The organism is Pseudogemmobacter bohemicus (assembly GCF_003290025.1).
Classification (GTDB): Bacteria; Pseudomonadota; Alphaproteobacteria; order Rhodobacterales; family Rhodobacteraceae; genus Pseudogemmobacter; species Pseudogemmobacter bohemicus.
On sequence record NZ_QNHG01000001.1, the window covers coordinates 1,128,656 to 1,185,768 of the forward strand.

Annotated in this window: 54 protein-coding genes and 1 pseudogene; 17 read left to right on the forward strand and 38 right to left on the reverse strand. The window is 63.2% G+C overall.

The window, feature by feature from the left end; all coding sequences use genetic code 11:
- Together DRF71_RS28445 and DRF71_RS05355 are read left to right on the forward strand one after the other, a co-directional pair.
- A partial coding sequence (locus DRF71_RS28445) for a hypothetical protein (protein WP_232831312.1) occupies positions 1-202 on the forward strand: 202 nt, incomplete at its 5' end.
- A 26-nt stretch (positions 203-228) separates the two neighbouring features.
- A complete protein-coding gene (locus DRF71_RS05355; RefSeq protein WP_232831313.1) occupies positions 229-852 on the forward strand; it encodes a TniQ family protein in 624 nt (207 codons plus the stop codon).
- Positions 853-1,689: 837 nt separating this feature from the next.
- On the opposite strand, the gene DRF71_RS05360 is transcribed toward DRF71_RS05355, so the two are convergent.
- Both DRF71_RS05360 and DRF71_RS05365 read right to left on the reverse strand, forming a co-directional pair.
- Positions 1,690-2,745: a lysine-2,3-aminomutase-like protein gene (locus DRF71_RS05360; protein WP_112309456.1), complete on the reverse strand. Its 1,056-nt coding sequence runs from the start codon at positions 2,743-2,745 to the stop codon at positions 1,690-1,692.
- Positions 2,746-2,790: 45 nt separating this feature from the next.
- Entirely contained in the window at positions 2,791-3,075 is a 285-nt protein-coding gene (locus tag DRF71_RS05365) for an usg protein (RefSeq protein WP_112309457.1), read from the reverse strand.
- A gap of 227 nt (positions 3,076-3,302) precedes the next feature.
- Between DRF71_RS05365 and gyrA the strand changes: the two genes are divergently transcribed.
- The 4 genes from gyrA to gluQRS are packed head-to-tail and all read left to right on the forward strand — an operon-like array spanning position 3,303 to position 9,280.
- Positions 3,303-6,017: a DNA gyrase subunit A gene (gene gyrA, locus DRF71_RS05370; protein ID WP_232831314.1), complete on the forward strand. Its 2,715-nt coding sequence runs from the start codon at positions 3,303-3,305 to the stop codon at positions 6,015-6,017.
- Positions 6,014-7,105 carry a glycosyltransferase family 61 protein gene (locus tag DRF71_RS05375; protein ID WP_112309459.1) on the forward strand — a complete coding sequence of 364 codons (1,092 nt, stop codon included), beginning with the start codon at positions 6,014-6,016 and terminating at the stop codon, positions 7,103-7,105. Before gyrA ends, DRF71_RS05375 begins: the two co-directional genes overlap by 4 nt.
- 10 nt (positions 7,106-7,115) lie before the next feature.
- Complete coding sequence (gene trmFO / locus DRF71_RS05380) at positions 7,116-8,447, forward strand: methylenetetrahydrofolate--tRNA-(uracil(54)-C(5))-methyltransferase (FADH(2)-oxidizing) TrmFO (protein ID WP_112309460.1); 1,332 nt, start codon at positions 7,116-7,118, stop codon at positions 8,445-8,447.
- Positions 8,435-9,280, forward strand: a complete 846-nt coding sequence (gene gluQRS / locus DRF71_RS05385; RefSeq protein ID WP_112309461.1) for a tRNA glutamyl-Q(34) synthetase GluQRS — start codon at positions 8,435-8,437, stop codon at positions 9,278-9,280. The genes trmFO and gluQRS overlap by 13 nt, the downstream gene beginning before the upstream one ends.
- A 36-nt stretch (positions 9,281-9,316) precedes the next feature.
- Here gluQRS and hisI read toward each other — a convergent pair whose 3' ends face one another.
- A complete protein-coding gene (gene hisI, locus DRF71_RS05390) occupies positions 9,317-9,676 on the reverse strand; it encodes a phosphoribosyl-AMP cyclohydrolase (protein WP_112310006.1) in 360 nt (119 codons plus the stop codon).
- A 79-nt stretch (positions 9,677-9,755) separates the two neighbouring features.
- On the opposite strand from hisI, the gene DRF71_RS05395 reads away from it, so the two are divergent.
- Positions 9,756-10,208, forward strand: coding sequence for an iron-sulfur cluster assembly scaffold protein (locus tag DRF71_RS05395; protein ID WP_112309462.1), 453 nt, complete (start codon positions 9,756-9,758; stop codon positions 10,206-10,208).
- Positions 10,209-10,382: 174 nt separating this feature from the next.
- Here the strand turns inward: DRF71_RS05395 and DRF71_RS28995 are convergent, their stop codons facing one another.
- The 5 genes from DRF71_RS28995 to sciP form a co-directional block, all read right to left on the reverse strand.
- Complete coding sequence (locus DRF71_RS28995; RefSeq protein WP_269814336.1) at positions 10,383-10,505, reverse strand: hypothetical protein; 123 nt, start codon at positions 10,503-10,505, stop codon at positions 10,383-10,385.
- 132 nt (positions 10,506-10,637) lie between these two features.
- Positions 10,638-12,728 (reverse strand): ATP-dependent DNA helicase RecG, encoded by a 2,091-nt coding sequence (gene recG / locus DRF71_RS05405; protein ID WP_112309464.1) that lies wholly within the window; start codon positions 12,726-12,728, stop codon positions 10,638-10,640.
- Complete coding sequence (ligA, locus tag DRF71_RS05410) at positions 12,725-15,025, reverse strand: NAD-dependent DNA ligase LigA (protein ID WP_112309465.1); 2,301 nt, start codon at positions 15,023-15,025, stop codon at positions 12,725-12,727. Before ligA ends, recG begins: the two co-directional genes overlap by 4 nt.
- A 147-nt stretch (positions 15,026-15,172) precedes the next feature.
- Positions 15,173-15,886 (reverse strand): response regulator transcription factor CtrA, encoded by a 714-nt coding sequence (gene ctrA / locus DRF71_RS05415; protein WP_112309466.1) that lies wholly within the window; start codon positions 15,884-15,886, stop codon positions 15,173-15,175.
- A gap of 112 nt (positions 15,887-15,998) precedes the next feature.
- Complete coding sequence (sciP, locus tag DRF71_RS05420) at positions 15,999-16,277, reverse strand: CtrA inhibitor SciP (RefSeq protein ID WP_112309467.1); 279 nt, start codon at positions 16,275-16,277, stop codon at positions 15,999-16,001.
- A gap of 138 nt (positions 16,278-16,415) precedes the next feature.
- Here sciP and mnmA point away from each other — a divergent pair, with 138 nt between their 5' ends.
- Entirely contained in the window at positions 16,416-17,555 is a 1,140-nt protein-coding gene (gene mnmA / locus DRF71_RS05425) for a tRNA 2-thiouridine(34) synthase MnmA (RefSeq protein ID WP_112309468.1), read from the forward strand.
- Positions 17,556-17,677: 122 nt separating this feature from the next.
- On the opposite strand, the gene lpxB is transcribed toward mnmA, so the two are convergent.
- The 14 genes from lpxB to pyrH form a co-directional block, all read right to left on the reverse strand.
- Complete coding sequence (gene lpxB, locus DRF71_RS05430) at positions 17,678-18,844, reverse strand: lipid-A-disaccharide synthase (protein WP_112309469.1); 1,167 nt, start codon at positions 18,842-18,844, stop codon at positions 17,678-17,680.
- Positions 18,841-19,662, reverse strand: a complete 822-nt coding sequence (locus tag DRF71_RS05435) for an LpxI family protein (RefSeq protein ID WP_112309470.1) — start codon at positions 19,660-19,662, stop codon at positions 18,841-18,843. The genes lpxB and DRF71_RS05435 overlap by 4 nt, the downstream gene beginning before the upstream one ends.
- Positions 19,659-20,465: an acyl-ACP--UDP-N-acetylglucosamine O-acyltransferase gene (gene lpxA / locus DRF71_RS05440; protein WP_112309471.1), complete on the reverse strand. Its 807-nt coding sequence runs from the start codon at positions 20,463-20,465 to the stop codon at positions 19,659-19,661. Before lpxA ends, DRF71_RS05435 begins: the two co-directional genes overlap by 4 nt.
- A 3-nt stretch (positions 20,466-20,468) precedes the next feature.
- A complete protein-coding gene (fabZ, locus tag DRF71_RS05445) occupies positions 20,469-20,942 on the reverse strand; it encodes a 3-hydroxyacyl-ACP dehydratase FabZ (protein ID WP_112310007.1) in 474 nt (157 codons plus the stop codon).
- Positions 20,943-21,090: 148 nt separating this feature from the next.
- Positions 21,091-21,726, reverse strand: a complete 636-nt coding sequence (locus DRF71_RS05450; protein WP_157970936.1) for an OmpH family outer membrane protein — start codon at positions 21,724-21,726, stop codon at positions 21,091-21,093.
- Positions 21,727-21,769: 43 nt separating this feature from the next.
- Positions 21,770-24,076 carry an outer membrane protein assembly factor BamA gene (gene bamA, locus DRF71_RS05455; RefSeq protein ID WP_232831372.1) on the reverse strand — a complete coding sequence of 769 codons (2,307 nt, stop codon included), beginning with the start codon at positions 24,074-24,076 and terminating at the stop codon, positions 21,770-21,772.
- A 572-nt stretch (positions 24,077-24,648) separates the two neighbouring features.
- A complete protein-coding gene (locus tag DRF71_RS27920) occupies positions 24,649-24,813 on the reverse strand; it encodes a hypothetical protein (RefSeq protein WP_198672072.1) in 165 nt (54 codons plus the stop codon).
- Positions 24,814-24,931: 118 nt separating this feature from the next.
- A complete protein-coding gene (gene rseP / locus DRF71_RS05460; RefSeq protein ID WP_112309474.1) occupies positions 24,932-26,263 on the reverse strand; it encodes an RIP metalloprotease RseP in 1,332 nt (443 codons plus the stop codon).
- Positions 26,264-26,286: 23 nt separating this feature from the next.
- Complete coding sequence (gene dxr, locus DRF71_RS05465; protein WP_112309475.1) at positions 26,287-27,480, reverse strand: 1-deoxy-D-xylulose-5-phosphate reductoisomerase; 1,194 nt, start codon at positions 27,478-27,480, stop codon at positions 26,287-26,289.
- A gap of 3 nt (positions 27,481-27,483) precedes the next feature.
- Complete coding sequence (locus tag DRF71_RS05470) at positions 27,484-28,317, reverse strand: phosphatidate cytidylyltransferase (protein ID WP_112309476.1); 834 nt, start codon at positions 28,315-28,317, stop codon at positions 27,484-27,486.
- On the reverse strand, positions 28,314-28,988 hold the full coding sequence (uppS, locus tag DRF71_RS05475) for a polyprenyl diphosphate synthase (RefSeq protein ID WP_232831373.1): 675 nt from the start codon (positions 28,986-28,988) through the stop codon (positions 28,314-28,316). The genes DRF71_RS05470 and uppS overlap by 4 nt, the downstream gene beginning before the upstream one ends.
- Before the next feature lie 164 nt (positions 28,989-29,152).
- Positions 29,153-29,722, reverse strand: coding sequence for a ribosome recycling factor (gene frr / locus DRF71_RS05480; RefSeq protein WP_112309477.1), 570 nt, complete (start codon positions 29,720-29,722; stop codon positions 29,153-29,155).
- 139 nt (positions 29,723-29,861) lie between these two features.
- Positions 29,862-30,491 (reverse strand): acyl carrier protein, encoded by a 630-nt coding sequence (locus DRF71_RS05485; RefSeq protein ID WP_112309478.1) that lies wholly within the window; start codon positions 30,489-30,491, stop codon positions 29,862-29,864.
- Between the two features lie 110 nt (positions 30,492-30,601).
- Complete coding sequence (gene pyrH, locus DRF71_RS05490; protein ID WP_112310009.1) at positions 30,602-31,360, reverse strand: UMP kinase; 759 nt, start codon at positions 31,358-31,360, stop codon at positions 30,602-30,604.
- A 169-nt stretch (positions 31,361-31,529) separates the two neighbouring features.
- Between pyrH and miaA the strand changes: the two genes are divergently transcribed.
- From miaA to DRF71_RS05520, 6 genes are all read left to right on the forward strand, one after another.
- Entirely contained in the window at positions 31,530-32,396 is an 867-nt protein-coding gene (gene miaA / locus DRF71_RS05495; protein WP_112309479.1) for a tRNA (adenosine(37)-N6)-dimethylallyltransferase MiaA, read from the forward strand.
- A gap of 193 nt (positions 32,397-32,589) precedes the next feature.
- Entirely contained in the window at positions 32,590-33,387 is a 798-nt protein-coding gene (locus DRF71_RS05500; RefSeq protein WP_112309480.1) for an AraC family transcriptional regulator, read from the forward strand.
- Positions 33,388-33,795: 408 nt separating this feature from the next.
- A complete protein-coding gene (locus DRF71_RS05505; RefSeq protein ID WP_112309481.1) occupies positions 33,796-35,439 on the forward strand; it encodes an ABC transporter substrate-binding protein in 1,644 nt (547 codons plus the stop codon).
- 107 nt (positions 35,440-35,546) lie between these two features.
- Complete coding sequence (locus tag DRF71_RS05510; RefSeq protein ID WP_112309482.1) at positions 35,547-36,632, forward strand: ABC transporter permease; 1,086 nt, start codon at positions 35,547-35,549, stop codon at positions 36,630-36,632.
- Between the two features lie 10 nt (positions 36,633-36,642).
- Positions 36,643-37,806, forward strand: coding sequence for an ABC transporter permease (locus DRF71_RS05515; protein WP_112309483.1), 1,164 nt, complete (start codon positions 36,643-36,645; stop codon positions 37,804-37,806).
- Positions 37,807-37,885: 79 nt separating this feature from the next.
- On the forward strand, positions 37,886-39,964 hold the full coding sequence (locus DRF71_RS05520; RefSeq protein WP_112309484.1) for a dipeptide ABC transporter ATP-binding protein: 2,079 nt from the start codon (positions 37,886-37,888) through the stop codon (positions 39,962-39,964).
- 11 nt (positions 39,965-39,975) lie between these two features.
- Here the strand turns inward: DRF71_RS05520 and DRF71_RS05525 are convergent, their stop codons facing one another.
- From DRF71_RS05525 to DRF71_RS05550, 6 genes are all read right to left on the reverse strand, one after another.
- Positions 39,976-40,290 carry an antifreeze protein gene (locus DRF71_RS05525; RefSeq protein WP_232831315.1) on the reverse strand — a complete coding sequence of 105 codons (315 nt, stop codon included), beginning with the start codon at positions 40,288-40,290 and terminating at the stop codon, positions 39,976-39,978.
- A gap of 181 nt (positions 40,291-40,471) precedes the next feature.
- The gene (locus DRF71_RS05530; protein ID WP_112309486.1) at positions 40,472-42,139 is read right to left on the reverse strand and encodes an amidohydrolase; all 1,668 of its coding nucleotides are present in this window, start codon (positions 42,137-42,139) and stop codon (positions 40,472-40,474) included.
- 69 nt (positions 42,140-42,208) lie between these two features.
- On the reverse strand, positions 42,209-43,234 hold the full coding sequence (locus tag DRF71_RS05535) for an ABC transporter substrate-binding protein (RefSeq protein WP_112309487.1): 1,026 nt from the start codon (positions 43,232-43,234) through the stop codon (positions 42,209-42,211).
- Between the two features lie 34 nt (positions 43,235-43,268).
- Complete coding sequence (locus DRF71_RS05540) at positions 43,269-44,072, reverse strand: ABC transporter permease (protein WP_112309488.1); 804 nt, start codon at positions 44,070-44,072, stop codon at positions 43,269-43,271.
- Complete coding sequence (locus DRF71_RS05545) at positions 44,065-44,979, reverse strand: ABC transporter permease (RefSeq protein ID WP_112309489.1); 915 nt, start codon at positions 44,977-44,979, stop codon at positions 44,065-44,067. Before DRF71_RS05545 ends, DRF71_RS05540 begins: the two co-directional genes overlap by 8 nt.
- Positions 44,980-44,983: 4 nt before the next feature.
- On the reverse strand, positions 44,984-46,051 hold the full coding sequence (locus tag DRF71_RS05550) for an ABC transporter ATP-binding protein (RefSeq protein ID WP_112310010.1): 1,068 nt from the start codon (positions 46,049-46,051) through the stop codon (positions 44,984-44,986).
- Positions 46,052-46,465: 414 nt separating this feature from the next.
- Between DRF71_RS05550 and DRF71_RS05555 the strand changes: the two genes are divergently transcribed.
- A complete protein-coding gene (locus DRF71_RS05555; protein ID WP_112309490.1) occupies positions 46,466-47,509 on the forward strand; it encodes a cytochrome-c peroxidase in 1,044 nt (347 codons plus the stop codon).
- A gap of 7 nt (positions 47,510-47,516) precedes the next feature.
- Here DRF71_RS05555 and DRF71_RS05560 read toward each other — a convergent pair whose 3' ends face one another.
- From DRF71_RS05560 to DRF71_RS05590, 7 genes and pseudogenes are all read right to left on the reverse strand, one after another.
- Positions 47,517-48,575 (reverse strand): AbrB family transcriptional regulator, encoded by a 1,059-nt coding sequence (locus tag DRF71_RS05560; RefSeq protein WP_232831316.1) that lies wholly within the window; start codon positions 48,573-48,575, stop codon positions 47,517-47,519.
- A gap of 269 nt (positions 48,576-48,844) precedes the next feature.
- Complete coding sequence (locus tag DRF71_RS05565) at positions 48,845-49,465, reverse strand: thioredoxin domain-containing protein (protein WP_157970937.1); 621 nt, start codon at positions 49,463-49,465, stop codon at positions 48,845-48,847.
- Between the two features lie 7 nt (positions 49,466-49,472).
- Positions 49,473-50,333 carry a L,D-transpeptidase gene (locus tag DRF71_RS05570; protein ID WP_112309493.1) on the reverse strand — a complete coding sequence of 287 codons (861 nt, stop codon included), beginning with the start codon at positions 50,331-50,333 and terminating at the stop codon, positions 49,473-49,475.
- Positions 50,334-50,651: 318 nt separating this feature from the next.
- Complete coding sequence (locus DRF71_RS05575; RefSeq protein ID WP_112309494.1) at positions 50,652-50,840, reverse strand: hypothetical protein; 189 nt, start codon at positions 50,838-50,840, stop codon at positions 50,652-50,654.
- Positions 50,841-50,903: 63 nt separating this feature from the next.
- Positions 50,904-51,116 (reverse strand): hypothetical protein, encoded by a 213-nt coding sequence (locus DRF71_RS05580; RefSeq protein WP_112309495.1) that lies wholly within the window; start codon positions 51,114-51,116, stop codon positions 50,904-50,906.
- The gene (locus tag DRF71_RS05585; RefSeq protein WP_112310011.1) at positions 51,113-51,736 is read right to left on the reverse strand and encodes an RBBP9/YdeN family alpha/beta hydrolase; all 624 of its coding nucleotides are present in this window, start codon (positions 51,734-51,736) and stop codon (positions 51,113-51,115) included. Before DRF71_RS05585 ends, DRF71_RS05580 begins: the two co-directional genes overlap by 4 nt.
- 324 nt (positions 51,737-52,060) lie before the next feature.
- Positions 52,061-52,474, reverse strand: a pseudogene (locus tag DRF71_RS05590) (MerR family transcriptional regulator); the annotation flags it as partial.
- Positions 52,475-52,632: 158 nt separating this feature from the next.
- On the opposite strand from DRF71_RS05590, the gene DRF71_RS05595 reads away from it, so the two are divergent.
- Positions 52,633-53,016 (forward strand): antitoxin Xre/MbcA/ParS toxin-binding domain-containing protein, encoded by a 384-nt coding sequence (locus tag DRF71_RS05595; protein WP_112309497.1) that lies wholly within the window; start codon positions 52,633-52,635, stop codon positions 53,014-53,016.
- Complete coding sequence (locus DRF71_RS05600; protein WP_112309498.1) at positions 52,976-53,743, forward strand: RES family NAD+ phosphorylase; 768 nt, start codon at positions 52,976-52,978, stop codon at positions 53,741-53,743. Before DRF71_RS05595 ends, DRF71_RS05600 begins: the two co-directional genes overlap by 41 nt.
- Here the strand turns inward: DRF71_RS05600 and msrA are convergent, their stop codons facing one another.
- From msrA to DRF71_RS05615, 3 genes are all read right to left on the reverse strand, one after another.
- A complete protein-coding gene (msrA, locus tag DRF71_RS05605) occupies positions 53,744-54,265 on the reverse strand; it encodes a peptide-methionine (S)-S-oxide reductase MsrA (RefSeq protein ID WP_112309499.1) in 522 nt (173 codons plus the stop codon).
- 13 nt (positions 54,266-54,278) lie between these two features.
- Positions 54,279-55,445 carry a M20 aminoacylase family protein gene (locus DRF71_RS05610; RefSeq protein WP_112310012.1) on the reverse strand — a complete coding sequence of 389 codons (1,167 nt, stop codon included), beginning with the start codon at positions 55,443-55,445 and terminating at the stop codon, positions 54,279-54,281.
- A 107-nt stretch (positions 55,446-55,552) separates the two neighbouring features.
- On the reverse strand, positions 55,553-56,896 hold the full coding sequence (locus DRF71_RS05615) for an NAD(P)/FAD-dependent oxidoreductase (protein ID WP_112309500.1): 1,344 nt from the start codon (positions 56,894-56,896) through the stop codon (positions 55,553-55,555).
- Positions 56,897-57,113 lie beyond the last annotated feature (217 nt).

Sequence of the window (57,113 nt, forward strand, 5' to 3'; positions counted from 1 at the left end):
CGGCTTTTCTGGTGGCGTCTCGTCCACCTTCTTCCCGGCCTATTTTTCAGGCCTTCTGCACGGGTTCTCTCGTATGAGGAATATCCGTGGCTATGGCACGGCCCGGGTATCGCCTGAGAAATCAGACGCTGCCCGGTATCTGTCAGAGCCGGTGTCTGACTATTGGCAGGCGCTTCACCGCGTCTGGGGAAAGAGGCCCTGATCAACGCCATTCATTCGGATGAGGACTTGCGCTATTGCCCCGCCTGCCTGCGCGAGGACGCTGAAGCCGCGGCCCTCACCGGGCAACGCGCCGCGTTCCATCTTCGGGAGCGGCTGGCCTGGCGGTTCAGGGCGGTGCGGCTTTGCCCCAATTATGGAATCCCCCTCGAGCGCATTGACCGACCCGACGAAGACGAGCTGGTTGGGGCGCTTCCGGAGCAGCTCATTGCCGCCGGTGATGGCCCGGGTGCTGGCGCGCAGCCCAACGGTATCGAGGCCTACATCGCCGGTCGGCTGACGCGAGCAACCGGACCGCAATGGCTTGATGACCAGCCACTCGGTCAGGCCATCCGGTCGGCGGAACTTCTCGGCACCGCCCTGGCATTCGAGCCGCATGATGCTTTCGAAGACCTGACCGGCACGGAACGCGAGACCGCCACGCAATGCGGATGGGGGTTTGTCTCGCAGGCGGATCAGGAGCTGCGCCAGGCTCTCAGAATCCTGGAAGCGCGGGCGGCCGCCCCGCGAGGCCCGGACAAATGGCCGGAGCGTCGCGTGTTCGGCAACCTTCTCCGCGAAGCTCAGGACTCTACCTTGAAGGTGCCACTTTGGGATGTCCTCCACGATCACATTGCGGAAATGGTCGGCTGATCCCCCTGCTCGTTCGCAGCTGAGGTCTACCTCCGTTCCTCGTTCAATCAGAAAGGCCGCCCTTTGGGCGGCCTTTTTCTATGTCTGCGGCATTTTCTGCCGGTTCGGACAAATTTTTCGATGGTCATTATGTATGTGCAGAATGGTCATTTCGGAAAATCGCCATGGATCCTGGAGTTTTGAATCCCATATGAATTAATGGGTTAAGGATGCGGGTGTGACAGCCGATGGACGTTATTTCGGTGGTTTCACAAAAGTGGATGAAAATCCACTCAGATACTGACCATTTTGCCACTATTTTTGACCATTGCACACACGTATAATGATCATCCGATTTTCGATCACATTTATTTGTTTTAAAACAATATTTTACGTATCATTTTGCAGAGCCCGCGCTCGACCGCAGGTGTCCACCTGCAGATCATCTCCCTGGTGTTGACGGCCACACAAACCTCCGCAAATGATCATGCCATATTCTGGTCAGGTCGTTGTTCGCGGCGCCTTGCCAGCAACTAAATCGCCCTGTCTCAGTGAGGACAATGTTCCTCCTGACAAGGCCTGCAGAGGTGACCGATATGAATACACACGAAATGGCCATTCGTCGGCATTGGCGCTGAGGCACACGCACGTATGTCGTCACGCCCGGCGGACACTTCAAAGAGAGAAAGTGAACAATGTTCACACATAGTTCTGTAAAAACTCCCGTGGCGTGCGCCTGCTCCGCATGAACCGCCTCATCTCACCCGGCACGCCCGGGACCGTCCCCATGCGGGGAATATGCCCGGGAAAGGGAAGATCCGACTTCATGCCGGGCAGCGCAAGAAAGCCTCGGCTGGGTCAGAGATCCTGGTAGCGGTGTTTGCGCCCCTGCGGGTCGGTGACCGTCCAGATGCCCTGCCCTTCCTCCTGCAGATAGCCCGGCCCGACCGGTACTTTGCCATGACCGCCGGGGATATCGAGCACATAGGTCGGCAGCGCCGTGCCGGAGATGCGGCCGCGCAGTGCTGCCATGATCTGTTGCCCCTCGGCCAGAGGCAGGCGAAAATGGCTGGTGCCTTTCGCGAGATCCGGGTGATGCAGGTAATAGGGCTTTACCCGGTTGCGGATCAGCGCGCGAAACAGGGTCTCAAGCGTGTCCGGATCGGCATTGATCCCCTTGAGCAGCACCGTCTGCGACAGGAGCGGCACGCCGGCGCGGGCAAGGCGCGACAGCGCGGCACCGGCGGCCTGGGTCAGCTCATCGGCGTGGTTGGTGTGCAGGACCAGCCAGACCACCGGACGGATCTGCAGCGCCGCCAGCAGATCATCGGTGATCTTTTCCGGCGCCACCACGGGAATGCGGGTATGGAAGCGGATCACCTCGACCGAGGGGATCGCGGCGAGCCGCGCCAGCATATCCCTCAGCCGGCGGGTCGAGAGCGTCAGCGGGTCGCCGCCGGTCAGGATCACCTCCCAGATCTGCGGATGGTCGCGCAGGTAATCCAGCACCCGGACGAATTCAGCCTCGGCCAGCTGACCGGTCTCCCCCACCGCCTCGCGACGGAAGCAGAAACGGCAATAGACCTCGCAAGTCTGGGTCGTGTGCAGGATCACCCGGTCGGGATAGCGATGAGTTAGCCCCGGCACCGGGCGGTGGACATCATCGCCGATCGGGTCGACAAGCTCTTCTGGCAGGATGTTCAGCTCGCGCGGATCGGGCAGGAACTGCGCCTGCACAGCGGCCACCGGCACCTGCCGCATCGCGGGGCTCATCCGGATGCGAAATTCGGCGGCGACCTCTTCCAGCTCGGCCCGCTGCGATGCCGGGCTCAGACCCTCGCGGATCAGCCCGTCAACAGTGGTCAGCGCGCCCGGAGGATGCAGCCTGCCCGGAGGAGGAAACTGGTCGTTCATGGCGCGCGGGATAGCCGCCCCGGCGCGTTTCGGCAAGCGCGGGCGTCAATGCAGCCGCAGTTCGGTCGTCACTTTGCGCCACTCCGCCGGGCCGATCAGCTTGCGATGGGTGAAGCGCACCGAATGCAGAGGCCCCTCGATATTCTGCTGCCAGTATTCGATGAAGCGAAACAGCTCGGGGTAATCCGGGGCAAGATCATAGGTTTGCCAGATGAAGGTGTTGAGAACCGAGCGGTAATCCGGCATCCGGTAGAAGATCTCGGCGGTGGTCAGCCCATAGCCTTTCAGCATGAGGCTGGTTTCGCTTTCGCGTGGCGTCTCTGTCTGCATCACTGCCTCCGTCAGGTCTCCCTTCCGGATAGCATGACAGAGGTGAATATTAGGTCAATGAAATCAATGCCCTGTCACTCACCCTGCCCCAGTGATGACAGCGCCCAGCCCCTGCCCTTGCACCCGCCATTGCACCCAACGGCTTGTATGGTGTAACTTCCGGCCAACTAAATGCGGGCCAGGGGATGTGCCCCTGCAAAACCCGGCCGAGACAAAGAAGGCGTACCGTGTCAGACACTCCGGAAGATATTGAAAACGCAGGTGAAAACCCTGATAAGCCGGTCTATCACGGCCCGCAGGTCGATATCACCCAGGAGATGCGGACCGCTTATCTCGACTATGCGATGTCGGTCATTGTCAGCCGCGCGATCCCCGATCTGCGTGACGGGCTGAAGCCGGTGCATCGCCGCGTGATTTATTCGATGCATGTCGAAAACAACACGCATGACAAGCCTTACCGCAAATCCTCGCGGCCCGTGGGCTATGCCATGGCGAATTTCCATCCGCATGGCGACAGCTCGATCTATGAGGCGCTGGTCAGGATGGCGCAGCCCTTCTCGATGTCGCTCAGGATTTTGCAGGGCCAGGGGAATTTCGGCTCGATGGATGGCGACCCGCCGGCGGCGATGCGCTATACTGAGGTCCGGATGGACAAGCCTGCGGCCTATCTGCTGGCGGATATCGACAAGGATACGGTCGATTTCCAGGACAATTACGACGGCAAGGACCGTGAGCCGACCGTTCTGCCGGCGCGCTACCCGAATATGCTGGTCAACGGCACCGAGGGCATCGCGGTCGGCATGGCAACGAGAATCCCGCCGCATAACCTGGGCGAGGTGATCGACGCCACTCTGGCCATGATCGAAAACCCGGATATCTCCATGGAAACGCTCATGGAAATGGTTCCGGCACCGGACTTTCCGACCGGCGGTCTGATTCTTGGCCGCTCGGGGGCGAGGAAGGCCTATCTCGACGGGCGCGGCTCGGTGATCATCCGGGCGAAAACCCATGTCGAAGAGCTGCGCAAGGACCGCTGGGCGATCATCGTCGATGAGATACCCTATCAGGTGAACAAGGCCGCGATGATCGAAAAGATCGCCGAGGCGGTGCGTGACAAGCGGATCGAGGGGATTTCCTCGATTGCCGACGAGTCGGACCGGGTCGGCGTGCGCGTGGTGATCGAGCTGAAACGCGATGCCACCCCGGATGTGGTGCTGAACCAGCTCTGGCGCTTCTCGCCGATGCAGGTCTCGTTCGGCTGCAATATGCTGGCGCTGGTCGGCGGCAAACCCGAGACGCTGACGCTCAGGGATTTCCTCAGCCATTTCCTTGTCTTCCGTGAGGAAGTTGTCGCGCGCCGCACGGCCTATGAACTGCGCAGGGCGCGCGAACGCAGCCATATCCTTTGCGGTCTGGCGGTCGCAGTGTCGAATGTCGATGAGGTCGTGGCGACGATCCGCTCCTCCGCCGATCCGGCCGAGGCGCGGGAGCGCCTGATGACGCGGCGCTGGCCCGCGCATGACATCGCGCCCTATATCCGGCTGATCGACGATCCCGGCCATACGATGAACGAGGATGGCACCTATAACCTCTCGGAAATCCAGGCCCGGGCGATCCTTGATCTGCGGTTGCAGCGGCTGACCGCGCTTGGCGTCAAGGAAGTGACGGACGAGCTGGAAGAACTTGCCGGTAAGATCAAGGATTACCTTGATATTCTCTCGTCGCGCGACCGGATCATGGGCATCATCTCGGATGAGTTGACCGAGGTTAGGACGCTCTTTGCCGTGCCGCGCCGCACCCAGATCGCCGATTGGGAAGGCGATATGGATGACGAGGATCTGATCGAACGCGAAGATATGGTCGTGACAATCACCTCCGGCGGTTACATCAAGCGCACGCCGCTGGCCGAGTTCCGGCAACAGAACCGCGGCGGCAAGGGTCTGTCTTCTATGCAGACCAAGGAAGACGATGTCGTTACCACGCTTTTCGTAGCAAATACACATACCTGGCTCTTGTTTTTCACAACCACGGGTATGGTTTACAAGCTGAAGACCTGGCGCCTGCCGGTGGCCGGCCGCAATGCCAAAGGCAAGGCGCTGGTGAATATCCTGCCGATCGAGCCCGGTGTCTCCATCGCCGCGCTGATGCCGGTCGATGTGCCCGAGGCCGAATGGGACAAGCTGCAAATCGTGTTTGCCACCTCGGATGGCGATGTGCGGCAGAATGATCTGTCGGACTTCACAAATGTGATGCGCAATGGCAAGATCGCGATGAAACTGCCTGATAACGTTACACTTGTGAACGCGGCCATCGCAGATGAGAATGACGATATCATGCTGGTCACCGCCTCTGGCCGGGCCATCCGCTTCTCGACGCAAGAGATCCGCGTCTTCAAATCGCGCGGCTCGACGGGTGTGCGCGGTATCCGTCTGAATGGCGAGGACAAGGTCGTCTCGATGTCGATCATTCGCCATTTCGAGGCCGAGCCGTCCGAGCGTGCCGCCTATCTGAAGCAGCGCCGCCTCGTTGCCGGTGTGACCGAAGAACTCGACGCGGATGACGAGGAAGAGGCCGCCGAGGGCCAGCTCTCGCCCGAACGCTATGCCGAAATGTCTGCGTCTGAGGATCTGATCCTGACCATCACCGCACGCGGCCTTGGCAAGCTGTCCTCCAGCCACGACTATCCGGTGCGCGGCCGTGGCGGCCAGGGCGTGACGGCCTTCGCGAAATCCATGCCGGGCGGCCCGCTGGTGGCCTCCTTCCCGGTTGATCTGTCGGATCAGATCATGCTGGCAACATCATCGGGGCAGTCGATCCGGGTGCCGGTTGACCAGATCTCGTTCCGCTCGCGTTCGGCCGGCGGCGTCAGGGTGCTGAACACCGGCGGCGAGGAAGAGGTGGTCTCGGTCGCCCGCATCGCCGAACAAGAGGATGAGGAATGAGAGGTGGCACCGGCGCTGCCACACTGGTGCTTGCAAATGCGCGACTGGTGCCGCCGCTTACGGATCGCGGCCCCTTTCATCGCAGTGCCGGGGTGTTTGACCGGACCGGCGCATTTTGTGATCTGGCGAATATCCGGCGCGGTGACGCGCTGGAATTGCAGCCAAAGCAGCTTGATGCCGTGCCACCGGTCAAACTTGCGGGCCGGCATCTCTATGGCGGCCAGCTGAACAACCATTTCGGGCATTTCCTGTGTGAGACACTGTCCCGGCTTTGGGCGCTTGAAGGCGCGCAAGGGGTCGACTCGATCCTGCTGCTTCCGCGCCGCAATGCCGCCGAGACGGTTTTTCAGCCCTACCATACTGAGTTTTTCGCGCTGCTGAACCTGCCGGTTCCTGTTAAAATCGTCACAGAACCCCTTGAAGTCGATGAGCTTATCATCCCCGAACAAGGTTTCGGAATTGGCGATCTCAGCACTGGAATTCCGGCTTTCCGCGACTGGATAGCCCGCAATCTCGCGCCGGATATCGCGGCGGAAGGGCCCGAAAACATCTATCTTTCGCGCGAGGGGCTCGGCATCCGCACCGGCGCCGCGCTGAACGAAACAGCCCTGGCCGAAAACCTCCTGATCAACGGCTATGAGCTTTTCCTGCCGGAACAGCACAGCCTGCCGGTGCAGATCGCCCGCTACCGCGCCGCGAAAAAGATCGTGGGCGTCGAAGGTTCGGCACTGCATCTTTACGGGCTGGTTGGCCATCAGAACCAGCAGGTCGGGATTATCGCCCGCCGCGCCGATCTTGACGCATCAGAAACCATTCGCCGCCAGATCCGCGCCTTTTGTGGCGCCGAGGCGCATGTTTTCTCGGCGATCCTGCGCGAATGGGATCTGCATGACGACCCGGTGCGGTCCTCAAAATCTCTGGCAGAGCTGGATCTGCCGGCGCTTGGCCGCGCAATGGCGGCCGCTGGTCTGATCTCATCCGATCCCTGGCCCGATAGTGCCGCCGATCCGTCGGAGCTGCTGGCCAGAATCCAGCGCCGCACGGGCCGTGTATTTCAGGAGATTGCGCGCAACGGCGTCAGGGACTAGACCCCGCAGCATGACAAATATGCTCCATATCATCGGCGGCGGCATGGCCGGGTCCGAGGCCGCCTGGCAGGCCGCCCAGGCCGGTATCCCCGTTACCCTGCATGAAATGCGCCCTGTGACGGGCACTTTCGCACATCGCACCGGCGATTTCGCCGAAATGGTCTGCTCGAACTCCTTCCGCTCGGATGATGATGAGCGCAATGCGGTCGGCCTGCTGCATTGGGAGATGCGGGCGGCCGGCGGGCTGATCATGGAGATCGCCGGCAAACACCGCCTGCCGGCGGGGGGCGCCCTGGCGGTTGATCGCGACGCCTTTTCCGCCGCCGTGACCGAGAGGCTGCGCGCCCATCCGCTTATCTCATTCGCGCCTGGGGAAATCACCGAACTGCCGCGCGAAGGCCAGTGGATCATCGCCACCGGCCCGCTGACATCGGGCGCCCTGGCCGAAGCGATCCGGGCGGAGACCGGCGCCGAGAGCCTCGCCTTTTTCGATGCCATCGCGCCCATCGTCTATGCGGAATCGGTCGATATGTCCGTCGTCTGGCGCCAGTCGCGCTATGACAAGGGCGAGACCGAGGAAGAGCAGAAGGCCTATCTGAACTGCCCGATGACGAAAGCGGACTATGAGGCTTTCATCGACGCGCTGCTTGCCGCCGAGAAAACCGAGTTCCACGCGGGCGAGACCGCCGGCTATTTCGACGGCTGCCTGCCGATCGAGGTCATGGCAGAGCGCGGCCGCGAAACCCTGCGTCATGGACCGATGAAGCCGGTCGGGCTGACCAATTCGCACGATCCGGCGAACAAGCCCTATGCGGTGGTACAGCTGAGGCGCGACAATGCGCTTGGCACGCTCTACAATATCGTGGGCTTCCAGACAAAGATGAAATACGGCGCACAAACATCTGTTTTCAAACTGATTCCAGGTCTTGAGAGTGCCTCCTTTGCGCGGCTTGGCGGCATCCATCGCAATACATTCATCAACTCGCCCACGCTTCTGGATGACCGGATGCGGTTGAAATCGCGCCCGAATATCCGCTTTGCCGGCCAGATCACCGGCGTCGAGGGCTATGTCGAATCCGCAGCGATGGGTCTTCTGGCGGGCCGGATGGCGGCGGCTGAGATCAAGGGCCAGGATCTGTCGCCGCCCCCCGCCGATACCGCCATGGGCGCGCTGATCACCCATATCACCGGCGGGGCCGAGGCAAAGACCTTCCAGCCGATGAACGTGAATTTCGGCCTCTTCCCCCCGATTGACGCAAAAGGCGGGCGCCGGGGCCGCAAGGATCGCTACAAGGCCTATACCGACCGCGCGAAAGATGCCTTCACGCAATGGCTCGGGTAACGGGGGCTCGGGCAACGCGCTTCGCGCCCTCGCCGACCGGGCCGCTGCATCTGGGCCATGCCTTTGCCGCGCTGACCGCCGCAGCCCGGGGCGACCGCTTTCTGCTCCGGATCGAGGATATCGACACCGCGCGTTCGAAACCGGAATTCGAGGCCGCGCTTTATGACGATCTGCACTGGCTGGGGCTGAGCTGGGAAACCCCGGTTCTGCGCCAGTCTGAACGTCTTGGCCTCTACCAGCAAACCATTGACAGGCTGACGGAAAATGGCCTGACCTATCACTGCGCCTGCACGCGCGGCGATATCCGCGCGGCGCTCTCGGCCCCGCAGGAAGGCGCGCCGGTCATTGGCCCCGATGGTCCGGTCTATCCCGGCACCTGCCGCCATGCCGGCCATCCTGACGGTGCGCTCCGGCTCGACATGGCAAAGGCCATGGCACATCTGGGCGAGATCAGCTTCACCGATACCGGCACCAGACCCGGCCTCCATCGCCGCAGCGCCGCCGACATGATCCGCGAGATTGGCGATATCGTGCTGGCGCGCCGCGATATCGGCACCTCCTACCATATTGCGGTGGTCACCGATGACGCAGCCCAGGGCATCACCGAGGTCACCCGTGGCGAAGACCTGTTCGACGCCACCTTCATCCACGCCTTGCTGATCCGCCTCCTGAGCCTGCCGCAACCGGTCTGGCACCATCACCGCCTGATCCGCGACCAGTCCGGCAAACGCCTTGCCAAACGCGACGATGCGCGCGCGCTGGCGAAATACCGCTCCGAAGGCGCCAGCCCCGCCGATATAAGCCGGATCCTGGATCTCAGCCTTTCCTCTTGACCCAAATACTCCCGCCGGAGGCTTCCACCGCCGCCCTCAGGCGACCGGCTTCATCAGCTCGACCTCTTCGCCACTCTCGATCCCGGTATAAAAGCACGAACGCCGGTTGGTGTGACAGGCCGGCCCGGTCTGATCGACCAGCGCCAACAGGCAATCGCGGTCACAATCCACCCGCAAAGCCACCAGCTTCTGCGCATGGCCCGAGCTTTCCCCCTTGACCCAGAACCCCTGGCGCGAGCGCGACCAATAGGTCACCCTGCCCGTCTTCAGCGTCTTCGCCACCGAATCCGCATTCATCCAGGCCATCATCAGCACCTCACCGGTATCGTGTTGCTGCGCGATGCACGGAATCAGCCCGTTTACGTCGAATTTCAGACTGGTGGGATCAAAGCGCATGGTCTTCTCCTTGGCGCGGGTGCCGCGCGGGATTACATAGTCATCACGCAAGAGCAAGCCATCAGCAAAGGCCGCCGACATGAGCGACAGCGATCTCATCTCGTTATATTCCGGCCCCATCCTGGCGCTGGCGGCAAATATTCCGCTGACCGGACGTCTCGCCTCACCTGGGGGGAGTGCGAAGAAACGCTCGCCCGCCTGTGGCTCGACGGTGACTGTCGATCTCGTGCTGCAGGACGGGATTGTGAGCGGATATGCCCAGGAGGTGCGGGCCTGCGCGCTTGGCCAGGCCTCTGCCGCTATTCTCGGCCGGGTGGTGGTCGGGCGCAGCCTTACAGAATTGCAGGAAGCGCGCGATGCGGTTGCCGCCATGCTGCAAGACGCAAGCCCGCCACCGCCCGCGCCGTTCGAACAATATGCATTGCTGATTCCCGCCCGCGATTTCCGCAACCGCCATGCCTCGATCCTGCTGGTGCTGGATGCGGCCTGCGACGCCGCCGCTCAGGCGGCCGAACAGGCACGCCAGCCATAAAAAAACCGCCGCGCGTCGGGTTGCGACGGCGGCGGAAGTCAAGCGTGTCTGGGACATGCGGGGATCTGCGGGACAGGAGCAAATCAGAGGCCTTCGGATCGGGACAGAGAAGGCCGGCATGTCGCGGGATCAGACCGCAGGCAGAAACTCAGCTATGCAGAAACCCGGACTCGCTCACCCCGCAACGGGCAGCGCGAGGGTCACAAACAGCAGCGCGAAAAGGGCGACGACGCCAAGAATATCCTCGGCCGCGTGGATATCGGCATTACGGCGGGCGGCTTTCAGTCGGGCGATCATCTTCACTTCCTCCTGCTCTGTGTTTGTTGCCCTATTGTTCTCACATGATTCAATGGCTGTAAAGAACTTAATAGGAACATACGCGAACATTCGTGGATTTCGGCGCGGGCAGCGGCCCGGCCACCCGCGTGATCAGCCGACCGTCAGCAGCCGGATCGCCCGGTCCTGATCCAAAAGCCAGAGCAGATGGCGCGCCGCCTTGCCCCTTGGGCTTTCCAGCTTTGGATCGGTGGTCAGCAGCGCGCGCGCATCCGATTGCGCCACCGCCATCAGCGCCGATTGCCGCTCCAGATCCGCCACGCGAAACCGCGGCAGGCCGGATTGCGCCGTGCCGATCAGATCACCGGCGCCGCGCATCGCGAGATCTTCCTCGGCGATGCGGAACCCGTCTTCGGTGTCGCGCAGCGTCTTGAGGCGCCGCTCGCCGCTTTCGCTGAGCGGTGGCTGATACATCATCAGGCAGGTCGATTCCGCCGCCCCCCGCCCGACGCGCCCCCGCAACTGATGCAGCTGTGCAAGACCAAAGGTCTCTGCCCGCTCGATCACCATGATCGAGGCATTGGGCACATTGACCCCCACCTCGATCACCGTGGTCGCGACCAGCACCCCGGTCTCGCCCGCAACAAACCGCGCCATGGCGGCATCCTTTTCCGCCGGCGGCATCTGGCCATGCACAAGACCCACCCGCCCCTCGCCAAGCGCGGCGCGCAGATCAGCAAAGCGTTCGGTCGCCGAGGCCAGATCGACCAGCTCGCTTTCCTCGACCAGCGGGCAGACCCAATAGGCCTGACGCCCGCCCGCCACCGCCTGCGCGAGATGCGCCACCACTTCGTCAATCCTGGCCGTGGTCACCAGCACCGTCTTCACCGGTTTGCGACCCGGCGGTTTTTCATCCAGCACCGAGACATCCATATCGCCATATGAGGCCAGAGCGAGGCTTCTTGGGATCGGTGTCGCCGTCATCACCAGCACATCCGCCGCCTCACCCTTGGCGCCCAGCTCCATGCGTTGCGCGACGCCGAAACGGTGCTGTTCGTCGATCACCGCAAGGCGAAGGTTCTGGAAATGCACATCTTTCTGGAATACCGCATGGGTGCCGACCAGAACATGGATCTCTCCAGCCGCCAGCGCCGCCAGCTTCGAAGCGCGGTCACTGCCACGATCGCGGCCGGTCAGCAACTCCATCCGGATGCCGGCCCCTGCCGCCAGATCCGCCAGCCCTTCAAAATGCTGGCGCGCGAGGATCTCGGTCGGGGCCATCAACACGCCCTGCCCGCCCGCCTCGACCGCGACCGCCAGCGCCATCAGCGCAACCAGTGTTTTCCCGGCGCCGACATCGCCCTGCAAGAGCCGGTTCATCCGCAAGGGCGCGGCCATATCGGCGGCGATTTCCCCGACAGCACGGGTCTGGGCGGCGGTGGGCCGGTAGGGGAACCCGGCCAGCAGCCGGGCGCGCAAGCGGCCATCGCCCAGGCTCTGCATCCCCCGCCCGCGCCGCATCCTGGCCCGCGCCAGCGACAGCGTCAGCTGATGCGCGAAAAGCTCGTCATAGGCCAGCCGCGCCCGCGCGGGATCTTCGGCCGTCAGGTCCTGCGCGTCTTCGGGCTGATGCGCCCGGCGCAAGGCGGCGGACCATGCGGGCCAGCCCTCGCGCGCAATCAGCCCGGGGTCTATCCATTCGGGCAGCTCCGGCAGTCGCGCCAGCGCCGAAGAAACCGCTTTTTGCAGGGTTTTCTGAGTGATGCCGGCGGTCAGGGGATAGACCGGCTCCCATCCCGGCAGCGATGCGGCCTCCTCGGGCGCAAGAATATGGTCCGGATGCACGATACGGATCGCGAAATCATTGGCCTCGGCCTTGCCCGAGATCACCCGCCGCGCGCCGACCGGCAGGATGCGCTGCAGATAGTCACCCCGCGCATGGAAAAACACCAGCTCAAGCGCCGCCCCCTGATCGTCGCGGCATTGCACCACCGTCGGCGCCGAGCGGGTGCGCCCCGGCTGATGGCGCAGGATTTCCACCGCGATCGTCACCGTTATGGGCAGGATATAGTCACGAATGCCGGCTCGCAGGCTGCGGTCGATGCCGCTATAGGGCAGCAGATACAACAGATCCTTGGGGCGACCGACGCCCAGCCCCTCAAACGCCTTCGCGCTTTTCGCGCCGACGCCATCCAGCGTCTCCAGATCCGCGAAAAGCGGGAAGAGCGCCTCGGGCCGGCTCATGTGTCGTCTTTTTCCGTTTGTGACCCCGCCTCGCCGGCGATCAGCGCAAGCCAGCCATCCTCGTCGAGGGTGCGGATATTCAGCTTTGCGGCCTCTTTCAGTTTGGAGCCCGCACCCGGCCCGGCAACCAGCAGATCGGTCTTCGCCGAAACGCTGCCCGCCACTTTGGCGCCAAGCGCTTCGGCGCGGGCCTTTGCCTCGGCGCGGGTCATTTTCTCCAGCGTGCCGGTGAAGACGACGGTGAGCCCGGCGACCGGGCTGGCGCTTGCGCGCGCGGCTGGCGGGGTGATCTCGCGCAGCTGGGTGACCAACGCATCGACCGCCACCCGTTCATGCCCGCCCGGCGCCAGCGCCGTCACCAGCGAGACCGCCAGCACCGCGCCGATCCCGTCGATGGAAAGCAGCTCATTCCAGGCGGCCAGCGCCTCGGGGGGCGGCGGCCCGGCCTCCCATATCGCTGCGCGGATTTTCGCGGGCTGGGCGCGGCGGCCCGAATCGGCGGCAGCGGCGCGCTCATCCGCCTCGGCCTCATCGGCCGCGATCTGGCGCAACGCCGCCGGATACGCGAGATCAATCGCCTGCGAGAGCGCATCCCAGCTGTGATAGTGGCGGGCAAGATCACGGGCCGCCACCTCTCCGACATCGCGGATGCCGAGCGCGAAGAGAAAGCGCTCGAAACCGATGGTCCGGCGTTCCTCAATCGCCGCCCAGAGTTTCCGGACCGAGGTGTCGCCAAAACCGTCGCGATTCTTCAGGCTTTGCAGCGGGTTGGCTGTGTCCCTTGCCTCAAGAGTGAAAATATCGGCCGGTGTTTTCACCGGGAGCAGATCGTCATGGTAGAACATCTCGACCTGCTTCGCGCCGAGCCCTTCGATGTCGAAACCGCCCCGGCTGACGAAATGTTTCAGTCTTTCAACCCCTTGCGCGGGGCAGATCAGACCGCCGGTGCAGCGGCGCACAGAATCGCCGGGTGCGCGGATCGCCGGGCTGCTGCATTCCGGACAGGCTTCGGGGAAGAGATAGGGCGCGGCCCCGACGGGCCGTTTCGACAGATCGACATCGGCCAGTTTCGGGATCACATCGCCCGCGCGGTAGACCTGGACGAAATCGCCGATGCGGATATCCTTGCCGCCCCGGATCTCTTCTCCGGCCGAATTCCGGCCATGGATGTAATCCTCGTTATGCAGCGTGGCATTGGAGACCACCACTCCGCCCACCGTCACCGGCGTCAGGCGCGCAACCGGAGACAGCGCGCCGGTACGGCCGACCTGGATATCAATCGCCTCAAGCCAGGTCCAGGCGAGTTCGGCCGGGAATTTATGCGCTATTGCCCAACGGGGCGTGGTTGAACGAAAGCCAAGCCGCGCCTGCAATGCCAGATCATCGACCTTATAAACCACGCCGTCGATGTCATAGCCGAGGCCGGCGCGCTCTGCGCCGATAGTGTGATATTGCGCCAGCATCTGCGCCGGTCCATCGCAAAGCCGGGTCAGCGGATTGGTCTGAAACCCCATATCCGCCAGTCTCTGGATCGCGCCAAATTGCGTATCGGAAAGCGGCGCCGACAATTCGCCCCAGGCATAGGCGAAGAATTTCAGCGGCCGGCTGGCGGTGATTGTCGCATCCAGCTGGCGCAGGCTGCCGGCGGCGGCGTTGCGCGGATTGGCGAAGGTCTTTTCGCCGCTCTCCGCCTGGCGGGTATTCAACGCCGCGAAATCCGCATGGGACATATAGACCTCGCCCCGGATCTCCATGATCTCCGGCGCGTCCGCAATATGCTGCGGGATATCTGCAATTGTCAGCGCATTGGCGGTGACATTCTCGCCCGTTGCGCCATCGCCCCGGGTTGCGGCCTGGAGCAGCCGGCCCGTTTCATAGCGGAGCGACAGCGACAGCCCGTCGATTTTAGGCTCGGCCGTATAGCGCAATCCGCCCGGGTGATTGAGAAAAGAACGGACCCGCGTGTCGAAATCGGCGACATCACCGTCTTCAAAGGCGTTTTCCAGGCTGAGCATCGCGATCCGATGCGCGACTTTGCCAAAGCCATCCGCCAGCGCAGCGCCGACCTGATCGCTGGCACTGTCGGCCCGTTTCAGCGCGGGAAAGCGTGCCTCGATCGCGGCATTGCGGCGCCGGAGCGCATCATAATCCGCGTCTGAGATCTCGGGCGCGTCCTCGGTGTGATAGGCGCGATTCGCGCGTCCCAGCCGCTGAGCAAGCATTTCCAGCTCAGCCCGGGCCTCTGCCTCACTGAGGTCTTCAACTGCTTTGGGTTCTTCGACTGATCTGGCTTCCATCGCGCCCTCCGCCCGGTTCGGCCCGAACCTAGGACCTGCCCCGCGAGAGGTAAAGCATCTCGCATCCGATCCCGCAGCGCGCTGCCGGATCCTCTGCGCCGAAGCCACGACCACAGCGCACCGGCGCGGCGCTGATGAACGCTGCGCTCAGGCCGAGACCGCGAGCCTGCCGCCGCTGCGTTCGCCTTCCGGATCGCGCAACACATAGCCACGGCCCCAGACGGTCTCGATATAACTCTCGCCGCCGGTCGCTTCGCTCAGCTTTTTGCGCAACTTGCAGATGAAGACATCAATGATTTTCAGCTCCGGCTCATCCATGCCGCCATAAAGATGATTAAGGAACATCTCCTTTGTCAGCGTGGTTCCCTTGCGCAGGGAAAGCAGCTCAAGCATCTGATATTCCTTGCCGGTCAGATGAATGGCCTTGCCTGCGGATTCAACGGTCTTGGCATCGAGATTGACCGTGATCAACCCGGTGCGGATGGTGGACTGGCTATGGCCTTTCGAGCGGCGGATAATCGCATGGATCCGCGCCACCAGCTCTTCGCGGTGGAAAGGCTTGGTCAGATAATCATCGGCGCCAAAGCCAAAGCCCCTGAGTTTGCTTTCTGTATCATCCGAGCCCGACAGGATCAGGATCGGCGTTTCCACCCGGGCAAGACGGATCTGGCGCAGAACTTCATGGCCACTCATATCCGGCAGATTAAGATCCAGCAGGATAAGATCGTAATCATAGAGCCGGGCGAGATCTATCCCGTCCTCGCCCATATCGGTGCAATAAACATTCAGATTGGCATGGGTCAGCATCAGTTCGATACTGCGAGATGTTGCAGGATCATCTTCGACGAGCAAAATACGCATAAGGCAAATCTCCGGTCCGGGCTGTCGGGTCGTCTTCGTTAACGACACTCGCATCCACTGGTTAATGCATGGTTACCACGCATAGATTGCCAGCGCGAAAATCCAATACAACCTAAAGTTGTCTGAATTTTTGAATTGCTGTGACCTTGAGGGCTTTCTCGCCATGTTTTTCAACCGCATCACACCAGAGCTGGAACTCCTCTTCCGACAGCGAATAGCGCTCACGCGCCTCCTCGGCCGTGATCAGACCATGCGCCACCGCCCGCACAACCGTGGCCTTGCGGCTGGCGACCCAACGTTGGGTCTGCGGCGCGGGCAGATCGGCGCGGGTCAGAATGGACCCGTCCGGCAAGGTCACCTGTCGCGGGCCGTCAACTCGTCTGAGATACATTGCGTTTTCCGTTCACTGTCTGGTTCAGGCAGATTTGACCGGTTACGCTTAAACATTGCTGAACCCGCGCCTTGAGAGTAGGGAAGATTTTCATATATTCCGGAGCAATCCGGATCCGTACCCTATTGGCGACCTCCCATGCCCTTTGACCGCAAACTGAATTCGCTCGGCTTTGACCGGGCACCGGCAGATACCCGTGTCGTCGTCGCCATGTCCGGCGGCGTCGACAGTTCCGTCGTGGCAGCGATGCTGAAGGAAGAGGGCTATGACGTGGTCGGCGTCACGCTGCAGCTTTACGATCACGGGGCGGCGCTGGCGAAAAAGGGTGCCTGCTGCGCCGGGCGCGACATCCATGATGCGCGCCGCGTGGCCGAGGCGATGGGTTTTCCGCATTATGTGCTGGATTACGAGAACACCTTCCGCGAAGCGGTGATCGAGGAATTCGCCGAGGCCTATCTGGCTGGCGCGACGCCGGTTCCCTGCATCCGCTGCAATGAGCGGGTGAAGTTCAAGGATCTGCTGGCAACCGCAAAAGAGCTTGATGCCGATTGCATGGCAACCGGGCATTACATCCGGCGCAAGCTGGGCGATATGGGGCCGGAGTTGCATTCGGCGGCCGATCCGAACCGCGATCAGAGCTATTTCCTGTTCTCGACCACACCCGAGCAGCTCTCATATCTGCGCTTCCCGCTGGGCCATCTGCAATCCAAGGCCGAGACACGGGCGCTGGCGGCAAAATACGGCCTGCCGGTGGCCGATAAGCCCGACAGCCAGGACATCTGTTTCGTGCCGAACGGCAATTATGCCAGCGTGATCGAAAAGCTGCGGCCTGATGCCGCCTCGCCCGGCGAGATCGTCGATCTCTCGGGGCAGGTTCTGGGCGAGCATCGCGGCGTGATCCATTACACGATCGGTCAGCGCAAGGGGCTGGGGATCGGCGGCCTCGGCGATCCGCTTTATGTGGTGAAGCTTGATGCCGAAAACCGTCGGGTGGTGGTGGGGCCGAAGGAGGCGCTCTCCACCCGCATGATTCCGGTGCGCGAGATCAACTGGCTGGGCGATGAGGCCCTGACCAGCCGATCGGAATGGCATGTGCTGGCCAAGGTGCGCTCGACCCGCGCGCCGCGCCCTGCGATCATCCGGCCGATCTCGGAGACCGGGGCCGAGGTGGAACTGATCGAGCCGGAAGACGGCGTCAGCCCCGGCCAGGCCTGCGTGTTTTACGCCAATGAAGGAAGCCGCATCTATGGTGGCGGCTGGATCTGGCGCGGGCGCTGAGAAGAGAGGGGGCCCTGCCCCCTCGGCTCCTCGCGGAGCCTCACCCCCGGGATATTTAGAGACAGATGAAAAAGGTCCCTGTTTTCATCTGTCCTTAAATATCCCCGCCGGAGGCATGCGCGTCAGCGTAGATCTTGCGCTGCGACTTGCAAAAACGCCAGAACAGACCGCGCCGCGCGCCGACCGGGCGCCTCGCCGCCACGGCCAAGGCGGTCCATGGTCACCTGCATGGCCTCTGCCTGGCCCGCAGTTTCGCCTGCCATAAGGCGGCGCAATGCCGGGACAAGGGTTCCGGCGCGGCAGTCTTTGCCGATGAATTCCGGCACAGTACGGGTCTCGGATACCAGGTTGACCAGGGTGACCGTGTCGATCCGGATCATCCGCCGCATCAGCCAGAGCGTCAGTGGCGCCATGTCATAGGCGATCACCATCGGGCAGGCCTGCGCCGCCAGCTCCAGACTGACCGTGCCAGAGGCCGCAAGTGCCGCGTCGGCCGCAGCAAAAGCTGCGGTCCTGTTCGCCACATCGGGGGATTTCAGGATCACCGGTGCGCCGGCCCAGCCCGCCAGTTCTCCGGTCACGACATCGGCCAGATGCGCGGGAGTCGGCAGAACGACGCGCAGCCCTGGCAGCGCGGCAGACAGCCCGGCCACCGTTTCGCCGAAAGGCGGCAGAAGTCGCGTCACCTCGCCCCGGCGCGAGCCCGGCAGGACCGCGAGCAATGGCGCATTGCCCGCAATTCCATGCGCGGCGCGGAAGGCCGCCGCATCGGCGGCGCTGGCCACTGGCTCGGCCACCACCGGGTGGCCGGTGAAGTCGCAGCTCATGCCGGCGGCTTCCATATAGGGCGGCTCGAACGGCAAAAGCGCCAGAACATGGTCGATCACCCCGGCCATTTTGGCTGCGCGTCCCGGGCGCCAGGCCCAGACCGACGGTGCCACATAATGCACCGTCGGGATTTCCGGCGCTGCCTCTTTCACGATCCGCGCCACGCGCAGGCAGAAATCCGGACTGTCGATGGTGATCAGCGCCGCAGGCTTTTCCACCAGCACCAGATCGGCACATTCGCGGATCCGGCGTTTCAGATGGAAATATTTCGGCAGCACCTCGGCGATGCCCATCACCGAAAGCTCTTCCATCGGAAAGGCGCTTTCCAGCCCTTCGGCCTGCATGGCGGGACCCCCGACACCCTCGAAACGCACCTGGGGCAGCAGCGCCTTCAGCCCCACCATCAGCGCGGCGCCAAGCCGGTCGCCCGAGGGCTCTCCGGCGATCAGGATGAATTTCACGCGTAGTCTCCGGGCGCTCTCGCCCAGAGGAAAATCCCGGCCTCACGCGCGGCCGCACGCATTGCGGGCAGGTCAAGGCAGATGACACCGCCGGCCTCCCATGCGATGCCGCCAAGCCCGGACCCGGCCACGGCGGCCACGGTTGCGGGCCCAAGCGCCGGCAGGTCGATGCGGCGATCCTGCAGGGGTTTCGGTGCCTTATACAAAAGCCCCCGCCCGCGTGCGGCATCGGGGCGCAGAGCGGCGGGCAGCCCGGCTACGGTTGCGAGCATCGCATCGGTCCCCGCCAGCGTCTCGGTCGCAAGGCAAAGCCCCTGCTGCACCACACAGCCCTGGCCGACATCGACCCGGCCAAGCGCCTCGGCGATCAGCGCCGCCCGTGCGGCATCCTGACGGTCACGGAGCATCGCCTCGCCGGCGTAAAATGCCGCCTCGGGCACCAGAGAAGGCGCCAGCCCGGAGGCGCCGATGATCGTGAAGCCGTCCTCTTCGAACAGCGCGATCACCTCGCGCAGAGTCGCGTCATCGCCCTGGGCCAGCGAGGCCATCAGACGCGGCACGATCCCGGCGGTCAGTGGATCGAAAAGCGCGGGATCAAGGCGCGGGCGCTGCACAGCACCGGCAAAACAGACACCGGTGACACCGGCCTCATGCAAGGCGGCAAAGAACGGGTAGAGCCGCTCGATCCGAAAGGTCAGGTCGGGCACCAGACCCTCGGGCGCGAAACCGTCAAGCGCCGCGATAAAGGGGCGCTGAGGCGCCGCCGCCACCAGCGCCGCCGGCAGCGCACCGCGCCCGGCAATTATCGCGACGCTCATTTCGCGCCTTTCGGGGTCAGGAAGGACCGATCCGAGGCCGCAAGGATGAATTCGGAAATCTCGCGCACGGCGGCAGAGTCGAAATCCTCGACCAGGCGCGCGGCGCGGTCGTGGAAATTGCCCTCGCCCTGGGCCAGCATCTGATAGGCGGCGCGCAGCTGGGTGATCTCGGCCCGGGTCACACCGCGCCGTTTCAGCCCGACAAGGTTCAGCCCGTCCAGCTCGCCGCGCGGCGCCTGGACAAGGCCGTAAGGGATCACGTCATTCGTCACCATGGTGACCGCACCGATAATGGCGCCCTTGCCGATCCGGACCCATTGATGCACGCCCGAAAGCCCACCGATGATCACGTCATCGCCGATATGGCAATGGCCGGCAATGGCGACATTGTTCACCAGAATCACCCGGTCGCCGATGATGCTGTCATGGCCGACATGGGCGCCGGTCATAATCAGGCAGTCATCGCCGACGCGCGTGATGCCGCCGCCGCCCTCGGTGCCGGTGTTCAGCGTGGCGCCTTCGCGGATGCGGCAGCGGGCACCGACCTGCAGCCGGGTGCGCTCGCCCCTGAATTTCAGATCCTGCGGCACCTCGCCCACGGTGGCGAAAGGCCAGATCGTGCTTTCCTCGCCGATCTCGGTCCAGCCGGTGACCACGGTATGCGATTTCAGCGTGACGCCGCGATGCAGGGTGACCTCTTCGCCCACCACGCAAAACGGCCCGATATGGCAATCCGGGCCGATCTCGGCCCCGTCGTCGATCACGGCGGAAGGATGGATGACGGCGGTTCCGTGAATGGCCATGGATCAGGCTTTCGGAAGGTCGAACATGGCGGTGAATTCGGCCTCACAGGCGAGCTCGCCATCAACCATGGCGCGCCCCGAGAATTTCCACACCTTGCCACCGCCGCGCAAAGCTTTGACATGCAGCTCAAGCACATCGCCGGGCACCACCTTGCGGCGGAATTTCACCCCGTCGACGCCCATGAAGAAGACTTTGGCATTCTTGTCGACCAGATCCATCGACAGCCCCACCAGCACGCCCGAAGTCTGCGCCATCGCCTCGATGATCATCACGCCGGGGAAAATCGGCATGCCGGGAAAATGGCCGGTGAATTGCGGCTCGTTATAGGTGATGCATTTCACACCGATGCAGGATTCATTGATCACCACATCGCGGACCTTGTCGATCAGCAGAAAGGGGTAGCGGTGGGGGATGATCCGCTGGATCAGATCCAGATCGGCATTGGTGACGGCCTTGGCGTCCGCTTGGGCATCCATCTGGCGCATCCTCCTCAGATCACTTTTGGGTATAAGAACAGCGGCATTCCGCCCGGTTTTCCGACTGCTACCAAGTTGGCGGCGGCGGGGCAAGTTCCGCTGAACAGGTGCGGGACATTCCGGCGAAGCCCCCGCAAAGGGTCGGGTTTTATGGCGCGGATCCGGGCGCGGTATCGGTGCCGTCGGGCGGCACGCCCTGCCCGTCCTGTGCCGGCGCCTCGCCTGGTTCTTCGGGCATCGGCAACCGTTGATTCATCAGCTCGATGGCGCGCTGTGTCACATCGGCAGAGCTGCGCGAGAGAATCAGAATATCATCGGCAATGATCGCCACCGCGCCATATTCATCCAGCAATTCCGCCATCAGCGGCACCGAGAGCTCCACAAAGGTCTTGCGGTCCTCATCCAGCTTGCGGTTGATCGCGCGCAGCTTGGCATCCTGGGTCTGGCGGAATTCCTCGACCTTGCGGTCGAAATCGCGGGCCAGAGCCGAGAATTCTTCGGCCGTGATCTGGCCGCGCTTTTCGGTCAGGCCAAGCTCTTCCTTTTCCAGCGCCGCCTCGATGGTGCGATTCTCGGCGCTGAGGGCGGAAGCCGCCTGTTCTGCCGCCCGCATCGCAGCCGCGCCCCAGGCAGATTTCTCGAACAACGCGGCCTGGTTGAGGGTGAGAAGCGCCAGATTGCCGGTTCCATCCGCAACGGCAGTGCTGCCGCCCGCAGGGTCCGGGGCAATGGTCCCGGAGGTTCCATCCTGCGCCATGGCCGCGCTGCCGAGGCCCATGGCCATCAGCAGCGCCGCAAGAGGCCAGAGCGGTGCCCCCGCTGCCATCTCAGAACTTGGTCGAGACGGTCAGGTCGAAGGTCTGTTCTTTGTCGTAATCTTCCTTCCTGACCGCTTTCGAGAAGTTGAAGCGCAGCGGCCCGACCGGCGTATCCCACAGAACCGAGACCCCGACCGCGACACGCGGCTTGAAGCCGTCATCAATCTCTGCGCCGCCGGTCCGGCATTGCAGGCCGCATTTGTCCGTCAGGCTCCAGACCGCGCCGACATCAAGGAACGCGCCGCCCATGATGCCATATTCTTCCGGCAGCCCCAGCGGGAACTCCGATTCGAACCGCGCCACCGCAAAGACATTGCCGCCGAGCGCGTCTTCAAGATTGGTGCCGTCGCGCGGACCGATGCCGTTCGGTTCAAACCCGCGCATCTTGCTGCGCAGGAAGAAACGGTCGGTCACGCGGGTGCCGGTATCGCCAAGATCCTGAATATGGCCGGCCTCAAAAATCGCGCGGACGGTGACCTCCTCATTCCAGACCTTCTGTTCCCCCATGGCGAAGAGCGTGGTCGTCAGGAATTTGGTATCGCCGCCGAGGCCGCCGATATCCTGACCAAAGCGGAACAACAGGCCACGCGTCGGATCAAGCCCGGTGATGCGGCTGTCATATTCATAGGTATAGCCGATGGAGGAGGAGGTCAGCGCGCTCTGATCCACCTCTTTCCTGAGAATCGGCGACTCATAAATGGGCGGCGTCGCAGTCAGGTCTTCCGGATCGTAATCAAAAATATCGTCCTGGCTGAGCCGGTATCGCAGGCTGATCCGCGACTGATCGCCCAGCGGGAAGCCGAGCGCGACCGAAAGCCCGGCGCTACGGGTGTTGTAGAGCGCATAATCGGAATCGGTGGTGCGGTAGAACAGCCCGAAGGACAGGCTCAGATCCCGCCCGAACAGCGCAGGCTCGGTGAAGGAGAAGGAGGAGGACTGATTGTCTTCGGTGGTGGCAATGCTGGCGGCGATGGCCTGGCCACGGCCGAGGAAGTTCGATTCCGAGAAATTGACCGAGACGCCGGCGCCGGATTCGACCGAATAGCTGAGGCCGAAGCCAAGCGAACCGGTGGGCTGTTCATCGACATCGACATTGACCACGACCTGATCCGGGGCCGAACCCGGCTCGGCATTGACGCGGGCATCCGAGAAGAAGCCAAGCGCGCGGATGCGCTCTGCCGATTGCCGGATTTCACGCGGGTTGAAGGGGTCGCCCTCGACCGAGCGGAACTGGCGGCGCACCACCTCATCCAGCGTGGTCGCATTGCCTTCGATATCAATGCGCTCGACAAAGATCTTCTCGCCGCGCACCACCGCGAATTCGATATTCACACGCTGATTGCGGTCGTCGCGGGTGATGCGGGGCTCGACCCGCACGAAATTCAGGCCCTTTTTCAGGGCGAGGTTTTCCATCCGGGCGATGTTGTTGTCGATCAGCGCCGGGCTCCATGTCTGGCCGGTTTTGATCTTCTGCACGGCGGCGAATTCAGTCGCATCGACGCCCTCCACCTCGGAAACGGTGGTGATATTGCCGATGGAATATTGCTGGCCTTCGCGGATGGTGAAGGTCACGAAAGTCGCATCGCGCTCGCGCGAGACCTCGGCCGAGGCATCCAGCACCTGGAAGTCGATATAGCCGCGCGAGCGGTAGAATTCGGTCAGAAGCTGCTTATCAACGTCGATCCGCTCGGCCACATAGGTGTCGCGCTGGATGATCTGGCGCAAGAGCCCGGCCTGTTTGGTCTGCAGCACCTGGCGCAGCCGGCGATCCGAGAAGGCACGGTTGCCGACAAAGGAGAGCTGCTCGATCTCGACCACCTTGCCTTCGGTGATCTCGAACACCAGATCGACGCGGTTGCCGTCGCGGCGGATCACTTTCGGGTTGACGGTGGCGGCGATGCGGCCGCGCTGGCGATAGACCTCGGCAAGGGTCGCGGCATCGGCCTCGGCGGTCGAGGGCGAGAAGACACGGCGCGACTGCGACTTGACCAGCTTGGCGAGGTCTTCGTCTTTCAGCCGCTTATTGCCCTCGAAGCTGATGACGTTGATGAAGGGATATTCCTTCACCTTGATCACGAGGGTGTTGCCTTCGGGGATAATCTCGACCGTCTCGAACAGGCCCGAGCCGTTGATGCGCTGATAGGCATCGTTCAGCGCCCCGGCCGAGACCTCCTGGCCGCGACTGATTCCCGCATAGGAAAGGATGGTCGAGGCATCGACGCGCTCATTGCCATCGACCCGGACATTCGAGAAGGCAAAGACCTGGGCGAAGGCGGGCTCCAGCCAGACAGGCACAGAGGCGGCCGCGCCAAGCATAACCGCCGTCGCAAGGGTGACACCCACGACCCGTTTGCGGCCCCCGGCCTGCACGGTTGCAAAGCCACTGGCGCGACGCTGTTTCCGGATCGAGCTTTTCACCATGACCTGTCACGCGCTCCGCAGTACGAATTTCCCTGTGTCTGACTAGCGGCAAAGCCGGCCCTTGTCAAAAGCCTGCGGTTCCTGTGGATAAGTCTGGCAGATATGGTATCCCCCACCCGTTTCTCGCAGGCTGCGGGCATTCGGGCACAAGACCGGGCCCGCAGCCTCGCTGCGCCACACGGCCCCCGGCCCCGGGCGATTCCGCTTCAATCGGGTAAAGTCGTTAATTTCTGGCCTCTGCCGGATAAAATGGCGGCGGAGGATGGCAATGAGGCGGGCAGAAAACGCAAAAACCCGGCGCCTGAGGGGCCGGGTTTCAGTCTGATACTCTGCGCTGTTGTAATATCGCGCAGGCGGCTGCGGGTGGCGGAAACCTGCCTGGCCAGATGAGTTTGGCCAGATGACCCTGGCTGGACAAGCTTGCCTGACAAGCCTGGCCAGACGCCCCTCGCCCCACGGCGCCCCGCTTACGGCATCAGCGGCAGCGGCTCGGCATAATAGCCCAGCATGGCCGAACCGAGGAATGCACCGGCAAGAAGCCCGGCAACAATCGTCCCCATGGTAAAGACCCAGTCGAAATTCATCCTGGCAAGCAGGACAAGACCCGGGAATTTGCGTTCAACCATCTGCATAGCATCACCTCTTGTTATGCAGACGGATAGGCGCCGAATCTGGCAGGACTAAGGCAGAATCCGCACTTTACAGGTGACTCCGGCGCAAACCATATTCAGATCGCCGCGCGGCAGCCCGTCACACGCAGGTGACGTCGTTCCACAGCGCAAAGACCATCAGCGACAGAAGAAGCGTCAGCCCGACCGTCATCAAAAGCCGCAGCGCCCCGTCCGAAGGCGGCTTCCCGGTCACCGCCTCAAAGGCGTGGAACACCAGATGGCCGCCATCCAGCACCGGAATCGGCAGAAGGTTCAGAATCCCCACCCCAAGCGACAGCACCGCCAGCATCGAGACAAAGCCCATGGTGCCGGTCTTTGCCGCATCGCCCATCGTCTCGGCCATGCCGATCACGCCCGACATGTTGCAGGTCGAGATCTGGCCGGCGATCATATGCCAGAGCCCCGAGAAGGTGGTGGTGGTCATATTCCACATCGCGCCCGCCGCGCCCGAGATCGCCTCCCACGGTCCGGCCGGGCGGGTGGAGAAGTCGATTGTCGTGCCGGCAAAGGCCCCCAGCAGCCAGCGGGTTTCAAACCCGCCACCCTCGGCGGCCGAACGCGGCACATCGCGCGAACGCGGCGTCAGTTCGACATCAAAGGTCTTGCCATCGCGCCAGACGGTCAGCGCCAGCGTCCGCCCGTCAGAGGCGCGCAGGATATCGACCAGATCGCTGAAGACATTGATATCCTTGCCATCCGCCTTCACCACCACATCACCGGCCCGGATCCCTGCATCAATCGCTGCCGACTTCACCTGCACATCGCTGATCAGACCGGGCTGCGGATGCGGCGCCATCAGCGTCATCTGCTGACCGTCGCGCTCGACCCGGAATGCGACTTCGGGGGTGCGCGGCAGCGCCTCAAGCGCCTTGGCAAAACTCTTCATATCGGGGGTTTCGCGGTCGCCAAGCGCCAGGACGATATCGCCCTCTTTCAGCGTCTGCACCCCTGGCACCGCCACCAGCCGGCCAACGGTCGGCCGGTCCAGCGCCATGCCAGAGTAAAAGATCGTGCCCAGAAGGATCGCGAAGGTCAGGATGAAATTCGCAACCGGCCCTGCCACCACCGTCGCCGCGCGCGCCCAGAGCGGCGCGCCGGCCATCGTGTGGCGCCGCTCATCCGCGCTCAGCCCCGAGGGGATTTCGGAACGGACCGAGGCCGCATCGGCATCGCCGAGGAATTTCACATAACCGCCAAAGGGAATCGCCGCGATCTGCCAGCGGGTGCCGCGTTTGTCGGTGCGGGACGCCAGAACCGGGCCAAAGCCCAGCGAGAAGACCTCGGCATGGATCCCCGACCAGCGACCGACGATGTAATGGCCATATTCATGGATCGCGACGATGATCGAGAGCGCAACAATGAAAAAGACGACCGACCAGGCGGCCCCCGTGACGTAACCGAGGATATCCATGTATCAGCCGTTCCTTTTGCCGTTCAGACTGCGCGCCCGAAACCTTGTCCGAATCTGGCGGCCAGCTCCGCCGCCCTGATCCTTGCCAGATGGTCCATTGCAAGCACATCCTCAAGGGAGCCTGCGTCATTGTGAAGGCCGGAATCGGACGAAAGCCTGGTCAATGTGGCCTCGACCAGCCGCGCCATATCCATGAAACCGATCTTTCCGGCGAGGAAATGATCCAGTGCGATCTCTTTCGCGGCATTGAAAGCGGCACCGGCCAGGCCGCGCGTCTCCATCACCTCACGCGCCAGCCGCAGCGCGGGGAAGCGCGCCTCATCGGGGGCCTCAAAACTCAGTTTCGCCAGTTTCGCAAGGTCGAGCCGCGCCACCGGCAGCGCTGCGCGTTCGGGCCAGTTCAGTGCGTAACCGATCGGGTGGCGCATATCCGGCACACCCAGATGCGCCATCACCGCGCCGTCGTGAAAACCGACCATCGAATGGATGATGCTTTCACGGTGGATGATCACCTCGATCTGCGCGGACGCGACGCCGAACAGCTCGCGCGCCTCGATCACCTCCAGCGCCTTGTTGAACATCGAGGCGGAATCAATCGTGATCCGCTGCCCCATCGCCCAGTTCGGATGCGCCAGCGCCTCGGCGACAGTCGCGGTTTCCAGCTTTTCCAGCGGCCAGTCGCGAAGCGCACCGCCCGAGGCGGTCAGGATGATACGGTCGACCGTGGCGGTCTTTTCCCCCGCCAGCGCCTGGAAGATTGCCGAATGCTCGCTGTCGACCGGCAGGATCTGCCCGCCAAGCGCGCGCATCCGGCGCATCAGCAGCGGGCCGGCGGCGACGAGGCTTTCTTTATTTGCCAGCGCCAGCGTGGCGCCGGATTCCAGCGCAGTCAGACCCGGAACCAGCCCCGCCGCGCCGATGATTGCGTTGACGGTCAGGCTGACGGGCCGCGCGGCGGCCTCGCGGATCGCATCGGGCCCGGCGGCAGTGGCAAGCCCGGTTCCCGCCAGTGCCGCGCGCAGATCCGCCAGCAGCGCGGGCTCGGACGTCACCACGATTTCCGGCCGCAGTGCCCGCGCCTGTTCGGCCAGCAGCGCGATATTCCTGCCCCCGGTCAGCGCGGTGACCCCGAATGCCCCGGGGGCCGCGCGGGTCACAAGATCAATCGTCTGGGTGCCGACCGAGCCGGTAGAGCCAAGGATGGAAATCTGGCGCAAGGCTTACTCCGTGATCTCAACCGGCAGCGGCGGCGCTTCGTCCGAGAGAGCAACCGGCAGGAAATGCAGCCAGATATTCATCGCCACCGCCAGCACCCCTGCAAAGGCGAGCGCATCGAAACGGTCCATCAGCCCGCCATGTCCGGGGATCAGGCTTGAGGCATCCTTGACCCCTGCCCGCCGTTTGATCGCCGATTCCGCGATATCGCCCAACTGACCCGCGAAAGCGATCAGCGGCGAGATCCACAGGATATCCGTGCCAAACCCGGCGAAATGCCAGAAACACGCGCCCACCAGCGCCGCACCGATCCAGCCCGCCACAGTGCCCGACCAGGTTTTCTTTGGGCTGACTTTGGGCCAGAATTTCGGCCCGCCAAGCATGCGACCGGCAAAATACCCCATCACATCCGAGGCCACCACCACCGCGATCAGCCAGGTCAGCCCGATCACCCCATGGCTGTTGCGGATCAGCACAAGCGCGATCGCCGTCAGCAAGATCACCAGCGCATAGGGGGCAAACGCGACGACATCCCGGCGCGGCGCCATGGTGCCGATCAGCGAGGGCAGCAACATCAGCGGCAATATCCAGATGCCTGGCACCCAGATAACCAGCACCAGCACAACGAAGGTCAGCACTCCAAGCAGGATCGAGGCGTCAAACCCCTCCCCGCGCGTCATGCGTGCAAGTTCCCACATCATCACCGCCGAGGCGATCACGGCAAGCGCCTCGAACCAGACGCCGCCCGCCCAGATATCAAGCCCCCCCGCTGCCAGCATCACAACCGCCGAAGCGACTCGCGGCACCAGATCGCTCCAGCGGGCAGATTTCGAGGTCATGGCTTCACCCCGCCGAAACGGCGTTCCCGATTGCCGAAACGCTCAAGGATCGCTGCCATCTCATCGGGCGTGAAATCGGGCCAGAGCGTTTCGGTGAATTCATATTCCGAATAGGCCGCCTGCCAGGCGAGAAAATTCGAGGTCCTTGTCTCTCCGCTCGTGCGGATCACCAGATCGGGATCGGGCGCATCGCCGGTATCCAGCGCGCGCGAAAACGCCGCCTCGGTCAGGTCGGAGGGGTTGAAGCGACCCTCGGCAGCCTCGGTTGCGATGCGGCGGGCGGCGCGCAAAATCTCATCCCTTCCGCCGTAATTGATCGCGACGATCAGGTTCAGCCGGTCGAGATGGGCGGTCCTGGCCTCGATGCCGGCCATCAGGCGCTGCAGCTTTGGCGCCAGTTTTGAGCGGTCTCCGATAAAGCGCAGCCGCACGCCTTCCTGCGCCAGAGCGGCCGCCTCGCGCTGGATGAAATGGGCGAAGATCCCCATCAGACCAAGGACTTCCTCGGTCGATCGTTTCCAGTTTTCCGTCGAGAAGGCGTAAAGCGTCAGCCAGCGTATCCCCAGATCCGGCGCTGCACGCACGATTTCGCGCACCCGCTCGGCGCCGCGGCGATGGCCGACAAGGCGGGGCCAGCCGCGATTGGTGGCCCAGCGTCCATTGCCGTCCATGATGATGGCGACATGCCGCGCCGATACCGCCCTGCCGCCCTGGCCCGTCGGGCAGGACGCGGCATCCGCGCCGTTTCCGGAGCCGGATTTGCCCGAACCGGATTTGGCCATACCGGCTTTGCCTGTGGCTTTGGCGGCGTCCATGCGCGGCTCCTCCCGAAGGGTCAGACCTGCATGATCTCCGCCTGTTTGGTCTCAAGCGTCTGGTCGATCAGTTTGATATGTTTGTCGGTCAGTTCCTGGACCTCGTCTTCCCAGAATTTCTGATCGTCTTCAGAGACCTGGTTCTTCGCCTTGGCCTTCTTGATCTGGTCCATACCGTCGCGGCGCAGGTTGCGGATCGCGACTTTGGCATGTTCGGCATAGCCACCGGCAACCTTGGTCAGCTCGCGGCGGCGTTCCTCGTTCAGCTCGGGGATCGGCAGCATGATGATCGGGCCATTGGTCTGCGGGTTGATGCCCAGACCGGATTCGCGGATCGCTTTTTCCACTTTCTGGATCATGCCTTTGTCCCAGACATTGACCGTGACCATGCGCGGTTCCGGCACGTTGACGGTGGCAAGCTGGTTGATCGGCGTCATCTGGCCGTAAGCATCGACCATGATCGGCTCCAGCATCGCGCCGGACGCGCGCCCGGTGCGCAGCGATGCAAATTCAACCCGCAGAGAGGCAATCGCCCCTTCCATGCGGCGGATAAGATCATCGGTGTCGAGCATGAACTCATCAGACGACATCAGGCATATTCCTCAGGCTGGCCCGCAAGAATGGCGGGGAAATCTGGTTTCCTATAGGACAAAGATGGCCGGGGGTATAGAAGCTTGTGCCCGGAAAGAATGCGCCGGGCCAGTGATCAGCAAAAAATCCCCGCCTTTCTCAGCCGGGATCGCGCCGTCGCGCATCCGCACGAATTGCGATCAGCCCGGGGATGGTGCGCCAGAGCAACCAGCAAAGGGTCAGAGCCGCGATGAAGCCGATGAGCGGCCAGGGCATTCCCGCCCCGACTGCGCTCTGTGTGTCGTCACATCGTTTCGTGCAGTCCCCGGAGGTCAGATGAATCGCGATGCCGGCAACGCTGAGCACCGCCGGCATCAGCAGGGCTCCGATCCTGCCTGGCAGCGCCTCTTCAACGGGCACGCGCAAACCGCTGTCGATATAGCGCCCCTCCCGCAGACATGCTGCGAGAGAGGTTATGGTGAAATCATGTGCAGGGTTCGTGCGCCGGATGAAAGACGCCTTCGCGGCCTCCGAAAAGGCGCTGAGCCAGCACAGCGAGCCCCATGTCACCGGCGAGACGCCCTCCTGCCAGGTCGCTTCCAGCAGACAGTCAGAACCCTCTGGCAGGGTAATGTTAAGCTCCTCAGCCATTTTGCCGACAAGGTCATTAGTGTCTTCCGGATCTATTTCGAGCAACGAAAAGACCTGATCGGGATCGAGACTTTCCGGCGCCTTGCCGAGCAAACCCGCAATATGACGCCGGACGATTTCCTTATATCTGTCGCTCAATGTGCTGTCCCCTGACTTCGGGAAAAGCGTCGGAGCCTATCAATGCAAAACGATGCTCTCCGGTAAAAGAGCATCGTCTGCCCCTGCCCGTCTGAAGGTGCAGGTGCCGGTCAGCCCTTTGCATTCACCAGCGTATAGGTGCCCTGGCCCGAGAGGATGGTGCGAAAGCCGCCCGGTTCATCCAGCGAGAAGACGATTATCGGCAGGTCATTGTCGCGGGCAAGCGCGATGGCGGTGGCATCCATCACGCCGAGATGCTTCTCCAGCGCCTCGTCGTAAGAGACGGTGGTGTAGCGTTTGGCATCCGTGTGTTTCTTCGGGTCTTTGTCATAGACGCCGTCAACCTTGGTGCCCTTGAACACGGCCTCGCAGCCCATCTCATTGGCGCGCAGCGTAGCCGCCGTGTCAGTGGTGAAATAGGGGTTGCCGGTGCCGGCGGCGAAGATGCAGACGCGTTTCTTCTCGAGGTGGCGCACGGCGCGGCGGCGGATATAGGGCTCGCAGACCTGGTCCATCGGGATGGCCGAGATGACACGGGTGAAAACACCGAGTTGTTCAAGCGCCGATTGCATGGCGAGGGCGTTCATCACGGTCGCGAGCATGCCCATATAATCGGCGGTGGTGCGCTCCATCCCTTGTGCGGAGCCTGCGAGGCCGCGGAAGATATTGCCGCCGCCGATCACCATGCAGATCTCGACACCCAGTTCCTGCACCGCTTTGACTTCCTGCGCAATGCGCGCGACGGTCGGTGGGTTGAGGCCAAAGCCCTGATCCCCCATCAGCGCCTCGCCCGAGATTTTCAGCATCACGCGGGAATATTTGACGACCGGTGCCGCATCTGGCCCCGGTTTGATGCTTGCGCTGGACATGGGATTCCCCTGGTCTTGTTCTGATTTTGAAATTGCGCGCAAAATGGTCGAAAACCGGTCCGGGATCAACCGGGGTTGCGCCAGGTCGGCGAAGCCGGGCAAGGGGGCGCTGCCCCCATCCCGGCGGGGCCGGGATTCCCCCGGAGTATTTGGGTCAAGAGGAAATCACATGCCGGATCTTTCGGCGATATCGCGGGAGCTGCCGGTGCTGATCGCAGGCCCGACGGCAAGCGGCAAATCGGCACTGGCGCTGGAGCTGGCGGCGCGGGATGGGCGGCTGGTCGTCAATGCCGATGCCCTGCAGGTCTATGACTGCTGGCGCGTGCTGAGCGCGCGCCCCCCGGTGGCGGATGAGGCGGCGGCGCCGCACCGGCTTTATGGTCATATCGGGCGTGAGGCTGAGTATTCTGTCGGCCACTGGCTGCGCGAGGTGGAGGCGCTGTTGTCGCATCCGGTGGTGATTGTCGGCGGCACCGGGCTTTACTTCATGGCGCTGACCGAGGGGCTGGCCGGGATCCCGCCGATTCCGGCGGCGCTGCGCCTTGAGGCGGATGGGCTGCGGGTCGGGGATTATGACGCGATGGTCGCAGCGCTGGACCCCGGGACTGCAGCGCGGATCGACCTGCGCAACCCCGCCAGGGTTCAGCGCGCCTGGGAGGTGTTGCACGCCACCGGACGCGGGCTGGCTTTCTGGCAGGACAGCACCGGCCCCGCGCTTTTGCCGCGCGCAGACGTCGAGGCCATCGTGTTGCAGCCCGAGACCGACTGGCTCAACCAGCGGATCGACCGGCGTTTCGAGCAGATGATCGCGGCCGGGGCGCTGGAGGAGGTGCGGTCCGCCCTGCCCTTCTGGGATGCGGCGCGGCCCTGGGCAAAGGCGATCGGAGCGCCGGAGCTGATTGCGCATCTGCGCGGCGATCTGGACCTTGCGGAGGCGGTCACGGCGGCGACAATCGCCAGCCATCAATATGCGAAACGACAGCGTACCTGGTTTCGCAGCCGGATGCGGGACTGGCGCGCCGTCAGCCTGCCCTGATTCCCCGCCCCGGCTTCCGATCCGGTTTCCCCGGCGGCGAGGCAAGACGGGCGGCTTTCTGCCCGTCCACAAATTTACCCACAGCTTTCAGCATGGGCTGTGGATAAGTTAGCCCAAATACCATCTTTTTGGTTTCAATTTTGAGCACACGGCGCTTACCCTCCCCGCCATCGGCAGAGAAGATAAGAAGACAATGCAAGAGTTTACCGCGATTTCCAACCTCCGGATCCTTCCCATTCCGCGGCTGGTGGCCGGCGGACGCTGGCGGGTGGAGGCGATGCGTTCGCTCTCGGAATCCTGCCTTCTGTGGTTCACCAAAGGCCAGGGCCGCATCACGGTCCAGGGGACGACGCGCGGCTACACCGCACATAATGTGGTTTTCATCCCGCCAGGCGTTATGCATGGCTTTGATGCCGGCCCGTCTGTCTTTGGCACTGCGGTGTTTTTCGGGCGCAATTGCGGCCTGCCTTTGCCCGCTGCGCCGCATCATCTGAGGATCCGCGAAGTCCATGCCCAGCAGGAGATCAATGTCCTGCTTGATTCGATTTCTCGCGAGATGAGCTCGGATATTCCCGCCCATGATCGCGCCACCGGCCATTATCTCGGCCTGCTGGGTGTCTGGCTGGAGCGTCAGATCGCCCGGGCCGAGCCCGAGACCGTCCGTCCCGATGCCAGCCGCCGCCTCGCGGCGCGCTATGCGAACCTGCTGGAAAAGGAATATCGCTCGGGCCTTGGCGTTTCGGATTTTGCCGCGAAGCTGAATGTGACGCCGACCCATCTGTCGCGCTGCTGTAAGCAATCCTGCGGCAAGCCTGCTTCGGTTCTGTTGCAGGATCGCCGTATCTTCGAGGCGCAGCGCCTGCTGAGCGAGACGAAGATCCCGGTCAGCCATATCGCGGCAAGCCTCGGCTTTACCTCGCCGGCCTATTTCACCCGTGCCTTCCACCATATGACCGGCAAATCGCCGACCGCCTTCCGCCGCGCCGGCTGATCGGCACCGCCCGGGTTTCAGCAAAACCACCGGCCTGCGCGGGGCCGGGCTGCTGCCATCCGGGCGCAGGGTTTCCGCCTCTGCCCCCCTGGCGTGAATGTCTCGTTCCAGTGACCATCATGTCGCAAAACCCCTGGGAATGGTCTGTCAAAAGCATTGACGCGAAAGCGGAAAACATGCGCAATGGGCCGACCAGGGAATGAAGCCGGCGGAAAAAACTCCGGCCTGCAACGCAGATCCTGCCCGCTGTCAGGGACGCTTTGACGCGCCCCAAGACAGACAGGACCTTCCGGAAATCAATCCGGAATCCTGGTGGCACGGCCCTGCGCAAGGCAAAAGCGGCACAACCTGGACCTCGCATTTGCGACGCCTTCCGCCTCGCATCCGAGCCTGACAGGGAGATGATGAATGACCCGGAATACCGAAACCCGCCTGCATCCCGCCGCCACCATGTATGCGGAGGAATGTCGGGAGGGCAGACTCAGCCGCCGCGAATTCCTGACCCGCACCACCGCGCTTGGCGTGGCGGCGCCGGTCGCCTGGGGGCTGATCGGGCTGGACGCCCCGGCCTATGCTCAAGAGGCGCCCACCCCCGGCGGCACGCTGCGCATGTCGATGGAACTGAAGGCGCTGAAAGACCCGCGCACCTCGGACTGGAGCCAGATCGCCAATTTCATGCGCGGCTGGCTGGAATATCTTGTCGAATACAACAATGACGGCACCATTCGCGGCATGCTGCTGGAAAGCTGGGAGGCGAATGAAAACGCCACCGAATATACGCTCAAGGTCCGCCAGGGCGTGAAATGGTCAAATGGCGACGATTTCACCGCCGAGGATGTGGCGCATAACTTTGCCCGCTGGTGCGATGGCTCGGTCGAAGGGAATTCGATGGCCGGGCGCTGTGTGGCGCTGCGCGACAGCGGCGAAGGCGCGAAAATGCGCGAGGGCGCGGTGACGGTGGTGGACAGCCACACGGTCAGACTGGCGCTGAGCGCGCCGGATATCGCCCTGATCGCGGCGCTGGCCGATTACCCCGGCATGGTCGTGCATAAAAGCTATGAAAACGGCGATCCGACCCAGACGCCGGGCACCGGCCCGTTCAAATATGACAACTTTGAAACCGGCGTGCGCGCCTCGCTGGTCAAGTCCGATCAGCCCTGGTGGGGCAGCGAGGTCTATGGCGGCCCTTATCTCGACCGGATCGAATATTACGATCTCGGCACCGATCCGGCGGCCGAGGTTGCGGCGGCGGGTTCGGGCGAGATTGATGCGACCTATCAGTCGGTTGGTGAGTTCATCGACATGCTCGACGCGATCGGCTGGGACAAATCCGAGGCGGTGACTTCGGCCACGCTCGCGGTCCGTTTCAACCAGCTGGCCGAGGAATATAAGGATGTCAAAGTCCGCACCGGCCTGACCAAATGCGTCGACAACGCGGTCGTGCTTGAGCTGGGCTATTCCGGCCTTGGCACGGTGGCGGAAAACCACCATGTCTGCCCGATCCATCCGGAATATTACCAGCTGCCGCCGCAAGCGCCCGATCCGGCCGCCGGCAAGGCGCTGGTCACCGAGGCCGGCTATGGCGATTTCGAATTCGAGCTGATCTCGCTGGATGATGCCTGGCAGGCCGCGACCTGCGACGCCATCGCCGCGCAGATCCGCGATGCGGGGCTGAAGATCAAGCGCACCGTGCTGCCGGGATCGACCTTCTGGAATGACTGGACGAAATACCCGTTCTCGGCGACCGAATGGAACATGCGGCCCTTGGGCGTTCAGGTTCTGGCCTCGGCCTATCGCAGCGGCGAGGCCTGGAATGAATCGGCCTTCTCCAATGCGGAATTCGACGCTGAACTTGGCAAGGCGCTGGCGATCAATGATGCCAAAGCGCGCAGCGAAGTGATGAAGCGGATCGAGGAAATCATGCAGGAACAGGGTGTTCTGATCCAGTCCTACTGGCGCTCGCTCTATCGTCACACCGATCCGAAGGTGAAGGATTGCGGCATCCACGCAACCTTTGAACACCATCACTACAAATGGTGGATCGCCGCCTGACGGCCGTTCCGACCTTCGGGGCAGGGTTCGCCCCTGCCCCTCTCCTGGCCCATCCGGGCCATCAGCCAACAAGCCGCCGCCTTCCCTGACCCGGAAGAGGAGAAGCCATGTTCGCCTTTATCCTGCGCCGTAGCGGCGTCATGCTCCTGACGGTCCTTGCGCTGACCTTCATCGTCTTCTGGCTGACCAATCTGCCGCCCAACCTGGAAAAACTTGCGAAATCAGAGGCCTCTGTGCGGATGACCGATGCCGAGGTCGCCAGCTGGCTGGATCGCAACGGCTATGGCTCCTCGACGCTGAACCGCTACGGGCAATGGCTGGGCGTGGTGCCGGGCTGGACGCGCGAGGAAGATGGCCGTTTCACCGGCCGCTGCATCAGCGGCACCGCCACCAGCCTTGACGACGCGCCCACACGCTGCGGCATTCTCCAGGGCGCATGGGGCTATTCCACCGTCTTCAAACAGCCGGTGGCGGATGTGATCAAACGCTCGCTCTCGATGACCTCCTGGCTGATGCTCTGGGTGATGATCGTGATGGTGCCGACCGCGCTGATCCTCGGCGTGCTCTCAGGTATGCGCGAGGGGTCCTGGACCGACCGCATCCTCTCGGGCTTTGCCATCATCACCACCGCCACGCCGGAATATGTCTCGGGCGTGATCTTCATCGTGATCTTCGCCTCGGCCACGGTCGGCATCTCGCCGGTGCTGACCGAACTGGGCTGGATCGAGGGCAAAACCCTCTTCCAGGGCACCGCCACAGCGGCGATGGACAAGATCACCTTTTGGAATTTCGCCCTGCCGGTGATGACCATCGCGCTTTACGGCATCGGCTATATCGCCCGCATGACCCGCGCCTCGATGACCGAGGTGATGAGCCAGCAATATATCCGCACCGCGCGGCTCAAGGGCGTCAGCTTCCGCCAGGTGGTGATGAAACACGCACTGAGAAACGCGCTGATCGCGCCTTTCACCGTGATCATGCTGCAATTCCCCTGGCTCCTGAACGGCGTCGTTATCGTCGAAACCTTGTTCAATTACAAAGGCTTCGGCTGGACCCTGGTGCAGGCGGCCGGCAATAACGACATCCCCCTCCTCCTCGGCTGTTCCGTCGTCGCGGTGGTCGTGGTGCTGATCACCCAGCTGATCTCGGATATCGGCTATGTCTTCCTCAATCCCCGCATCCGGCTGAGCTGAGGAGACGCCCATGCAAGATCTCTCCTGGCTCCAGATCATCCTGAAATCCGCCATCGCCTTCGCGCCGGTCTGGATCGCGCTGGCCCTGACCTTCGCGCTCTCGATCCGTTACCGCCGACGCCTCGGCCTTTACGGCAAGCTCTTCGATTCCACCGTGGGCATGATCGGCTTTGCCATCGTAATGTTCTGGATTTTCACGGCACTCTTCGCCGATCTGATCATCACCCATGATCCGCTCGTCCAGCTTTCCGGGATGAAGAACAAACTCCCCGGCACCGCCATCGCCAATGCTGCCGAGGGGGTCTACCCCTGGTATCTCCTTGGCGGCGACAATCTCGCCCGCGATGTGTTCTCGCGCATGGTGATGGGCGCGCGCGAGGTGCTGAAGATCGCCCCCGCCGCCACCGTCTTCGCCTTCATGGTGGGGATCACGCTGGGCCTGCCCGCCGGCTATTTCGCCGGTAAATTCGACACGATCCTGTCCTTCATCGCGAACCTGGTGCTGGCCTTCCCGGTGATCCTCCTCTTCTACCTGCTCGTCACCCCCGAAATCGTCGAGACCGGCATCCCGATCTGGTTCGCCGCCGCGCTCTTCCTCTTCCCGGTGATCTTCTTCACTGTCCTGTTCAATTCGCGCTTCCATATGCTGCCCGCGCGACGGAACCTCTATGTCGGCCTTACCCTTCTGATCGGCCTCTGGGCCTGGGCCGGCCTTGCCTTCAACAAAGACCCGACCGGCCTCTTCTCGATGTCGCCCAATATGCTCAACGTCTTCGTCTCGGTGGTCTTCGTGAACTCGCCCGGCGTCTTCCGCATCGTGCGCGGCCTCGTGATGGATATCAAAGCCCGCGATTATGTCGCCGCCGGCCAGACCCGGGGCGAAGGCCCCTGGTATATCATGCTGTGGGAAATACTCCCCAATGCCCGCGGCCCCCTGATCGTCGATTTCTGCCTGAGGATCGGCTACACCACCATCCTCCTCGGCACGCTCGGCTTCTTCGGCCTCGGCGTCTCGCCGGAATCCCCCGACTGGGGCTCCACCATCGACGATGGCCGCCGCCTCCTCGCCATCTTCCCCCATGCCGCCCTCGTCCCCGCCATCGCCCTGATGAGCCTCGTCCTCGGCCTCAACCTCCTCGCCGACGGCCTTCGTGAAGAAAGCCTGAAAGACTGAGCCCTTCCTCTTGACGAAAATACTCCACGGGGGTCCGGGGGTGTGAAACCCCCGGCTCCACCAGCCAAAGGAAACCCAAATGACCTGGGATCCCACACAGCCAATCTTAGAGATCGAGAACCTCTCGATCACCTTTTTCACAAGGCTCCGTCAGATCCCGGCGGTGATGGATTTCTCCTGTAAGGTGATGGCGGGCGAAGCGATGGGGCTCGTCGGGGAATCCGGCTGCGGCAAATCCACCGTGGCGCTGGCCGTGATGCGTGACCTTGGCAAGAATGGCAAAATCACCGGTGGACGGATCCTTTTCAAGGGCCAGGACCTCACCTCCATGAGCGATGAAGAGCTGCGGAGAATCCGGGGCTCCGAGATCGCGATGATCTACCAGGAGCCGATGGCCTCCCTGAACCCCGCCATGAAGATCGGCGCGCAACTGGCTGAAGTGCCGATGATCCATCGCGGCATGTCGCGCGCGGACGCCTGGGCGCTCGCCCGCCAGATCGTCGCCGATGTACGCCTCCCCGATCCTGACCGGATGCTCAATTCCTACCCGCATCAGCTTTCCGGCGGCCAGCAGCAGCGCATCGTCATCGCCATGGCGCTGATGGCGAAACCGGCGCTTCTCATCCTTGACGAGCCGACCACCGCGCTCGATGTAACCGTTGAGGCCGGGATCGTCGCGCTGGTCAAGGAACTGGGAGAAAAATACGGCACCTCGATGCTGTTCATCTCGCATAATCTCGGCCTCGTCCTCGATGTCTGCGACCGGCTTTGCGTGATGTATTCGGGCGAGGCGGTCGAGACCGGCAATGTGGCCGAGGTCTTCACCGAGATGCGCCATCCCTATACCCAGGCCCTGTTTCGCGCCATCCCGCTCCCGGGCGCCGATAAAAACGCCCGCCCGCTGATTTCGATCCCGGGCAATTTTCCGCTGCCGCATGAACGCCCCAATGGCTGCAATTTCGGCCCGCGCTGCGACTATTTCCAGCCCGGCTGCTGCGATGCCGGCGAGATCGCGATGGAGCCGGTCCCAGGCTCCGACCGCCATGCCACCCGCTGCCTGAAATGGCAGGAAATCGACTGGCTCGCCCCCCCGAAAGCCGCCCATGCCCGCGAGAAACTGCCGCCGGGCGAAATCGTGCTGAAAATGGATGATCTGCGAAAATATTACCAGGTTTCCTCGGGCGCTTTCGGGGGCGGCATGACCAAAGTGGTCAAGGCCAATGAGACGCTGAGTTTTGAGGCCCGCAAGGGTGAAACCCTTGCCATCGTTGGCGAATCCGGTTGCGGCAAATCGACCTTTGCCAAGGTGCTGATGGGGCTTGAGACCGCGACCTCTGGCAAGATCATGCTGTTTGATGAGAATGTGCAGTCAACGCCGATTCAAAAGCGCGGCGCCGATACCGTCTCGAAACTGCAGATGGTGTTCCAGAATCCGTTTGACACGCTGAACCCCTCGATGACGGTCGGGCGCCAGATCATCCGTGCGCTGGAGGTGTTCCAGTTCGGCAAATCCGATGCCGAGCGTCATGCACGGATGCTGGAACTCCTGGATCTGGTGAAACTGCCGCGCGCCTTTGCCGAGCGCATGCCGCGCCAGCTTTCCGGCGGGCAGAAACAGCGCGTCGGCATCGCCCGTGCCTTCGCGGGTGGCGCGAAAGTGGTGGTGGCGGATGAGCCGGTCTCGGCGCTGGATGTCTCGGTCCAGGCCGCCGTCACCGATCTTTTGATGGATATCCAGCGCGAGAACGGCACGACGCTACTGTTCATCAGCCATGATCTTTCGATCGTGCGCTATCTCAGCGACCGGGTGATGGTGATGTATCTGGGCCATGTGGTCGAGATGGGCACCACCGCGCAGGTCTTCGCGCCGCCCTATCACCCCTATACCGAAGCGCTGCTTTCTGCCGTGCCGATCGCCGATCCGACCGTCACCCGCAAACATATCGTGCTGGAGGGCGCGATCCCGTCAGCCATGAACCCACCGCCCGGCTGCCCGTTCCAGACCCGGTGCCGCTGGAAGTCACAGGTGGCGGGCGGGCTTTGCGAGCGGGAAATGCCCCCCGTGGTCAGCCTGGACGGCGGGCATCAGATCAAATGCCACCTGACGGCAGAGCAATTTGCCAGCATGGAGCCGGTGATCCGCATCGCGGCGGAATGATCTCTAAGGGGTCAGCGGGTGATTTCGCGCGCCAGCCGCCCGGCATTGGCTTTGGTGCGGCGGCGCACCGGGCGCAAAGCGGCCTCGGCCATGGTTGCGGGTGACGCCCCCTTCATCACGGCCTTCATCACCGCAACCTGCGCCTCTTGCAGCGCGGCGATCTTTTCCGACACCATCCGCGCATTCTCGCCCGGGGAAACCGGCCACATCCCCATCATGCCGGCCATCCGCATCGCGATCACCGCCTGCGCCTCGGCCATCATCGCCGTTGAACGCAAACCAAGCCGCATCATCTGTGCCGGACTCGGAGGCAGGAATGGGAACATGTCTGTGACCTCTGACGCACCGGCTGGCCGGAGAAGAATTGCCTTCTCCCTGAAACAGGCAATTTAGGCAAAGCAATCCGACAGACAAGTTAACAAATGACGAGGCCGGCGGAATTCATGGATACTCCGCCGGCGACTGTCTCAGATTTGCGCCAGGTGCCGCAGCGTCACCCGGCATTTGTCAGATGGCCTGCCCCTCGGCAGCATAGGTCACGCGGCCGCCGCAAATGGTCAGCGCGACCTGCACCGCCCCGATCTGATCCGGCACGACCTGTTCCAGATCGCCTTGCAACAGCACCAGATCGGCGGCGAGGCCAGGCTTCAGCGTTCCGGTGATGTGGTCGGTATGGGCCGCCCAGGCGCCGCCGGCGGTATAGGCGTAAAGGCTGTCCTCAAGGCTGAGGCGTTCATCGGTACAGGCATCGCTGTAAGGCAGCCGCGTCACCGCCGCCTGGACCGAACGCAGCACCGCCACATCGGTCACCGCCCAGTCAGACGCATAAGCCACCGGCGCGCCATGATCGGCCAGCGTCTTGTGCAGATAGGCATCCGGCCAGCGGGCCTCGCCGATATTCGTGAGTGTCGGCTCCATCCCGAAATCCATCGCGCCCGGCGGATGCGAGGGCTGCAGGCTTGCGACAATCCCAAGCTGGCCAAGGCGCGGGATATCGCGGCGGTCGATCAGCTCGATATGTTCGATCCGGTGGCGGCTGTCGCGCTTGCCATTCTGGATCTGCGCCACTTCATAGCCGTCGATGGTGGTCCTGACCGCCGCATCCCCAATGGCATGGACCGCGATCTGCAAGCCCCGGCGGTCGATTTCCGCCGCCAGCGGATTGAACTGATCCGGCGGGAAAAGCGCCACCGATTTATGACCCGGATTGGTCGGGTAATCGTTCAGCATGAAGGCGGTATGGCTGTCGAGCACCCCGTCCATGAACATCTTCACAAAGCCCGAGCTCAGCCATTCATCGTTGAAGCTCGCGGTCATCTCGACGGCGCGGTCCAGCTCGGAATGGTCCATACTGGGCTTATAGTGGAACGGCACCTTGACCCGCGCCAGCAGCCGGCCTTCGTCCTGCAGCTCGCGCAGGCATTCCAGCGTGTAGCGGTTCCCATCCATCATCACCATCGAGGTGATGCCATATTGCGCGCAATGGATCTGGCCGCGCTCGAACATATCCTTGTCCTGGTCGCGCTCGGCCTGGCTCGGGTTCACCGGCTCGCCGCCGGTGGCGATGCCCATATTCAGCCGCCCGCGCCCGGCCAGATCAACCACCCGGCCAAAGGCCTCAAACTCCAGCAGTTCGCCGGTGGCGAGACCGTCTTCGCCCATCACGACCGCATGGCCGGGCGAACAGTCCAGCCCGTTCAGCGTGCCCGAAAGCTCCAGCGCCAGCGTATTGGCCCAGATCGTGTGATGGTCATGCGAGGTCATGGCAATCGGGCGGTCGGCAATGATGCTGTCCAGCACATGGCGATTGGCGCCGCCTTCGATCAGCCCGTAATCGGCGCCCTGGGCCGTCAGGAAGGGCTGATCGGGATTGGCCGCGGCATAGGCGAGAAACGCCTCGCGCAGCTGGTCGAGCCCATGCACATGCGTGAGTTGCAGATCGCTGAGTTCCGATCCGCCAAGCCCCAGATGCAGATGGCTTTCGACAAAGCCCGGCAACAGCATCCGCCCGCCTGCATCGACCATTTTCGTGGCCGGTCCCTTCAGCGCGGTGATCTCGGCATTGGATCCCACCGCAAGGATGCGCCCGGCACCCACCGCCACCGCCTCGGCGCGGGGCTTGTCCGGATCCATGGTCAGGACTTTGGCATTGAGGAAAATCAGGTCGGCAGACATCGGTGGCTCCATTCGGCAGAAAGGCGGCCCGATACGGGCCGCCCGGGTCGTTCACAGCGGGGATGCCGCTTATTTCATCAGCTCGGTCCAGATCGCGGTCAGATATTCCTGGGACTTGGGCGAGCAGGTCGGCAGGAAATTGCCCGCGGCTTTGAACTCTTCCGGCGTCACCACTTCGGGCGCGGTCTTCATGTCTTCGGGCATGAATTCATCCGAACCGGCGATACCATTGGCATAGCGGGCAAAGGCCGAGATCATCGCGGCATTTTCCGGCACCATGATGAAGTCGATGAACTGATAAGCCTCATCGACATTTTTCGCATCGGCGAGCAGCGTCACCGAATCCATGAACAGCGGATAGCCCTCTTTCGGATAGCCATAAGCGACATCCGGGTTCAGGATGCGGGCGCGCATCGACGAGCCGTTCCAGTTGACGCTTGCCGCCCAGTCATTATTCGCCAGCCGCTCGGTCGCGCCGTAATCCATCGACAGCCAGTCGGGTTTCGCCGCCAGCAGCACGTCGCGGGCTTTTTTCAGCACTTCGGTATCTTCGGTGCAGGCCTCGCCGCCGACATACCAGATGGCGAAATTGACGATATCGCTCATCTCGGGAACGACGTTGATCTTGCCTTTCAGCTCTTCCGGCACGTCGAGGAAGATGGCCGAAGTGTTGATGTCACCGCCATAGACCTTGGTGTTGACCGCCATGCCGGTCGACCCCCATTGCCACGGAACCGAGAATTTGCGGCCCGGATCCCAGGCGACATCCATCCATTCCGGAGCGATATTGCCGAAGTTTTTCAGCCGCGAACGGTCGAGTTCAACAATCAGCCCGCCGTCGCGGAAGATCGGCACATAATTGGCCGAGGGCACCACGAGATCATAGCCATGGCCGCCGGCGCGGATCTTGGCCAGCGCGGTGTCATTGGCGTCGTAATCGGTGACAGTGACCTTGATCCCGGTCTCTTTCTCGAATTTCGCCAGCAGCTCGGGGCTGGTGTAATTGCCCCAGTTATAAAGCTGGAGCACGCCTTCGGCCTGGGCAAGCGAGGTGCCCGCCATGAGGATGGCAATCGCGCCGAGTGTCTTTCTCATAGTCATCTCCCTGATTGGTCTTTTTTTGGTCGCTTCAGCTTTTCTTGCGGGTCAGCAGGAAAAAGGCGGTCAAAAGGATCACGGTCAGCCCCAGAAGCGCGGTCGAGATCGCATTGACCTCTGGCGTTATCGCGCGCCGCATCTGGCCCAGCATATAGGTCGGCAGCGTATCCTGGCCCGCCGATTTGACAAATTCCGTGATCACCACATCGTCGAGGCTGATCACGAAGGCCAGCATCGCCCCCGCTGCAATACCCGGCGCAAGCAAAGGCAGCGTGACATGGCGGAAGGTCTGCCAGGGGCTGGCGTAAAGATCCGAGGCCGCGATCTCAAGGCTCAGATCCATCCCCTCAAGCCGGGCACGGATCGGCAGATAGGCAAAGGGCACGCAAAAGGCGGCATGGGCGATGATCAGATACCAGAGGCCCTGATAGCCGGTCCAGGCCTTGATCACCCCGGTCAGAATCAGAAGAGCCACAGCGGTCACGATCTCGGGCACCATCAGCGGCTGGTTGATGAACATATAGATCGCGGTCTGGCCCCTGAACGCCTTGCGGCGGGTGGTGCCAAGAGCGGCCATCACCGCGCAGGTGGTGGCAATCGCGCTTGCTGCAAAGGCGATGATCAGCGAGCGCACCGTCGCGGATTTCACCGCCTCATTCGCCCAGGCATTGGCATACCAGTGGAAAGAGAACCCCTCCCACAGCGCGATGCTTTTGCCGGCATTGAAGGAATAGACCGCCAGAGTGATGATCGGCAGATAAAGCAGCACGAAGACCAGAATGGCAGTGGCTGCAAAACCCGGCAGGCGCGAGACCTCGAAACTGCGATCAGCCATGCGGGTTGCTCCCTTTGGTGGCGGCCCGGACATAGAAGATCAGGGCGATCATCACGATCAGCAAGAGCGCAATCGACAAAGCGGCGCCCAGCGGCCAGTTGCGGCCCTGACCGAATTGCAGCTCGATGAAGTTGCCGATCATCATGTTCTTGCCGCCCCCCAGCACGCGCGGCGTCACATAGGCGCCGAGGCTGGGGACGAAGACCAGGATCGAGCCCGCGACGATGCCCGGCTTCACGATGGGCAGGATGACATGGCGCAAGACCTGCAACCGGCTGGCATAGAGATCATAGCCCGCTTCCAGCAGCCGCATGTCAAAGCGGTCGATGGCGGCGAACAAAGGCAGCACCATCAGCGGCAGATACACATAGGTCATGCCGATCAGCACCGCGAGATCGGTGTTGATCATGCGGATCGGCTCGGAAATCAGGCCGATCCCTTGCAGGAAACTGTTCACCACGCCTTCGTTGCGGATCATCTCATTGATCGCGAAGGTGCGGATCAGCAGATTGGTCCAGAAGGGAATGGTGATCAGAAACAACCACATGGCGCGCGCTTTGGGCGGGCGGGTGGCGATGAACCAGGCGGTGGGAAAGCCAAGTGCGAAGGTGATCAGCGTTGTCAGCAGCGAGATTTTGACCGAGCGCCAGAAGATCGTCAGATGCGCATCGGCCAGCTGCAGCGTGTCATCGAAAATATCGCGCGAGAACAGGATTCCGACCCAGCCATCGGTCGAGAAATTCCAGGCCACCCCGCCGTAATCGCCTTTGGCGAGGAAGGAATAGACCAGCACGATCAGCAAGGGCCCGGCTGCGGCGCAAAAGAGCAGGACCAGCGCCGGGGTCGACAGCAGCCAGGCGTTGCGGGTCGAGGCAGCGGCCTGGGCGCGTTCGGCTTCGCTTGCCATTTGCTCAGTCCTCCAGCATGAGGACAGAGCCGGGCGCGAAGCGGATCCCCACTTTCGCGCCCCTGTCGATCTGCGCCTCGCCGGTGACGCCCGATTGCACGCAGGCCTCAATCTCCGATCCATCCGCAAGCGCGATCTGGTAATTCATATCGGTGCCGAAATAGACCGATCCGTGCACCTCGGCCGGGATCGCTCCTTCGGCATCGGGCGTGGTGATCTCGACATGTTCGGGCCGGACCGCCAGGGTGATCTGGCCGCCCTTGCCGCCGGTATCAACCGCGATCACCTGCCCCGAACCCAGTTTCGCCCCGCCCGGCACGCCGGTTGCGCCAAGGAAATTGGTGTCGCCGATGAACGAGGCCACAAAGCGGTTGCGCGGCCTTGTGTAGATCTCACGCGGGGCACCAAGCTGCTGGATCCTGCCCGCCGACATCACGGCGATGCGGTCCGACATGGTCAGCGCCTCTTCCTGGTCATGGGTGACGAAGACAAAGGTGATGCCGGTCTCGGTCTGCAGGCGCTTGAGTTCGACCTGCATCTCTTTGCGCAGCTTCAGATCCAGCGCCGAAAGCGGCTCATCCAGCAAAAGAACCTTTGGCCGCGGCGCCAGCGCCCGGGCCAGTGCCACGCGCTGCTGCTGACCACCGGAAAGCTGGCTGGTCCTGCGACCGGCCATCGCCTCAAGCTTGACCAGCGCCAGCATCTCTTTGACGGTCCGGTCGATCTCAGCCCTGGCGATGCCCTTCATCCTGAGGCCGAATCCGATATTCTCGGCCACGCTCAGATGCGGGAACAGCGCGTAGGACTGGAAGACGGTATTGACCGCCCGCTTGTTCGGTGGCTGGCCGGTCACATCCTGACCATCAATCAGGATCTGGCCATCGGTCGGCATCTCAAACCCGGCGATCAGGCGCAAAAGTGTGGTCTTTCCGCAGCCCGAAGGCCCGAGAAGCGTAAAGAATTCGCCGGTTCTTATCTCGCAGGATACGTTATCCAGCGCCCTGACCACGGTTTCGCCCTGACCGAAAGCCTTGGTCACACCCTTCGCCATGATGGCAGCAGTCTCAGCCAAAAGATCGCCCCTGTCGTGAGTTTTCATTTTTCTGATATTTTGATCATATTGTGTGCAGCCTATACGATTGAGCAAGAGAAATCGCGGCCCCTCGCGCAATTTCGTCTCCCGGCTGCATTCCAGAGCAGCAGAGCTGACTGAAAAATGGGCAAAACATGGACGGGTGCAATTCCGGGCGGTACAGAGGCCGGTCCGGAACAGGCGGCGGAACGCGCCCGAAAAGGCTGCACGGAATCACTCTTAGATCAAGAATAAATTCATTATTTCATATGGTTGATTAATTTTTCTTTGCATCCCGGCTTCGAAAATTGATCCGGATCATGGCTTTTCTCCCATCGGGCCGCGCAGGCTGACCCCGCGCGAACGCCAGCTCAACCTCCGGCCCGAAACCGGGCTCAACTCATGGGAGCAAGCATGAAACGAACCCTCCTCCTCACGCTCGTGACGACAGTGCTGTCCGGGGCTGCAGCCTCGGCAGATGCGTTGCGCGACCTCGCGCTTGAAACCTTCAGACCGCTGCCTTCGACGGTGCCGGCCGTCGCCGGCAATCCGGCGACACCGGAAAAAATCCATCTGGGCAAGGCGCTGTTCTTCGATCCGCGCCTCTCGGCCTCGGGTGTGTTCAGCTGCTACAGCTGCCACAATCTGACCACCGGTGGCGACGACAATATGGAAACCTCGGTCGGCCATGGCTGGCAGAAGGGGCCGCGAAATGCGCCCACCGTGCTGAATGCGGTGCTGAATGAGGCGCAGTTCTGGGATGGCCGCGCCGAAGATCTTGCCGCCCAGGCCAAGGGCCCCGTCCAGGCCTCGGTCGAGATGGCTAATACGCCGGAAAACGCGGTGGCGACGCTGAAATCCATGCCGCAATATGTGACCTGGTTTGAGGCGGCCTTCCCCGGCGAGGAAAACGCGCTGAGCTTTGACAATATGGCAAAGGCGATCGAGGTGTTCGAGGCCACCCTGATCACGCCCGCGCCGTTTGACGCCTGGCTGAATGGCGATGATGCGGCGATGACCGCCGATCAGCTCGCCGGGCTGCAGCTTTTCATGGATAAGGGCTGCTCCGCCTGCCATTCCGGGGTCAATGTCGGCGGCCATGGTTATTACCCGTTCGGGCTGATCGAAAAGCCCGGCGCCGATGTGCTGCCCCCCGATGACAAGGGCCGTTTCGCGGTGACCGAGACGGTGGATGACGAATATGTCTTCCGCGCCGCTCCCCTGCGTAATATCGCGCAGACCGCGCCCTATTTCCATTCCGGCAAGGTCTGGGATCTGCAGGTTGCGGTTGAAATCATGGCCGAAAGCCAGCTGGGCGAGGCGCTTGAGCCCGAGGAAACCACGCAGATCGTGGCCTTCCTTGACAGCCTTACCGGCACCATGCCCGAAGTGACTTTGCCGGTGCTTCCGGCCGAGACCGGCGCGACGCCGCATCCGGTGACAGCGATCCTGCCATAAGGCAGCTTCAGGGCGGGCCTTCTGGTCCGCCCTTCCCCATTCCGCGCTCGAACAGGGAGAAAACCACTGGTGCGGCGACGATGATCGCAATGATCCTGACCACATGATGCAACGCGACAAAGGCGACATCGGCATGGATCGCCAGCGCGATCAGCCCCATCTCCGTCAGCCCCCCCGGTGCCAGCGCCAGCATCGCCTGTTCCGGGCTGGTGCCGGTCAGCACCCGCATCAGATGGCTGAAACCAAGCGCCACCGCCAGCACCAGCACGGTCGAACCAATGCTGAGAAGCCCGGCCTTGCGCAAAACAGAAAGCGGCACACCGCGAAAGCGGCAGCCCAGCACCGTGCCAAGGATCACCTGCGCCGCATTGACCAGCACTGCCGGCGGCGCGGCCTCGGAGATCCCGCTCAGATGCAGCGCGGCCGAGAGCGCCATCGGGCCGAGAAAGGTCGGCGCCGGCCAGCGCAACGCGCGACCGATCAGGCTGCCGAACACCGCGGCGGCCAACAGCAGCGCCGCCTCATGCCAGGCGGGAAGCCCCGCGCCACTTGCCGCGCCCGCCCCCACATCATGGCCCATGATCACCCGAAACCACAGCGCGATCAGCGAGATGGTAACCACGATCCGGAGACTGTGTGCGAGGATCACCGGCTCGGGCCGGCCACCTTTGGCCTCGGCCAGCTCGATCATCTCGGCCAGACCGCCGGGCATTCCGGCAAAGAAAGAGGTACGCCAGTCATAACCGCCGACATAGCGATACCAGGGCAGGTTGATCAGGCCAACCACCAGCAGATAGACCATCAGAAGCGACAGCGTCCCGATCCAGGTCACAACATGGCCCAGCACTTCGGGCGCGAAACGCGACCCCAGCAACACCCCGATCACCGCCACCACCGCCGGACGGATCGCATTCGGCCCCCTGATGCGCAATCCGGCAACCGAGGCGACCATGGTGGCGAAAAGCGCGCCCAGCATCCAGGGCAAGGGAAGGCCCAGCCCCCAGGCCAACAATCCACCGGCAGTGCCGAGACCAAGGGCGGGCAGATAAGACAGGAGGGAGGTCAAAGGACAGTCCGAAATCAGGTCAGATCGCGCCTCGAAATGCCTCCGGGCATTCCTGATATGCGCCCGCCCATTCTGCCGATCCCGCCGCCAGTGTCGAGAGCGCTCAGCCCGGCGCATATTCGTGGGGCGGCACAATGTCCTGGCGACAGATGGGGGCGCTGCCCCCGCCCGCCGTTCCGGCGGCCTCCCCCGGAGTATTTAAGTCAAGAGGAATGGCATTTCCTCTTGATCCAAATACTCCCGCCGGAGGCTTCCGCAGTCAGCCGGGTTCACCCCCGCCTGACTGCCGCGACCGCTTCGCGCAATTCGTCGATTTCCGTGATGCGTGGGAAGAGATTCAGCCCGACCACATAGGCGGGCGTACCGGGCAGACCGAAGAAATCGGCCTCGGCCATGGTGCGGTCGATCAGGCTGACCCATTTCTCACGCTCGCGCTCGAAACTGGCGATGGCCGCTTCGGGATCAAGGCCGGCCGCGCGCACCGCCTCATCCATGCGCAGCGCATCGACGCGGCGCCCCTTCCCCGCCATCAGCGCGGCACTGACCTCCGGATAGCGGCCAAGTGCCACCGCACCGAGACCAAGCTGTACGCCCCGCACCGAGGCCTCGCCAAAGATCGGCCAGTCCTTCATTACCAGGCGGATTTTGCCATCCGAAGCCACATAATCCAGCAAGGCCGGGTACGATTCGCGGCAAAAGGGGCATTGGTAATCGAAATATTCGACGATGGTGACATCGCCATCGGGATTGCCCAGCACCGGCTGATCCGGGTCATGGGTCAGCTCACGCGGGGCCTCGCCGGGCAGCATCTCCCCGCCCCGGGCGGCAAAGCCGCTCCCGGCCAGCATCAGCCCCCCGAGCGAGCCCCTGATCAGATCACGCCGCTGCATAATCCTGTCAGTTCTGGCTGCTGCTATAGGGGCTGTCGGGGAAGCCATCGGGATAGGCATAGCCCGGATCGGAGTAGCCCGGCTGCCCGGTGGTTGCCGTTGTGGCAGGCGATGCGGCCGACTGCGGGTCCTGGTTGAACGAGGCGCCGGTATAGGGGGTGGTCTTTGGCACATAGGCGCCGAAGGCGCTGGCGCTCTGCTCGGGGGTCAGCACCAGAACCCGGGCGCCCCTGACATAACTCGCCGCCAGATGGATCGCATCCTGGTTATACATCCGGATACAGCCCGCCGAAGTGGCATGGCCGATCGAGGCGACCTCATTGGTGCCATGGATGCGGTAATAGGTGTCGCGCCCACCCCGGAACAGATAAATCGCCCGCGCGCCCAGCGGGTTTTGCAGCCCGCCCGGCAGACCATCGGCATAAGCGGCATACATATCGGGCCGCTCGCGGATCATATTGTCGGTCGGGCGCCAGCTGGGCCAGACCCGGTCATATTGCGCCACCGCCTCGCCCGAGAACGAGCGCCCCTGATCGCCCACCGCACAGCGGTAGCGCAGCGCACGATTGCCCCCCCGGATCAGATAAAGATAGCGCTGCCAGGGGTCGACAATGATGGCGCCCGGCGCTTCGGTGATCGACAGATCCACCTCGGTGCGGATGTTTTCCGGGATCAGATAGCGCGGGTTCACCGCAGGAATTTGAAAGCCGTTATCTTCCAGCGCGCCATACATGGCCAGCACTTCGGGGGCCACATTGGCGGCCGGATCGGGCTGGGTGCCAGAATCGGGCACCCTGGCTCCACAGGCCGAAACCAGACCCGACAGGGTCATCAAAAGAGCCGTCCGACGGCCGATAACTACGCTCATACAACTATCCTTTCCCGCCGGCGGAAAGGCGCAGACCTGGCCCGGATCTGGCAGGATCACGGGACACTCGCCACCGGCAAAGCGCAATTCCGGGCGGGGGGGCACAGAGGCGCCGACCGCGAGGAACCATTCCGGCCATGCGCCATTATACGGCGGGTCTGGTCAAGCCCCGCCGTCACACAGCTTCGCGAGAAAGTGAAATACCGCCGGAGATTGGCCCGGCACCTGCCGATTCTGCTGCGGATCCGCTGAACTGCCGCAGGGGAAGGCCGCGAAAGGCCGCGCAGAATCCCGCGCGATCCCGCGCGCGCCTCCCCTTCAGCCCACGATTCCGCCGAGGAGAATCGCCGCCGCCAGCAGCACCGTGGCCATGACCGAGATCAGAATCCCATCCCTGAGCGGCAGGTCGGTCTGCCCAGGATCAGCCGCCTCTTCACCGATCTGCACCGCGCGGTCCTCGCCCGCCAGAAGCGCCAGAACACCGGGATCAAAGCCATTATAGATCATGTTGTTCTTCCTTTCCTTTGCAGGGGTTGTCCGCCGGGCAAGGCTCTGCCCGGCGTTGGTTAATCAGCGTCCGGGCGGGGTTTCAGACAGAGAGCCAGACCCGAAAGCCGGAGCATAGCCAAAAGCATGGGCCGGACTTGCCGAGAGGAAACCAAGCGCCTCTCTCGGTGTCACGGTCAGCGCCAGCACAGCCGCCATGGCGAGGGTGGCCAGCAGGACGGCCAGCCGCTCCCGCCCGGCCCGCGACAGGGCGCCGCTTTGCCCGCGCGCACTCACAACCCACCCCCGCTTTGCGAGAGACCGGTGTGGGAGAGGCCCTTCTGGCCGAAACCGGCAGGGGTGCGAAAGCGCGGCAGGGCCTCGGCTGCATGGCCCGCCTCTGCCAGCAGACGGCTGCGCAGCGCCTTGCCCTCTTCCCAGGGGCCAAAGCCTGCATCGGCATTGACATGGCCGGCAAATCCAAGATCCACCAGGTCCGCCCCCCAGGCACGCGACAGTTGTGCGGCGCGGGAAAAGCCCATCCAGGGATCATTGCGGCTGGCGGCGACGATCACCGGCAGATCCAGCACCTCTTCGGGGATCGGGCCGAAATGGCCGATCCGGTCGGCACCGGCAGTCTCGGCCGGGGCGACCAGCAGCGCGCCCGCCACCCGCAGATGCGGCCATTGCGTCAGCAGCCGGGCGATCAGAATGGCGCCAAGCGAATGGCCGACCAGAACGCAATCGGGATGGGCGAGGATCATCGAGGCCAGTTCCACCTCCCAGACCGCCGCCACCGGGCGATGCGGGTCCGAGAGTTCAACCGTCAGCGCATGAGGGTCGCTGGCCGCCCACCAGTGTTGCCAGTGCGGGGCTGCCGATCCGTCAAGGCCCGGAACGATAAGTGTATTGATCATGTCCATGGTCCTTTCCCGAGGTCACAGGAAAAGACTACATGATTTATCGTGATTCAGAATTCTAAAGACAGGCCCCGGAAAGGAAGAGAATTCCCCTGCCGCCTGCCCAATTGCGGCGAGGCATCCCGGCTCTGACGCCGGAGGAATCGGGGCCGGGATTCCCCCCCCCTCGCGCGCGCCGGGTCCTGCGAACAGAGCTTTGCCGCCGGATCACGGACCGGTGCTGACGGAAACCGCGGCCCCGAAACCGGCCCCCTCTGAACGGGGTCCCTCTGAACCGGCCCCCTCGAAACCAGCACTGTCTGGCCCGGAGCCCTCTGCGGGACGGTGATCATGGTTGCACAGACTGTGATCGCCCAGCACCTCGATCACCCGGCAATCGCCGATCGTGCCATGGGCGCATTGCACCACCATGCGCGCCAGCTCACCCTCCAGCGCCTTCAGCCGCGCGATCCGCTCACGCACCGCCACCAACTGGGTGCGCGCGATGCTGTCGGCTGCCGCGCAGGGCTGATCCGGCCGGTCCGACAGCGAAAGCAGGTCGCGGATTGCCTCAAGCGGGAAGCCGAGATCGCGCGAATGGCGGATGAAGCGCAACCTTTCTTCGGCGATGCGGCTGTAAAGCCGCTGATTGCCAGCAGAGCGTTCGGCCTCGGGCAAGAGGCCGATCTGTTCGTAATAGCGAATGGTGGGCACCTTGACGCCGGTGCGTTCGCCGAGCTTGCCGATGGTCAGCATCCGGGTCTCCTGTCTGCAGGGCAACACATATCTCTACAGATTATAGGTATCGCAAGGCTTGCCTTCAACCTTGAGGCATTTTTCCCATCCGCCCATACGGAAACCCCTTTCATATGAAATCATTCAGACCTATATTTCCAGATGAAAGGAGAGATCAGATGATTTCCTTCCCCGTTCTTGCCGCAGATCAGCCCTCGCGCGGCGCCGTTCTCGGCAAGGCCGCCCTGCGCGCCGCCGAAAGGCTGGGGCTTTCCGCCCGCCAGTTCGCGCGGGTGACCGGCCTGTCGGAGCCAGGTGTCTCGCGGCTCAAACGCGGCATGGCCGGGATCGAGGAAGGCAGCAAGGCCTTTGAACTGGCAGCAATGCTGGTCCGGCTTTACCGCTCGCTTGATGCGATCACCGGCGGTGATGAGGCGGTGGCGCGGGCCTGGATTTCGGCCCCGAATGAGGCGCTTGGCGCAATACCTGCGGAAAAGATCACGTCAGTTCAGGGACTTGTCGATGTTTGCACCTATCTGGACAGCCGCCGCGCTCGGCTCTGAATGCCGGGCCTTTCAGGGGCGCGGCTGGCGACTCGTGGAGGCGCAGCATCTGGTCTCGACCCTGAAACTGGTCGACAGCCTTGCCGAGCAGGCGGCTTTGGAGGATATTCTGGAAGAGACCAAGCCGCCGGTGCCGCCGGCCTGCCAGGGTCTTGATTACCTGCTGGCGACGCCGTTTCGCTATCGTCCCTACCCGCATGGATCACGCTTTCGCCGCGCCGGGCTGACGCCGGGGGTCTGGTATGGGGCGGAGAAGGTGCAGACGGCGCTGGCCGAGATGGTGTTCTACCGCTTTCTCTTTTACGCCGAGAGCCCCGCGACCCCCTTCCCCGACGGGCCGGCGGAATATACCGCCTTTGCCGCAAGGCTTGCGACAGAGCGGGCGCTGGATCTGACGGCGCCGCCACTGGCCGACCCGGCCTGGAGCCATCCGACCGATTATGATCCCTGCCAGACCCTGGCCGAGGCCGCGCGCGAGGCGGGGGCAGAGATCATCCGCTACCGATCCGTCCGCGACCCGAAGGGCGGCGCCAATCTGGCGGTGCTGAACTGCAGCGCCTTTGCCACAAAGACCGTGCAGGACCGCCAGACCTGGCGCATCCGTCTCAGCCCCGCCGGGGCCATGGCGCTGCGCGAGCATCCGCGCCAGGGGCTCGATTTCCCGAAAGACAGCTTTACCGATCCGCGCCTGACAGCGATGCTCTGGGACAGGCCTCGCGCGCGATGATCAGGCGCCCAGATTACCCGCGGTCGCGCGTTTCGGCAGCACCCAGCCCGGGCGCGGGAAATGGCAGGTATAGCCGTTCGGCAGCCGCTCAAGATAATCCTGATGCTCCGGCTCGGCCTCCCAGAAATCGGAAACCCGCTCCAGCTCGGTCACCACCGGGCCGGGCCAGAGCCCTGATGCATCGACATCCTTGATCGTGTCGATGGCCACGGCGCGCTGATCCCCGGTCACCCAATAGATCGCCGAGCGGTAGCTCGGGCCAAGGTCATTGCCTTGACGGTCACGGGTCGAGGGATCATGGATCTGGAAAAACGCCTCCAGCAGCTGGCGATAGCTGATGCGGGCAGGGTCAAAGACCACCTCGATCGCCTCGGCATGGCGGCCATGATTGCGATAGGTGGCATTGGGCACCTCGCCGCCCGTATAGCCGACGCGGGTGCGGATCACGCCCGGCAGGCGGCGGATCAGCTGCTGCATCCCCCAGAAACAGCCCCCGGCAAGAACGGCACGTTCTTCACTCATCGCAATATTCCTTTCAGACAATGGGCATCCGCGCCTCGGCCATGCCGGCCAGCCAGCTTGCACCAAAGGGCGCGGCCTCATCGTCGAAATTATAGCCGGCCTGATGCAGCGGCGCAGTATTGCCGTTTCCAAGGAAGATATAGGCACCCGGACGCGCCTGCAGCATATAAGAGAAGTCCTCGGCCGCCATCAAAGGCGCGGTTTCCGGATCAATTTCGGGTGAGATCGCCCGCGCCACCGCGATCGCATGATCCGTCTGGGCCTCATGGTTGACGGTAACCGGATAGCCGCGCCGGAAATCAATCGCAACGGTCGCGCCATAGGTGGCGGCGATGCCCTCGCAGATCCGGCGCAGCCGGGCCTCGACCATGGCGCGCAGCCCCTCGTCGAGCGTGCGCACGGTGCCCCGCATCCGCACCTCTTCGGCCAGCACATTATAGGCCGTCGAATCGCTGTGGATGGTCGCGACGGAAACCACGGCGGATTGCAGCGGATCGGTGTTCCTCGACACGATGCTTTGCAGCGCCAGCACCAGATGCGCAGCCACCAGAGTCGTATCAATCGCCTCTTGCGGCTTCGCCGCATGGCCGCCGCGCCCGGTCAGGGTCAGGGTGAATTCATCCGAGGCCGCCATGATCGGGCCGGGGCGAATGGCAAAACGGCCGACCGGCAGGCCGGGCATGTTATGCAGCCCGTAAACCTCCTGGATATTCCAGCGCTCCATCAGCCCGTCTTTGACCATGGCAAGCCCGCCACCGCCGCCCTCTTCGGCGGGCTGGAAGATGCAGATCACGGTGCCGTCGAAATTGCGGGTCTCGGCCAGGTATTTCGCAGCGCCAAGCAGCATCGCCGTATGGCCGTCATGGCCGCAGGCATGCATCACCCCGGGCGTTCCCGAGGCGTAATCGAGGCCGGTCTTCTCATGGATCGGCAGCGCATCCATATCGGCACGCAGCCCCACCACCCTGCCCGCCCGGTCCTGACGCCCGCGGATCACTGCCACCACGCCCGAGCGCCCGATCCCTTCGGTCACCTCATCACAGCCAAAGGCGCGGCAAAGTTCCGCCACCCGGCCAGCAGTGCGAGGCAGCTCGTAATTCAGCTCGGGATGGCGGTGGAAATCCTGGCGCCAGGCTTTGATCTCGGGCGCGAGTTCCGCAAAACGGTTCTTGACGGGCATGATCGTCTCCTTCCCTGCGAACCTGATCCCCCGCGCGCGGAAGGGCAAGCCCCGGCAGCATCCGGTGGCGGGGGAAACGCTGACAAAGGCGCGGTTAAAGACCCGGTTTAAAGACTGGGCCCGGGCACAAGTTTCGAACCATCGGTAAAGCGCGACAGCCGGAAGCGGCGCATATCATGGCCGATCTCTTCGCCAAGAACCATACTGGCAATCACCCGTCCCATGCCCGGCCCAATGCCGAAGCCATGGCCGCAAAGCCCGGTGGCGATCACCAGACCTGGCACTTTGTCGGTGCGGTCAATCACCGGCACGATATCGGGCATGGTCTCGATCATGCCGGCCCAGGTCGCGGCAAGGCGCGGCTTGCCGATCTGCGGGAAGGCCTCGGCAAAACGGGTCCTGAGCCGCTCAAGCGCCCTTTTGTCGGGGGGCGGATTCAGGATGCGCATCCGCTCGAACGGGGTTTCCACATCGCCTTTCAGCCAGCGCGGCATGGACCAGGCATCGGGATAGCCCCTTGGCGCCATCGGCTGCAGGCTGGTCTGGCCGAAGGTGCGTTTCAGCAGCGGCCAGTAAGTGCCGAATTCGCGCAACGCATCGGGGCCGATCCAGAAATTCTGGTGATCGCCGGGGGCGAGCGTATAGCCGCCATCCTCGCGGCGGCGAAAGGCGAAATGGCTGTCCACCGCCGAACCCTGGAAGAGATCGGGCAGCGCTTCGGTCGCCGCCACCGTGCAGCGCACCGAAAGCTGCGGGATCCGCACGCCATGGGCGCCAAGGAACAGGCGCGACCAGGAGCCGGCGGCCACAACGACCTGATCACAGGCGATGCGGCCGGCCTCGGTCACCACACCGGCGACCCGGCCGGCGGAAAGGTCAAGGCAGCGCACCGCGCAATGCTCGCGGATCACCACCCCGTCCCGCGTCGCGAGCGCCGCCAGCATCGGCACCGCGACCCAGGGCTCGGCCCGGGCATCCGATGCGGTCCAGAGCCCGCCGGCCCAGCCCGCCTGCGAGGACGGCACCAGCCCGGCCACCTCGTTTGCGCTGATCATCCGGCTGTCCACCCCCGACCCGGCCACCGAATCGAGCCAGGACTGAAAGCCCGCCATATCCGCCTCTTTGTTGGCGAGGTAGAGCACCCCTGTCTGCCGGAAGCCGAGCGCATCGCCCAGTTCAGCCGCGAGGTCCTTCCACAGGCCAAGGCTCTCCATCATAATCGGCAGTTCCGCCGGATCGCGGCCCTGCTGGCGGATCCAGCCCCAGTTGCGGCTGGACTGCTCCCCGGCGACCAGCCCCTTCTCGCATAAAACGACGCGCTGGCCCTTTTTCGCAAGGGCGCGCGCCGTCATCACCCCGATGATCCCGCCGCCGATCACCACCGTATCGCAAGCCGCCGGCAGCGGATCCCGGTGGCGGATCGGGCTGTTCTCCTGGATGGGGAAGGTCATGCTGCTCCTCCGCGAGCGGTCATTTCCCGGCACAGCCCGCAGCCGCGCCGCCTGAGCGCGATCACCGGCGAAACCGGAGGAATCCGTGTCCCTCTCTGCCGGGCGATCAGGTCAGACCCAAAGCAAGGGCGCCCGTTCCATCAGACCGCAAAGCGGGAACTCATTTCTCAAATTGATACAAGATTTCAATTCCTTCGCCAGCGCCAGCCGAATTTAT

Coding starts and splice junctions, on each gene's coding strand:
- DRF71_RS05360 (WP_112309456.1), bottom strand. CDS start 2,745: ATGAACGACCAGTTTCCTCCTCCGGGCAGGCTGCATCCTCCGGGCGCG.
- DRF71_RS05365 (WP_112309457.1), bottom strand. CDS start 3,075: ATGCAGACAGAGACGCCACGCGAAAGCGAAACCAGCCTCATGCTGAAA.
- DRF71_RS05375 (WP_112309459.1), top strand. CDS start 6,014: ATGAGAGGTGGCACCGGCGCTGCCACACTGGTGCTTGCAAATGCGCGA.
- trmFO (WP_112309460.1), top strand. CDS start 7,116: ATGACAAATATGCTCCATATCATCGGCGGCGGCATGGCCGGGTCCGAG.
- gluQRS (WP_112309461.1), top strand. CDS start 8,435: ATGGCTCGGGTAACGGGGGCTCGGGCAACGCGCTTCGCGCCCTCGCCG.
- hisI (WP_112310006.1), bottom strand. CDS start 9,676: ATGCGCTTTGATCCCACCAGTCTGAAATTCGACGTAAACGGGCTGATT.
- DRF71_RS05395 (WP_112309462.1), top strand. CDS start 9,756: ATGAGCGACAGCGATCTCATCTCGTTATATTCCGGCCCCATCCTGGCG.
- DRF71_RS28995 (WP_269814336.1), bottom strand. CDS start 10,505: ATGATCGCCCGACTGAAAGCCGCCCGCCGTAATGCCGATATCCACGCG.
- recG (WP_112309464.1), bottom strand. CDS start 12,728: ATGAGCCGGCCCGAGGCGCTCTTCCCGCTTTTCGCGGATCTGGAGACG.
- ligA (WP_112309465.1), bottom strand. CDS start 15,025: ATGGAAGCCAGATCAGTCGAAGAACCCAAAGCAGTTGAAGACCTCAGT.
- ctrA (WP_112309466.1), bottom strand. CDS start 15,886: ATGCGTATTTTGCTCGTCGAAGATGATCCTGCAACATCTCGCAGTATC.
- sciP (WP_112309467.1), bottom strand. CDS start 16,277: ATGTATCTCAGACGAGTTGACGGCCCGCGACAGGTGACCTTGCCGGAC.
- mnmA (WP_112309468.1), top strand. CDS start 16,416: ATGCCCTTTGACCGCAAACTGAATTCGCTCGGCTTTGACCGGGCACCG.
- DRF71_RS05435 (WP_112309470.1), bottom strand. CDS start 19,662: ATGAGCGTCGCGATAATTGCCGGGCGCGGTGCGCTGCCGGCGGCGCTG.
- lpxA (WP_112309471.1), bottom strand. CDS start 20,465: ATGGCCATTCACGGAACCGCCGTCATCCATCCTTCCGCCGTGATCGAC.
- fabZ (WP_112310007.1), bottom strand. CDS start 20,942: ATGGATGCCCAAGCGGACGCCAAGGCCGTCACCAATGCCGATCTGGAT.
- DRF71_RS05450 (WP_157970936.1), bottom strand. CDS start 21,726: ATGGCCATGGGCCTCGGCAGCGCGGCCATGGCGCAGGATGGAACCTCC.
- bamA (WP_232831372.1), bottom strand. CDS start 24,076: ATGCTTGGCGCGGCCGCCTCTGTGCCTGTCTGGCTGGAGCCCGCCTTC.
- DRF71_RS27920 (WP_198672072.1), bottom strand. CDS start 24,813: ATGCAGATGGTTGAACGCAAATTCCCGGGTCTTGTCCTGCTTGCCAGG.
- rseP (WP_112309474.1), bottom strand. CDS start 26,263: ATGGATATCCTCGGTTACGTCACGGGGGCCGCCTGGTCGGTCGTCTTT.
- DRF71_RS05470 (WP_112309476.1), bottom strand. CDS start 28,317: ATGACCTCGAAATCTGCCCGCTGGAGCGATCTGGTGCCGCGAGTCGCT.
- uppS (WP_232831373.1), bottom strand. CDS start 28,988: ATGGACGGCAATGGACGCTGGGCCACCAATCGCGGCTGGCCCCGCCTT.
- frr (WP_112309477.1), bottom strand. CDS start 29,722: ATGTCGTCTGATGAGTTCATGCTCGACACCGATGATCTTATCCGCCGC.
- pyrH (WP_112310009.1), bottom strand. CDS start 31,360: ATGTCCAGCGCAAGCATCAAACCGGGGCCAGATGCGGCACCGGTCGTC.
- miaA (WP_112309479.1), top strand. CDS start 31,530: ATGCCGGATCTTTCGGCGATATCGCGGGAGCTGCCGGTGCTGATCGCA.
- DRF71_RS05500 (WP_112309480.1), top strand. CDS start 32,590: ATGCAAGAGTTTACCGCGATTTCCAACCTCCGGATCCTTCCCATTCCG.
- DRF71_RS05505 (WP_112309481.1), top strand. CDS start 33,796: ATGACCCGGAATACCGAAACCCGCCTGCATCCCGCCGCCACCATGTAT.
- DRF71_RS05510 (WP_112309482.1), top strand. CDS start 35,547: ATGTTCGCCTTTATCCTGCGCCGTAGCGGCGTCATGCTCCTGACGGTC.
- DRF71_RS05515 (WP_112309483.1), top strand. CDS start 36,643: ATGCAAGATCTCTCCTGGCTCCAGATCATCCTGAAATCCGCCATCGCC.
- DRF71_RS05520 (WP_112309484.1), top strand. CDS start 37,886: ATGACCTGGGATCCCACACAGCCAATCTTAGAGATCGAGAACCTCTCG.
- DRF71_RS05525 (WP_232831315.1), bottom strand. CDS start 40,290: ATGTTCCCATTCCTGCCTCCGAGTCCGGCACAGATGATGCGGCTTGGT.
- DRF71_RS05530 (WP_112309486.1), bottom strand. CDS start 42,139: ATGTCTGCCGACCTGATTTTCCTCAATGCCAAAGTCCTGACCATGGAT.
- DRF71_RS05535 (WP_112309487.1), bottom strand. CDS start 43,234: ATGAGAAAGACACTCGGCGCGATTGCCATCCTCATGGCGGGCACCTCG.
- DRF71_RS05540 (WP_112309488.1), bottom strand. CDS start 44,072: ATGGCTGATCGCAGTTTCGAGGTCTCGCGCCTGCCGGGTTTTGCAGCC.
- DRF71_RS05545 (WP_112309489.1), bottom strand. CDS start 44,979: ATGGCAAGCGAAGCCGAACGCGCCCAGGCCGCTGCCTCGACCCGCAAC.
- DRF71_RS05555 (WP_112309490.1), top strand. CDS start 46,466: ATGAAACGAACCCTCCTCCTCACGCTCGTGACGACAGTGCTGTCCGGG.
- DRF71_RS05565 (WP_157970937.1), bottom strand. CDS start 49,465: ATGCAGCGGCGTGATCTGATCAGGGGCTCGCTCGGGGGGCTGATGCTG.
- DRF71_RS05570 (WP_112309493.1), bottom strand. CDS start 50,333: ATGAGCGTAGTTATCGGCCGTCGGACGGCTCTTTTGATGACCCTGTCG.
- DRF71_RS05575 (WP_112309494.1), bottom strand. CDS start 50,840: ATGATCTATAATGGCTTTGATCCCGGTGTTCTGGCGCTTCTGGCGGGC.
- DRF71_RS05585 (WP_112310011.1), bottom strand. CDS start 51,736: ATGATCAATACACTTATCGTTCCGGGCCTTGACGGATCGGCAGCCCCG.
- DRF71_RS05595 (WP_112309497.1), top strand. CDS start 52,633: ATGATTTCCTTCCCCGTTCTTGCCGCAGATCAGCCCTCGCGCGGCGCC.
- DRF71_RS05600 (WP_112309498.1), top strand. CDS start 52,976: ATGTTTGCACCTATCTGGACAGCCGCCGCGCTCGGCTCTGAATGCCGG.
- msrA (WP_112309499.1), bottom strand. CDS start 54,265: ATGAGTGAAGAACGTGCCGTTCTTGCCGGGGGCTGTTTCTGGGGGATG.
- DRF71_RS05610 (WP_112310012.1), bottom strand. CDS start 55,445: ATGCCCGTCAAGAACCGTTTTGCGGAACTCGCGCCCGAGATCAAAGCC.
- DRF71_RS05615 (WP_112309500.1), bottom strand. CDS start 56,896: ATGACCTTCCCCATCCAGGAGAACAGCCCGATCCGCCACCGGGATCCG.